54 protein-coding genes and 1 pseudogene (1 of these 55 only partly in view) are annotated in these 55,728 nt (G+C 69.8%); 27 read left to right on the top strand and 28 right to left on the bottom strand.

All coding sequences use genetic code 11. The features are described from left to right. On the bottom strand, positions 1 to 254 hold the start of the coding sequence (locus ACZ4EG_RS42295) for a helix-turn-helix domain-containing protein (RefSeq protein WP_467794418.1). 646 nt of this gene lie to the left of the window's left edge; only the first 254 of its 900 coding nucleotides appear in the window; it begins with the start codon at positions 252 to 254; its stop codon lies beyond the left edge, outside the window. A 180-nt stretch (positions 255 to 434) separates the two neighbouring features. Here ACZ4EG_RS42295 and ACZ4EG_RS42290 point away from each other — a divergent pair, with 180 nt between their 5' ends. Continuing rightward, positions 435 to 1,478, top strand: coding sequence for an NAD(P)-dependent alcohol dehydrogenase (locus ACZ4EG_RS42290; protein WP_453559045.1), 1,044 nt, complete (start codon positions 435 to 437; stop codon positions 1,476 to 1,478). 135 nt (positions 1,479 to 1,613) lie between these two features. Beyond that, complete coding sequence (locus ACZ4EG_RS42285; RefSeq protein ID WP_390713030.1) at positions 1,614 to 1,997, top strand: VOC family protein; 384 nt, start codon at positions 1,614 to 1,616, stop codon at positions 1,995 to 1,997. Position 1,998: 1 nt separating this feature from the next. On the opposite strand, the gene ACZ4EG_RS42280 is transcribed toward ACZ4EG_RS42285, so the two are convergent. Together ACZ4EG_RS42280 and ACZ4EG_RS42275 are read right to left on the bottom strand one after the other, a co-directional pair. Continuing rightward, a complete protein-coding gene (locus tag ACZ4EG_RS42280) occupies positions 1,999 to 2,739 on the bottom strand; it encodes a type 1 glutamine amidotransferase family protein (RefSeq protein WP_467794417.1) in 741 nt (246 codons plus the stop codon). 94 nt (positions 2,740 to 2,833) lie between these two features. Beyond that, the gene (locus ACZ4EG_RS42275) at positions 2,834 to 4,120 is read right to left on the bottom strand and encodes an ATP-binding protein (protein ID WP_467794416.1); all 1,287 of its coding nucleotides are present in this window, start codon (positions 4,118 to 4,120) and stop codon (positions 2,834 to 2,836) included. Between the two features lie 172 nt (positions 4,121 to 4,292). On the opposite strand from ACZ4EG_RS42275, the gene ACZ4EG_RS42270 reads away from it, so the two are divergent. Further along, positions 4,293 to 5,021 carry an SDR family oxidoreductase gene (locus tag ACZ4EG_RS42270; protein WP_453559055.1) on the top strand — a complete coding sequence of 243 codons (729 nt, stop codon included), beginning with the start codon at positions 4,293 to 4,295 and terminating at the stop codon, positions 5,019 to 5,021. A gap of 7 nt (positions 5,022 to 5,028) precedes the next feature. On the opposite strand, the gene ACZ4EG_RS42265 is transcribed toward ACZ4EG_RS42270, so the two are convergent. Genes ACZ4EG_RS42265 through ACZ4EG_RS42255 form a run of 3 tightly spaced genes read right to left on the bottom strand, consistent with a single transcriptional unit; the run spans position 5,029 to position 5,802 of the window. Continuing rightward, on the bottom strand, positions 5,029 to 5,136 hold the full coding sequence (locus ACZ4EG_RS42265) for a hypothetical protein (protein WP_467794415.1): 108 nt from the start codon (positions 5,134 to 5,136) through the stop codon (positions 5,029 to 5,031). A gap of 11 nt (positions 5,137 to 5,147) precedes the next feature. Beyond that, on the bottom strand, positions 5,148 to 5,285 hold the full coding sequence (locus tag ACZ4EG_RS42260) for a hypothetical protein (RefSeq protein WP_467794414.1): 138 nt from the start codon (positions 5,283 to 5,285) through the stop codon (positions 5,148 to 5,150). Positions 5,286 to 5,325: 40 nt separating this feature from the next. Next, entirely contained in the window at positions 5,326 to 5,802 is a 477-nt protein-coding gene (locus ACZ4EG_RS42255) for a DUF4291 domain-containing protein (RefSeq protein ID WP_467794413.1), read from the bottom strand. Positions 5,803 to 6,145: 343 nt separating this feature from the next. On the opposite strand from ACZ4EG_RS42255, the gene ACZ4EG_RS42250 reads away from it, so the two are divergent. Both ACZ4EG_RS42250 and ACZ4EG_RS42245 read left to right on the top strand, forming a co-directional pair. Continuing rightward, positions 6,146 to 6,685: a hypothetical protein gene (locus ACZ4EG_RS42250; RefSeq protein ID WP_453559064.1), complete on the top strand. Its 540-nt coding sequence runs from the start codon at positions 6,146 to 6,148 to the stop codon at positions 6,683 to 6,685. A 74-nt stretch (positions 6,686 to 6,759) separates the two neighbouring features. Then, entirely contained in the window at positions 6,760 to 8,109 is a 1,350-nt protein-coding gene (locus tag ACZ4EG_RS42245) for a VanZ family protein (RefSeq protein ID WP_467794412.1), read from the top strand. 111 nt (positions 8,110 to 8,220) lie between these two features. On the opposite strand, the pseudogene ACZ4EG_RS42240 reads toward ACZ4EG_RS42245, so the two are convergent. Together ACZ4EG_RS42240 and ACZ4EG_RS42235 are read right to left on the bottom strand one after the other, a co-directional pair. After that, positions 8,221 to 8,367 (bottom strand): annotated as a pseudogene (locus tag ACZ4EG_RS42240) (DUF4291 family protein); the annotation flags it as partial. A 91-nt stretch (positions 8,368 to 8,458) separates the two neighbouring features. Further along, positions 8,459 to 9,577 carry a hypothetical protein gene (locus ACZ4EG_RS42235; RefSeq protein WP_467794411.1) on the bottom strand — a complete coding sequence of 373 codons (1,119 nt, stop codon included), beginning with the start codon at positions 9,575 to 9,577 and terminating at the stop codon, positions 8,459 to 8,461. A gap of 175 nt (positions 9,578 to 9,752) precedes the next feature. On the opposite strand from ACZ4EG_RS42235, the gene ACZ4EG_RS42230 reads away from it, so the two are divergent. Continuing rightward, positions 9,753 to 10,907 (top strand): cystathionine gamma-synthase, encoded by a 1,155-nt coding sequence (locus ACZ4EG_RS42230; protein ID WP_453559116.1) that lies wholly within the window; start codon positions 9,753 to 9,755, stop codon positions 10,905 to 10,907. 31 nt (positions 10,908 to 10,938) lie between these two features. Here the strand turns inward: ACZ4EG_RS42230 and ACZ4EG_RS42225 are convergent, their stop codons facing one another. From ACZ4EG_RS42225 to ACZ4EG_RS42215, 3 genes are all read right to left on the bottom strand, one after another. Continuing rightward, positions 10,939 to 11,187 carry a hypothetical protein gene (locus tag ACZ4EG_RS42225; protein ID WP_453559119.1) on the bottom strand — a complete coding sequence of 83 codons (249 nt, stop codon included), beginning with the start codon at positions 11,185 to 11,187 and terminating at the stop codon, positions 10,939 to 10,941. 25 nt (positions 11,188 to 11,212) lie between these two features. Then, complete coding sequence (locus tag ACZ4EG_RS42220; protein WP_453559122.1) at positions 11,213 to 11,716, bottom strand: sigma factor-like helix-turn-helix DNA-binding protein; 504 nt, start codon at positions 11,714 to 11,716, stop codon at positions 11,213 to 11,215. Positions 11,717 to 11,825: 109 nt separating this feature from the next. Continuing rightward, on the bottom strand, positions 11,826 to 12,332 hold the full coding sequence (locus ACZ4EG_RS42215) for a MarR family winged helix-turn-helix transcriptional regulator (protein ID WP_363293889.1): 507 nt from the start codon (positions 12,330 to 12,332) through the stop codon (positions 11,826 to 11,828). Positions 12,333 to 12,493: 161 nt separating this feature from the next. On the opposite strand from ACZ4EG_RS42215, the gene ilvA reads away from it, so the two are divergent. The 3 genes from ilvA (at position 12,494) to ACZ4EG_RS42200 (ending at position 15,762) form a co-directional block, all read left to right on the top strand. Next, entirely contained in the window at positions 12,494 to 13,723 is a 1,230-nt protein-coding gene (gene ilvA, locus ACZ4EG_RS42210) for a threonine ammonia-lyase (protein WP_390708574.1), read from the top strand. A gap of 174 nt (positions 13,724 to 13,897) precedes the next feature. Then, positions 13,898 to 14,908: an ATP-binding cassette domain-containing protein gene (locus ACZ4EG_RS42205; protein ID WP_453559129.1), complete on the top strand. Its 1,011-nt coding sequence runs from the start codon at positions 13,898 to 13,900 to the stop codon at positions 14,906 to 14,908. After that, positions 14,905 to 15,762: an ABC transporter permease gene (locus ACZ4EG_RS42200; protein ID WP_467794410.1), complete on the top strand. Its 858-nt coding sequence runs from the start codon at positions 14,905 to 14,907 to the stop codon at positions 15,760 to 15,762. The genes ACZ4EG_RS42205 and ACZ4EG_RS42200 overlap by 4 nt, the downstream gene beginning before the upstream one ends. Before the next feature lie 57 nt (positions 15,763 to 15,819). Here the strand turns inward: ACZ4EG_RS42200 and greA are convergent, their stop codons facing one another. Then, positions 15,820 to 16,320: a transcription elongation factor GreA gene (gene greA, locus ACZ4EG_RS42195; protein WP_363293893.1), complete on the bottom strand. Its 501-nt coding sequence runs from the start codon at positions 16,318 to 16,320 to the stop codon at positions 15,820 to 15,822. Between the two features lie 167 nt (positions 16,321 to 16,487). Beyond that, positions 16,488 to 16,886: a DUF4307 domain-containing protein gene (locus tag ACZ4EG_RS42190; RefSeq protein WP_467794409.1), complete on the bottom strand. Its 399-nt coding sequence runs from the start codon at positions 16,884 to 16,886 to the stop codon at positions 16,488 to 16,490. 146 nt (positions 16,887 to 17,032) lie between these two features. On the opposite strand from ACZ4EG_RS42190, the gene mca reads away from it, so the two are divergent. Both mca and ACZ4EG_RS42180 read left to right on the top strand, forming a co-directional pair. Next, a complete protein-coding gene (gene mca, locus ACZ4EG_RS42185) occupies positions 17,033 to 17,914 on the top strand; it encodes a mycothiol conjugate amidase Mca (RefSeq protein ID WP_453559138.1) in 882 nt (293 codons plus the stop codon). Position 17,915: 1 nt separating this feature from the next. Beyond that, complete coding sequence (locus ACZ4EG_RS42180; RefSeq protein WP_363293897.1) at positions 17,916 to 18,149, top strand: hypothetical protein; 234 nt, start codon at positions 17,916 to 17,918, stop codon at positions 18,147 to 18,149. Positions 18,150 to 18,173: 24 nt separating this feature from the next. Here ACZ4EG_RS42180 and ACZ4EG_RS42175 read toward each other — a convergent pair whose 3' ends face one another. Next, positions 18,174 to 21,374 carry a tetratricopeptide repeat protein gene (locus ACZ4EG_RS42175; RefSeq protein ID WP_467794408.1) on the bottom strand — a complete coding sequence of 1,067 codons (3,201 nt, stop codon included), beginning with the start codon at positions 21,372 to 21,374 and terminating at the stop codon, positions 18,174 to 18,176. 232 nt (positions 21,375 to 21,606) lie between these two features. Between ACZ4EG_RS42175 and ACZ4EG_RS42170 the strand changes: the two genes are divergently transcribed. The 5 genes from ACZ4EG_RS42170 to ACZ4EG_RS42150 all read left to right on the top strand — a co-directional run bounded on the left by ACZ4EG_RS42170 (position 21,607) and on the right by ACZ4EG_RS42150 (position 30,338). Beyond that, positions 21,607 to 23,637: a thioredoxin domain-containing protein gene (locus tag ACZ4EG_RS42170; protein ID WP_467794407.1), complete on the top strand. Its 2,031-nt coding sequence runs from the start codon at positions 21,607 to 21,609 to the stop codon at positions 23,635 to 23,637. 191 nt (positions 23,638 to 23,828) lie between these two features. Then, complete coding sequence (locus ACZ4EG_RS42165; RefSeq protein ID WP_467794406.1) at positions 23,829 to 25,097, top strand: glycosyltransferase; 1,269 nt, start codon at positions 23,829 to 23,831, stop codon at positions 25,095 to 25,097. Next, positions 25,094 to 26,746 carry an ArnT family glycosyltransferase gene (locus ACZ4EG_RS42160; RefSeq protein WP_467794405.1) on the top strand — a complete coding sequence of 551 codons (1,653 nt, stop codon included), beginning with the start codon at positions 25,094 to 25,096 and terminating at the stop codon, positions 26,744 to 26,746. The genes ACZ4EG_RS42165 and ACZ4EG_RS42160 overlap by 4 nt, the downstream gene beginning before the upstream one ends. Continuing rightward, complete coding sequence (locus ACZ4EG_RS42155; RefSeq protein WP_453559153.1) at positions 26,743 to 27,939, top strand: glycosyltransferase; 1,197 nt, start codon at positions 26,743 to 26,745, stop codon at positions 27,937 to 27,939. Before ACZ4EG_RS42160 ends, ACZ4EG_RS42155 begins: the two co-directional genes overlap by 4 nt. Next, entirely contained in the window at positions 27,936 to 30,338 is a 2,403-nt protein-coding gene (locus tag ACZ4EG_RS42150) for a galactose oxidase-like domain-containing protein (protein ID WP_467794404.1), read from the top strand. The genes ACZ4EG_RS42155 and ACZ4EG_RS42150 overlap by 4 nt, the downstream gene beginning before the upstream one ends. On the opposite strand, the gene ACZ4EG_RS42145 is transcribed toward ACZ4EG_RS42150, so the two are convergent. From ACZ4EG_RS42145 to trhA, 4 genes are all read right to left on the bottom strand, one after another. Further along, positions 30,335 to 31,066, bottom strand: coding sequence for a Mut7-C RNAse domain-containing protein (locus tag ACZ4EG_RS42145; RefSeq protein WP_467794403.1), 732 nt, complete (start codon positions 31,064 to 31,066; stop codon positions 30,335 to 30,337). The genes ACZ4EG_RS42150 and ACZ4EG_RS42145 overlap by 4 nt on opposite strands. Positions 31,067 to 31,099: 33 nt before the next feature. Next, entirely contained in the window at positions 31,100 to 31,729 is a 630-nt protein-coding gene (locus tag ACZ4EG_RS42140) for a TetR/AcrR family transcriptional regulator (RefSeq protein ID WP_453559162.1), read from the bottom strand. A gap of 5 nt (positions 31,730 to 31,734) precedes the next feature. Further along, a complete protein-coding gene (locus tag ACZ4EG_RS42135; RefSeq protein WP_467794402.1) occupies positions 31,735 to 33,312 on the bottom strand; it encodes an MFS transporter in 1,578 nt (525 codons plus the stop codon). Between the two features lie 110 nt (positions 33,313 to 33,422). Further along, on the bottom strand, positions 33,423 to 34,136 hold the full coding sequence (trhA, locus tag ACZ4EG_RS42130) for a PAQR family membrane homeostasis protein TrhA (RefSeq protein ID WP_467794401.1): 714 nt from the start codon (positions 34,134 to 34,136) through the stop codon (positions 33,423 to 33,425). A 353-nt stretch (positions 34,137 to 34,489) separates the two neighbouring features. On the opposite strand from trhA, the gene ACZ4EG_RS42125 reads away from it, so the two are divergent. Then, a complete protein-coding gene (locus tag ACZ4EG_RS42125; RefSeq protein WP_467794400.1) occupies positions 34,490 to 36,313 on the top strand; it encodes a phosphoenolpyruvate carboxykinase (GTP) in 1,824 nt (607 codons plus the stop codon). 212 nt (positions 36,314 to 36,525) lie between these two features. On the opposite strand, the gene ACZ4EG_RS42120 is transcribed toward ACZ4EG_RS42125, so the two are convergent. Next, positions 36,526 to 36,954: a GtrA family protein gene (locus tag ACZ4EG_RS42120; RefSeq protein WP_467794399.1), complete on the bottom strand. Its 429-nt coding sequence runs from the start codon at positions 36,952 to 36,954 to the stop codon at positions 36,526 to 36,528. A 127-nt stretch (positions 36,955 to 37,081) separates the two neighbouring features. Between ACZ4EG_RS42120 and ACZ4EG_RS42115 the strand changes: the two genes are divergently transcribed. Next, a complete protein-coding gene (locus ACZ4EG_RS42115; RefSeq protein WP_467794398.1) occupies positions 37,082 to 38,128 on the top strand; it encodes a glycosyltransferase family 2 protein in 1,047 nt (348 codons plus the stop codon). A 174-nt stretch (positions 38,129 to 38,302) separates the two neighbouring features. On the opposite strand, the gene ACZ4EG_RS42110 is transcribed toward ACZ4EG_RS42115, so the two are convergent. Continuing rightward, complete coding sequence (locus ACZ4EG_RS42110) at positions 38,303 to 39,583, bottom strand: hypothetical protein (RefSeq protein ID WP_467794397.1); 1,281 nt, start codon at positions 39,581 to 39,583, stop codon at positions 38,303 to 38,305. Positions 39,584 to 39,720: 137 nt separating this feature from the next. Here ACZ4EG_RS42110 and rfbA point away from each other — a divergent pair, with 137 nt between their 5' ends. After that, the gene (gene rfbA, locus ACZ4EG_RS42105) at positions 39,721 to 40,650 is read left to right on the top strand and encodes a glucose-1-phosphate thymidylyltransferase RfbA (protein ID WP_467794396.1); all 930 of its coding nucleotides are present in this window, start codon (positions 39,721 to 39,723) and stop codon (positions 40,648 to 40,650) included. A gap of 30 nt (positions 40,651 to 40,680) precedes the next feature. Continuing rightward, positions 40,681 to 41,325: a dTDP-4-dehydrorhamnose 3,5-epimerase family protein gene (locus ACZ4EG_RS42100; RefSeq protein ID WP_467794395.1), complete on the top strand. Its 645-nt coding sequence runs from the start codon at positions 40,681 to 40,683 to the stop codon at positions 41,323 to 41,325. A 186-nt stretch (positions 41,326 to 41,511) separates the two neighbouring features. On the opposite strand, the gene ACZ4EG_RS42095 is transcribed toward ACZ4EG_RS42100, so the two are convergent. Further along, complete coding sequence (locus tag ACZ4EG_RS42095) at positions 41,512 to 41,937, bottom strand: hypothetical protein (protein WP_467794394.1); 426 nt, start codon at positions 41,935 to 41,937, stop codon at positions 41,512 to 41,514. Between the two features lie 66 nt (positions 41,938 to 42,003). On the opposite strand from ACZ4EG_RS42095, the gene ACZ4EG_RS42090 reads away from it, so the two are divergent. The 3 genes from ACZ4EG_RS42090 (at position 42,004) to rfbD (ending at position 44,214) form a co-directional block, all read left to right on the top strand. Further along, complete coding sequence (locus ACZ4EG_RS42090) at positions 42,004 to 42,207, top strand: hypothetical protein (RefSeq protein ID WP_363293916.1); 204 nt, start codon at positions 42,004 to 42,006, stop codon at positions 42,205 to 42,207. A gap of 124 nt (positions 42,208 to 42,331) precedes the next feature. Further along, entirely contained in the window at positions 42,332 to 43,306 is a 975-nt protein-coding gene (gene rfbB / locus ACZ4EG_RS42085) for a dTDP-glucose 4,6-dehydratase (protein WP_467794393.1), read from the top strand. Next, a complete protein-coding gene (gene rfbD, locus ACZ4EG_RS42080) occupies positions 43,303 to 44,214 on the top strand; it encodes a dTDP-4-dehydrorhamnose reductase (protein ID WP_467794392.1) in 912 nt (303 codons plus the stop codon). Before rfbB ends, rfbD begins: the two co-directional genes overlap by 4 nt. Before the next feature lie 55 nt (positions 44,215 to 44,269). Here rfbD and ACZ4EG_RS42075 read toward each other — a convergent pair whose 3' ends face one another. From ACZ4EG_RS42075 to ACZ4EG_RS42055, 5 genes are all read right to left on the bottom strand, one after another. Next, complete coding sequence (locus tag ACZ4EG_RS42075; RefSeq protein ID WP_467794391.1) at positions 44,270 to 44,896, bottom strand: tetratricopeptide repeat protein; 627 nt, start codon at positions 44,894 to 44,896, stop codon at positions 44,270 to 44,272. Positions 44,897 to 44,979: 83 nt separating this feature from the next. Beyond that, the gene (locus tag ACZ4EG_RS42070) at positions 44,980 to 46,254 is read right to left on the bottom strand and encodes a glycosyltransferase (RefSeq protein WP_467794390.1); all 1,275 of its coding nucleotides are present in this window, start codon (positions 46,252 to 46,254) and stop codon (positions 44,980 to 44,982) included. A gap of 52 nt (positions 46,255 to 46,306) precedes the next feature. Continuing rightward, positions 46,307 to 46,861: a tetratricopeptide repeat protein gene (locus tag ACZ4EG_RS42065; RefSeq protein WP_467794389.1), complete on the bottom strand. Its 555-nt coding sequence runs from the start codon at positions 46,859 to 46,861 to the stop codon at positions 46,307 to 46,309. 252 nt (positions 46,862 to 47,113) lie between these two features. After that, a complete protein-coding gene (locus ACZ4EG_RS42060) occupies positions 47,114 to 47,548 on the bottom strand; it encodes an SCO4983 family protein (RefSeq protein WP_467794388.1) in 435 nt (144 codons plus the stop codon). Between the two features lie 86 nt (positions 47,549 to 47,634). Further along, positions 47,635 to 48,846 (bottom strand): pyridoxal phosphate-dependent aminotransferase, encoded by a 1,212-nt coding sequence (locus tag ACZ4EG_RS42055; RefSeq protein ID WP_467794387.1) that lies wholly within the window; start codon positions 48,844 to 48,846, stop codon positions 47,635 to 47,637. 126 nt (positions 48,847 to 48,972) lie between these two features. On the opposite strand from ACZ4EG_RS42055, the gene ACZ4EG_RS42050 reads away from it, so the two are divergent. Together ACZ4EG_RS42050 and ACZ4EG_RS42045 are read left to right on the top strand one after the other, a co-directional pair. Beyond that, complete coding sequence (locus ACZ4EG_RS42050) at positions 48,973 to 49,752, top strand: hypothetical protein (RefSeq protein WP_467794386.1); 780 nt, start codon at positions 48,973 to 48,975, stop codon at positions 49,750 to 49,752. Between the two features lie 154 nt (positions 49,753 to 49,906). After that, positions 49,907 to 50,767, top strand: a complete 861-nt coding sequence (locus ACZ4EG_RS42045; RefSeq protein ID WP_390708604.1) for a S1 family peptidase — start codon at positions 49,907 to 49,909, stop codon at positions 50,765 to 50,767. 21 nt (positions 50,768 to 50,788) lie between these two features. On the opposite strand, the gene ACZ4EG_RS42040 is transcribed toward ACZ4EG_RS42045, so the two are convergent. Then, on the bottom strand, positions 50,789 to 52,399 hold the full coding sequence (locus ACZ4EG_RS42040) for an N-acyl-D-amino-acid deacylase family protein (RefSeq protein WP_467794385.1): 1,611 nt from the start codon (positions 52,397 to 52,399) through the stop codon (positions 50,789 to 50,791). 13 nt (positions 52,400 to 52,412) lie between these two features. Beyond that, positions 52,413 to 53,678, bottom strand: coding sequence for an alanine racemase (locus ACZ4EG_RS42035; RefSeq protein ID WP_467794384.1), 1,266 nt, complete (start codon positions 53,676 to 53,678; stop codon positions 52,413 to 52,415). A gap of 139 nt (positions 53,679 to 53,817) precedes the next feature. On the opposite strand from ACZ4EG_RS42035, the gene ACZ4EG_RS42030 reads away from it, so the two are divergent. Continuing rightward, positions 53,818 to 54,861: a sugar kinase gene (locus tag ACZ4EG_RS42030; RefSeq protein ID WP_467794383.1), complete on the top strand. Its 1,044-nt coding sequence runs from the start codon at positions 53,818 to 53,820 to the stop codon at positions 54,859 to 54,861. Next, positions 54,858 to 55,619, top strand: coding sequence for an IclR family transcriptional regulator (locus ACZ4EG_RS42025; RefSeq protein ID WP_467794382.1), 762 nt, complete (start codon positions 54,858 to 54,860; stop codon positions 55,617 to 55,619). The genes ACZ4EG_RS42030 and ACZ4EG_RS42025 overlap by 4 nt, the downstream gene beginning before the upstream one ends. The last annotated feature ends 109 nt before the right edge of the window (positions 55,620 to 55,728 follow it).

Genomic DNA, 55,728 nt, shown 5'->3' with positions numbered 1-55,728 from the left:
ATCGAGTCCAGCACCTCCGCCGACACGTTCCGCCCGTTGCCCTGCTCCAGCCGCGTGTAGTACGCCACGGACACCCCGGCCAGCTGCGCCAGCTCCTCGCGGCGCAGCCCGGGCACCCTGCGGTGGCGCCCGAAGTCCGGCAGCCCCACGTCCTCCGGCTTCAGCCGGGCCCGCCTGCTGCGCAGGAACTCGCTCAGCTCGGCGCGCCGGTCCAGGGAGTGGCCGGGGGCGGCAGTCTCGGGCTGTTGGTCCATACAGCCAGTATCGGACGCATTCCGTGGTCGTACGCACAGGAGCCTGACCCCGCCAGTGGTAGGCACGGCGGACGTACGCAAAGGTGTGGGCTGGGTGAGTGCCGGGACGTGAGGCAGGCTGGAGCTGTGCCCGGCGGGAAGGCAGCCGGGTGCATCACCCCCCGCTAGGAGAACCACGCCATGACCACTGTTGCCGCGTATGCCGCGCCCGCCGCGAAGGCCCCGCTGGAGCGGACCACGATCGAGCGGCGCCCGGTCGGCGAGTTCGACGTCCTGATCGACATCAAGTTCGCCGGCATCTGTCACTCCGACATCCACCAGGCCCGTGAGGGCTGGGGCACGGCGATCTTCCCGATGGTGCCCGGCCACGAGATCGCCGGTGTCGTCTCCGAGGTCGGTTCCGGTGTCACGAAGTACCAGGTCGGCGACCGTGTGGGCGTCGGCTGCATGGTCGACTCCTGCCGCGAGTGCGACAACTGCCGGGCCGGCCTGCAGCAGTACTGCTCCCAGGGCGGCCCCGTCTGGACGTACAACGCGGTCGGCAAGGACGGCGAGCCCACCTACGGCGGCTACGCCGAGAAGATCGTCGTCGACGAGAGCTTTGTCGTCCGCATTCCCGACGGTCTCTCCCTGGACGTGGCCGCGCCGCTGCTCTGCGCCGGCATCACCACGTACTCCCCGCTGAAGCACTGGAACGCCGGCCCCGGCAAGAAGGTCGCCGTCGTGGGCCTCGGCGGCCTCGGCCACATGGGCGTCAAGATCGCGCACGCGCTCGGCGCGGAGGTCACCGTCCTGTCGCAGTCCCTGCGCAAGAAGGACGACGGCCTGAAGCTGGGCGCCGACCACTACTACGCCACCAGCGACCCGAAGACCTTCGAGGAGCTGAAGGGCACTTTCGACATCATCCTGAACACGGTCTCCGCGTCGCTGGACTTCGGCGCCTACCTCTCGCTGCTGCGCACGGACGGCGCGATGGTGAACCTCGGCATCCCCGAGGAGCCGGTCCAGATCATGCTGTCCTCGGTGTTCGGCAACCGCCGCAGCCTGAGCAGCTCCGGTATCGGCGGCATCCCGGAGACCCAGGAGATGCTCGACTTCTGCGCCGAGCACAACCTGGGCGCCGAGATCGAGCTGATCGGCGCCGACAAGATCAATGAGGCGTACGACCGGGTGGTGGCGAGCGACGTCCGCTACCGGTTCGTGATCGACACCGCGACGATCTGAGCCGCGCTGCCCGGCAGCACACCCGCCGCCAGGGCCGGCCCCGACAGCGGGGCGGGTCCCGGCGGCGTTCGACGATCAAAGTAAGGCTTGCCTCAGTTCGCGTCGGAGTATGTTGGGCGGCAGGAGGTGTACACGATGACTGTGCAGCTGAACCACACCATCGTCGCCGCGCACGACAGCCATGTCTCGGCCGACTTCCTCGCCGGTCTCCTGGGCCTCGAAGTGGGCGCGGACTACGGCCCGTTCGTCCCCGTCGGGATACCCAACGGCGTAACGCTGGACTACATGGACACCGCCGGCGCCATCACCCCGCAGCACTACGCCTTCCTGGTCTCCGAGGACGACTTCGACGCCATCTTCGCCCGCATCGGGGAGGCGGGCCTCACCTACTGGGCGGACCCGTTCCACAGCCGTGCCGGCGAGATCAACACCAACGACGGCGGCCGCGGGGTGTACTTCGACGACCCCTCCGGCCACCGGATGGAGATCCTCACCCGGCCCTACGGGAGCGGGAGTTGAGTCAGCGGACGGGGAACGCCCCGCCGTCGCCGTAGGACCGTACGAGCACGTCCTGGCCGTCGCTGCCGTCGCTGCCGTCCGCCGGCCGCACCACGTGGGCGCGCCCGAGCCCCGAGACCCGGGCGTGACCGTCGTCGCCCACCTCGACGAGCGTGTTCTCGTCGAGGGCGACGCCGTACGGGACGTACCCGCGGGCGACCGCGGCGACGAGCCTCGGCAGCGTCCCCCACTGCGCGGCGTGCACGTCCACCCCGAACGGCACGAGCCCGAGCCCCGGCCGTACTGCGATCTCCTCCAGGTCCTCCGCGGAGTCCTCCGGGCACACCGGAACCCCGTCCAGGAGCCACCCGCCGACCACGGCGTGCCGCGCGGCGACGGCGGCGCCCGCCGAGAACCCGGCGTACGGGACACCGCGCTCGGCGAGCGCGCGCGGCAGCCCTTCGAGGCACTGCGCGAACGCCTCCTGATACGCGGGCGTCAGCCCGCCGCACACCAGCACCCCGTCGACACCCGCCACCGCCTCCGGCCCGAATTGCCCGCCCAGAGGCACGAGCAGCGGTACGGGCGTGCAGTCCCCGGCCTTGCGCAACGCCCCCTCGTACCGGGCGAACTGCTCGCTGCCGTCGCCCTCGTCCAGGATCACGCACCCGATGCGCGGAGCGTCCCCGGCCGCATCGAGGAACGGCTCGTAGACCTCCGCGGTGTCCCATCCCCCGCCCATCAGAAACGTACGGCTGCCCATCCCCGTCCCTCTCGTGTGGTGAGAGGCGAATGTACGAGGACGGAGAGGCGACCGTCGACCGGATAGTCGACCGGATGGACGTCTCCCTTCGACCTCAAAGGCGGCTGTAGGTCTCGATGTCCTCCGTGAACTCCTCGATCGCCCGTGCGGTGAGCGTCGGCCGGGTGTCCGCGATGGCGGTCATGTAGTCCTCGGTCGTGGCCGGCAGGCCCCGGCGATGCGTGACCTCGCGTTCGAATGCCGTCTGCGCACCCTTGCGGGCCGCGTATTCGATGTCGGCCGGGGTGAACAGCTCGCTGGCCTCGACCAGCCGGGTGAGGTCCACGCAGTCGGCGGCGGCCCGGAGATAGCGGGTCCAGATCGCGGCGCGGGCGGTGGGGTTCGGGGGGCCGATGGGGATGACGTAGTCGAACCGGCCCGGCCGCAGAAAGGCCGCGTCGAGGGACCGTACCGAGTTGGTGGCGCACGTCAGCAGGCGTGTGTTGTGCTCACGGAAGACGGGGATGAGTTTGAGCAGCTCGTTGGTCACCCCGTGGCCGGGATCGACGGCCTTGCCGGACCGTGCGCCGGCGATCTCCTCGACCTCGTCGATGAAGAGCAGTACCGAGTCCAGTTCCGCCAGGTCCGCGAACGCCTGGCGCAACGCCACGGCCAGCCCCTCGTTCGTGTCGGCAGCGAGCCGGGACGGGAAGAGTTCCACGAACGGCCAGCCGAGCCGGGAGGCCACCGCTTTGGCGAAGCTGGTCTTTCCCGTGCCGGGCGGGCCGAACAGGATGACCGCCTTCGGCGGGGCGACGGCGAAGCGGTCGGCCAGCGCCGGTTCCGTCAGCGGAAGTACGACACGGCGCTCGACGACCTGCTTCTCCCGCTCCATGCCGGCCATGGCGTCCCAGAGGCCGTCGGGCAGCATCCGGCCGCCCAGCGCGGCCAGGACCTCGGCGTTCGCGGTGTCGTCCGGTTCGATCTTCTCGTAGTAGGTCAGGTCGTCGCGGAGCCGGTACCCGGAGTTCTCCAGGGCCTTCGTCCCGGCGGCGTCGGCGGGCAGCAGGGCGCTGACGCGCCGCACGCCGAGTGCCCGCAGACGTCGTTCCAGCTCGGAGAGGAGGGCGCTGCCGATGCCGCGCTCGCGCCAGCGGGAGGCGAGGGCCACCAGCAGGACCCAGCCTCGGGTACCGCCCGTCTGTGCCACGGCCATGCCGACCAGCTCGTCGCCGACGACCGCGACCACGGCCGTCTGACCGCTCTGTGCCGCGGCCATCACCTCGGAGACCGGAAACACGGGGTCCTCGTCGGCCACCCGGCTCTGTTCCCAGATCCGGATCGCCTGGTCGAGGTCGCGGTCGTGATAGTCGCGCAGATGCCATGCGGGCATGGCCGTCACCTCACCTCACCCGGCCCGGGAGTGCGCTGATGGTCATCCCTGCCTCCAGGCTGCGCCGCGCCTGCCGAGGGCGCATCCGGAGGTCGCTGAGGGGTGCCGTGCCGGGTTCATCCGCGATCACCTCACTGCTCATATGCGATATTGCGGACATAACGCCGACGAAAGGCACGTCATGAAGATCGCAGTCATGGGCGGTACCGGGCTGATCGGGTCGCAGGTCGTCAAGAACCTGAACGCCGCCGGGCACGAGGCGGTACCGCACTCGCAGTCCACCGGGGTCGACGTCATCAGCGGCCGGGGAGTGGACGAGGCGGTGGCGGGAGCCGACGTGGTCGTCAATCTGACGAACTCCCCGACCTTCGACGAAGCCTCACCGGCCTTCTTCCAGACCTCCATGGACAACCTTCTGGCCGCGGCCCACAAGGGCGGCGTCGGCCACTTCGTCATCCTCTCGATCGTCGGCGTGGACCAGGTGCCGGAGCTGGACTACTACCGGGCCAAGGCGCTCCAGGAGCAGCTCCTCGCGGCCGGTCCGATCCCCTACTCGATCGTCCGGGCGACGCAGTTCATGGATTTCATGGACGCCGTCCTGTCCTGGACCACCGACGGCGACACCGTCCGGCTGCCCGCCACCCCGATCCAGCCGATCGCCTCCAAGGACGTGGCCGCCGCCGTGTCGGACGTCGCCGCGGGCGCCCCGCTGAACGGCATCCGCAACATCGCCGGACCCGAGGTCTTCACCCTGGACGAGCTGGGCCGGATCACCCTGGCCCGCAAGGGCGACGACCGCACCGTCGTCACCGATCCCACGGCGGGCATGTTCGCCGCGGTCAAGGGCGACGTCCTCACCGACAAGAACGCCCACCTGGCCAGCACCCGCTACACGGACTGGCTCTCCTGACCTGCGCTCACCGGCCGCCGCCGGTTTCGATGTGATACCTCGTCAGCGCGAACAGGATCAGGAGGCCGAGCGTCATCACGGAGATGGCCCACACCGGGTAGTACGGAACGAACATGAACTGGGTGATCAGGCTGAGGCGTACTGGGAGGAGGAGGCGAGCAGGCTGTCCTGCGCGATGCCCGACACGCCCATAGGAATGCTGAGCGGTCCGTTGAGCATCATCATGGCCCCGGCGGCCAGGGACGCACTCCCTGACAGGATCACCGCAATCCTGCGACGCCGCGACTGCAGCCGGCCCTGCCCGTCATCCGTGCAGGTGGGCAAGGAATGCGTCTCCAACGGGATAGGGGTGCTCCTGGGGCAGCAGTCGGGTGGCCGAGTCCAGGTCACCACTGCGGACGAGGGCGTGTATCTCGTGGGCGAGTGGGGTCACGTCGCGGATGGCGACCGTCCACTCGTCCGCGTAGCGTCGTGCGGCCTCACCGGAGAGGCCGAGTTGCAGGGACCGGTACGGCAGGGGCTGTAGGCGCAGGTCCCGCTCGGGGTCCCACTGCACCCGAGCGGGCGCACGCTTCAACTGACGCTGCCAGGAGGCTCGGTCGGGGTGCACCCCGCGGGCGTAGCTCGACAGACACGCGTGGCGCAGGGCCCAATCGAAGCCGTCACGGCTGATCTCGACAGCCAGGACGGTCTCCTGCCCCTCCTTGGCGCCCCAGCCGCAGCGGTACATCATCCACAGGAACGACGGCTTGATCCACGTCAAGCCTCGCTCACAAACCATTCGTGGACCTCGCTCGGCTCGGCGAGAGGGGACGGCGGATTCCTACCGGCCGCGCGCTCTCACCTCCTCACCCCCGACTCAGCGGTTCAGATCAGTAGCTATCCTCGCAATCGGTACTGTAGGTTGATCACGATGCTCGAGGCCCTGACCAGGCCACCAGAGCATGCGCCGCGCGAGAGTGCGATGGCGTCCTAGGGGGAGTAATTCTTATCCCGGCTTTCCGGGAATATTTGCAGGCAGTCACGCTCGTGACCCGTGCCTGAATCATCTCCTGATCCGAGGGCTCCATCGATTTGCCCTGCGGGCGTCGCTTGTCCTAAGTGAATCAGGGGAGGATTCTTTGATGCGCTCCATGCGTAATGGCGGCCGAGCCGCCACCGTCTTCGCTGCGCTTGCGTTCGTCCTGGCGCCGACTGCCGGATACGCGGCCGACGACGTGCCCACCGGCGCGGCGGCAACCGCCGAACCCGGTAACGGCACCGACCAGACCGACGGTGTCGACACCTCGACGGACGAGCCGTCGGGGCTCTCTTCCGCGTCACACACCTACTGCTCGCATGACGGGTACACCGCGACGGGCGACCCTCGGCAGCGCTGCACCAAGCTCGACAACGGTTACCTCTTCCACTGGAAGAACACCCTCGACACTGAAACGCGCGCCTACACCAGGTACGAAAAGACTGGCGGTGGCAGCGTTTCGGTCCGGCTCGGCTACAGCTACAACGGCACCGAGCACTGGAGCCATTACTTCTCCATAAATTCGGGTGACGGGAAGTCGAAGTCGTGGAGTTTCGGTGAACGGAACAGAGATTGCAAGTCAACGATCGGTCTCCTGCAGCAGCGGAGCCATGACAAGGTTCAGACGCCGATAGCGAAGTGCTGATCTGACAACGTTTCGTGTGCGCCCCCGAATCTCTTTCGGGGGCGCTTTAGGGTCACCAACAGAGAGGATATGAGGTGTTTGGCGCTGTCTTCGGTGACGACATGTGGTTCCTGGCCGGGCTCACGATCGTTGCCACGATCGTGGGGCTGTCCGCGTGGGCAATGGCCCGCCGGTGCCAAGTGCCCCACTCCTCCTGGTGGTTGCCTCTGGCCTTCTGCCTGACCGGCGTGCTCGGCGTCACGCTCGCGTTGCGCGGAGGCGAGGCAGGCCGTGCCGAGTGTGTGATCAATCATGAGGTCACCGAGCCGCTGTACACCACACAAGGGTTGTGGAACCTGGCGATGTTCGTCCCGCTCGGCCTGTTCGGCGTGCTGGCACTACGCCGGCCGCTTCCCGTGCTTGTCGGTGTCCTGGCCCTGCCCTGCCTCATCGAACTCGCCCAGGCCCTGGCACCGTTCGTGAGCGGAATCTGCGACAGCGCCGACGTGGAGATGAACGCCGGTGGGGGCATTCTGGGCGTGGCCTTGGGGCTCGTGCTGGTGCGGGGGCGCGTCGCGTGGAAGGCCTGGGCCCGTCCCACATTGATCGTGGCCGTGGTGCTCGGTGTCACGGGGATGGCGGTCTGCCAGACCGCGATCACCCTGGACCACGTGGACGGCTCCGGCGTCCGGGACGCGCACGGCGCCGAGCGGAAGGCCGCCGAGCGGGCCATCCATCAGGCATTCGGGAACTACTATCACGTCGGTGCCGTACGCGTCAGCCCCGGCCTCGATGGATACAACGGCTGGTTGTCCATCCAGTTGTCCGATGGATTTCCCGCGGAACTGATGTGGCCCGGTGGACGCCAACTGAACGTGAGCTTCGAAAACTCCAGCCACCCGACCAAGGCCAGCTTTCCGGTTTCTGGTGTGGGAAAGCCCCGTGATGCTCGGAGTGCGTACCTCGTCGCCCGCGCCTACATGAAGGCCCACTACTCCTGGGCCGAGGCAGCCTCCTGGCACGAGACCCGACCTGTGGGCAGCAAGGCTGAGTTCGGGTGGCTCTCCTCATGGCGGTTCAAGGAGCGCGGGGTGGTGATGCCGCGCAGCCTCGACGTGCAGATCAATCGAGCCGGCCGTGTCTCGCAGATGCTGGTGGACCTCGGGCCCATGCACGTGGACCTTCCAGCCCAACTGATTTCGGCGAAGCAGGCCGAGGAGATCGCAAGGAAGAAGCAGAAGAAGAGTGGTGCCGATGTCGGGGGGCTGAGGATCCGGGCCGACGTGTTGAAGGTCGAACGTTCCAAGGGCTGGCAGGGCTCCTGGCGCGTGGTGTGGTCCGTGAAGATCACTGACAAAAAGTGCACGCACGACGAGGACGGCTCTGGTTGCGAGCCGTTCGATACGGTCGTCGATGCGGGCACCGGTCAGATCTACGACGAGTGAAGGGCGGCCCTCCGTTGGACGAACCACCGGCAGGCTCAGCGTGACTGGGCGTGAATCTGCTGGTTACGGTCGCCCTCAGCCAGGGAGAATAGGCCGTCAGCGCAGCATGATGACCCACGTCATCCTGTCGCGCTTCCACGCGGAGGGGAAACGGCCCTCGCGGACGGCGGGGAGGCCGATTTCCGGGGAGTACGCCTGGTAGACGGTGATCGTGGATTCCGCGTAGGCCGCACGGATCCCGCGTTGCGGTTGTTGCATGCCGTACAGCGTGGGGTCGGCGGGTTCGGGCGGCCACTGGTTTTCTCCTGCTTCGCAAGTGCCTCGGCCGTGGTCGCGCGCTCGGGGGCCGTCAGCTGAGCAGTGTTGCCGGGCTGCCGCCGTTCGCCTCGTAGCCCGCCACCGCCAGGGCGCGGTAGACGGCGAACTCCGCTGCCGGGTCGGGGGACAGGGACCAGGGGAGGGCGCCCACGTGGCCGTCGACGTGTATCAGCTGGTTCATGGCCTCCGACCAGCGCTCGGCGCGGACCAGGAAGAAGACCAGGAGATGGCGGACGTGCGCCGTCATCGGGTCGTCGGGGCGGGCCGCGTGCACCGCGTGGAGCGCGCCGTGGATGGCCTTGGTCACGACCTCGCTCTGGTAGAAGCTGCTGACCAGGTTCACCTCGGGGAGGTGCTCGAAGACCGCGAAGAGCGGCATCGCGGCGAGCAGGGAGCCCTGGGGTGCGCGCGCCGCGGCGGCTTCCGCGAAGGAGTACGCCAGCTCGCGCGAGCCGTGCCACTTCTCGCACCAGTAGTGCAGGGCCGCGAGATGGGCGCCCATGTGGGCCGGGTCCCGGTCCAGGATCTTCAGCCACAGCTTCTCGAACTCCGGCTGGGGGTACGCCAGTCCGCGCGCCACCGACAGCTCGACGATGTGCGGGACCGGGTCGCCGGGAGCCAGCAGCGCGGCCTGTCCGCACGCGTCCCGGGCCTCCTCCATGATGATCCGGAACTCGTCCGTGCCCGGGGTCGACGTGCGCCACGCCTGCTGCACCAGGAACTCCGCGTGCACCGCCGCGCCGCCCGCGTCCTTGGGCTGCTCGGCCCGCCACACCCGCAGCCACTGCCCGCCCGGAGTCTCGTGGACCCCGCCGGGCCGCTGCTGCAGCTCCAGCGCCGCCGCGCCCGCGAAGGCCTGCACGCGCTGCCAGCGCAGCTCGCCCTCCGTCTCGGTGCCGGCCAGCAGCTGCGTGGCCGCCCGGTAGTCCTGGGTGCGCTGCACCAGGTCCAGGACGTCGAGCAGGTCCTGGTCGGGGCCGGGCATGCGGATGTCCAGCTCCTCCTCGCGCGCGAAGCCGTAGTTCGCCGGGTCCGCGGCGTCCGGGTGGCCCGGGTGGACCCGCTCGATCATCCCGCGCCTGCGCCGCAGGACCGGGAGCAGTGCGAAGCTCAGCATGAGCAGCGCCATCAGGACCCAGAGAATTTCCATGGCTCAAGCGAACCAGACGCCGCCGACAATTGGCCAACCCGTCCCGCTCCGCCTGTGGAAAACCGTCCGGCCGGCCCGCCGCATGCCCCGTCACGCACGGGGAAAACCCTTGCTTCCGGCCGTGTGCGACCCGCTGTCCGGCAGCAGTGCCGCGGGCGCACTACGCTCGGTGCACATGAGCGACAGGCACATCAGTCAGCACTTTGAGACCCTCGCGATCCACGCGGGCAACACCGCCGATCCCCTCACCGGCGCGGTCGTCCCGCCGATCTACCAGGTCTCGACCTACAAGCAGGACGGCGTAGGCGGCCTGCGCGGTGGCTACGAGTACAGCCGTAGCGCCAATCCGACCAGGACCGCCCTGGAAGAGAACCTCGCCGCGCTGGAGGGCGGCCGTCGCGGCCTCGCGTTCGCGTCCGGTCTGGCGGCCGAGGACACCCTGTTGCGTACCCTGCTCAGCCCCGGCGACCACGTGGTCATCCCGAACGACGCGTACGGCGGCACGTTCCGCCTCTTCGCGAAGGTCGTGTCCCGGTGGGGCGTGGAATGGTCCGTCGCCGACACCAGCGATCCCGCAGCCGTACGGGCCGCCATCACCCCGAAGACCAAGGCCGTGTGGGTGGAGACCCCCTCCAACCCGCTGCTCGGCATCACCGACATCGCCGCCGTCGCTCAGATCGCCCATGACGCGGGGGCGAGGCTCGTCGTCGACAACACCTTCGCCACGCCCTACCTCCAGCAGCCGCTCTCGCTCGGCGCGGACGTGGTCGTGCACTCGCTCACCAAGTACATGGGCGGTCACTCGGACGTGGTCGGCGGTGCGCTGATCGTGTCCGACCAGGCGCTGGGCGAGGAACTGGCGTACCACCAGAACGCGATGGGCGCGGTCGCCGGGCCCTTCGACTCCTGGCTGGTGCTGCGCGGCACGAAGACGCTCGCGGTGCGCATGGACCGGCACAGCCAGAACGCCACGAAGATCGCCGACATGCTGAGCCGGCACGCGCGCGTGACGCGGGTCCTGTACCCCGGCCTGCCGGAGCACCCGGGTCACGAGATCGCCGCCAAGCAGATGAAGGCGTTCGGCGGCATGGTCTCCTTCCAGGTCGAGGGCGGCGAGGAGGCGGCCGTCGAGGTGTGCAACCGTGCCAAGGTCTTCACCCTCGGGGAGTCCCTCGGCGGCGTCGAGTCCCTCATCGAGCACCCCGGCCGGATGACGCACGCGTCCGCGGCGGGTTCGGCCCTGGAGGTCCCGGCGGACCTCGTCCGCCTCTCCGTGGGCATCGAGAACGTCGACGACCTGCTCGAAGACCTGCAGCAGGCGCTGGGCTAGCAGCCGGCGCCGGACCGGCAACAGCGCCGGTTCACCAGCCCGTGACCGGTGGAGTCGTCTGGGACGGCGGCTCCACCCAGGGCCGGGCCGTCACGGCCCACACGGTGAAGGCCACGGTCGCGGCGAACAGCAGCAGCCACATGAGACGGCGGGCCGCGGTCCTGCGGCGCAGCATGCGGCTCCCGCGGCGCACGACCTCCGCGTACAGTTCCGGTGGTACCGGTGGCGGCACCTGCTCCATGATCCGCCGCGCGGCGGCCTCCCGCTCTGGCCGGTTCACCTGCGCCTCCCCTCGTGCCGCCGCCTCACGACGGTGCCACCTTCGCGCCCATCACGGCAGGTGGCTGCCCCCGGCGCGGATGCAGCAGAGTGGCCGTCGCCCGGTCGCAGATCGCGTGGACCCGTTCCGGCGGGAGTCCGAGCAGCGCCGCCACCTGCTCCTCGGCGACCCCCTCGTACAACCGCAGGACGAGGATCAGACGCTCCTGGGGGCCGAGGACGGCCAGGGCGCTTCCGGGATGCGGGCGGCCGCGGCCGAGACCGCCGTACTGGTGCCAGGCCCCTCGCGCGAAGCGCGTGGCGAGGTGCTGGCGGGCGCGGTCGTACGGGTCCTCGCCGCGCAGCCGGTCCCAGCACGCGTACGTGTGCGCGAGGGCCAGGGTGAGCAGCCGCCGCGCGCGCGGGTTGTCGTCCGGCGCCTCCGCGGTCAGCAGTGTGGCGGCATGCAGCAGCCGCCCTGCCGCGCCCGCGACGAATGCCTCGAACTCCCGGGCCCGGCGGGCGCTTTGGGACGCCTGCCGTTCTCGCACCGCGCCTCCCGCCTGAGGGGGCCCTGCCGGTACGGAATGCGGAACCGTGTGCGACCAGGACCCGGTCTCATATGAGGCCAGCGACGGCCCGGGGTCAAGGGTCCGGGACTCAGGAGGCCGACGGAGTCTCCGGCGCGGGCACGCCCGGGACCGCCATCCGTGCGGAGAGCGCGGTGTTGAAGCGCGTGAGGAGCGTGCAGAACGTCTCGCGCTCCTCCGGCGCCCAGTCGTGTGTCAGCTCGGCCATCAACTGACGCCTGGACGAACGAACTTCCTCCAGCCGGGACAGCCCGCGCGGGGACAGCTGGAGCACCACCGCCCGCCCGTCCTCGGGGTGCGAGGTCCGCTTGACGAGCCCGGTGTCGACCAGGGGAGCCACCTGCCGGGTGACCGTCGACGAGTCGATCCCCATGCTCGCGGCGAGGGCCTTGACGCCCATCGGTCCTTCCTTGTCGAGGCGGTTCAGCAGCAGGTACGCGGCGCGGTCCATGGAGTTGCGCACCTGTCCGACGCCGCCGAGCCGGGTCTGTTCGGCACGCCGGGCGAAGACCGCCACCTCGTGCTGCAGCGTGTCGAGGAGACCGGTGTCACCGACGGTCGTCATGTCCATCGACATTTCAGGTGTTGTGGGCATGGCCGGGGGCTCGCTTCATGAAGAGTGCTGGGTTGGGGGACAGGGTACGCGGCCGGGGGGTGGGTCGTACCGGGGCTGCGCAAACCGGTCTCGGAGCTTGGTCACACCCGCTGCGCCCGGCTGTGAACTGCGAGACTTGTGTCATGAGCTACAGCACGGCTGACTCCTTGCGGCCCGTCACCCTCGACGACGTGCGCGGCGCCCAGAAGATGCTCACGGGCGTGGCGCGGGTGACCGCGATGGAGGGCAGCAGGCATCTGTCGCAGCTGGTGGGCGCGCCGGTCCACCTCAAGTGCGAGAACCTCCAGCGGACGGGGTCCTTCAAGCTGAGGGGCGCCTATGTCCGTATCGCCGGCCTGCTGCCCGAGGAGCGTGCCGCCGGTGTCGTGGCCGCGAGCGCCGGGAACCACGCGCAGGGTGTGGCGCTGGCCTCCGCGCTGCTCGGCGTGCACGCCACCGTGTTCATGCCGAGGGGCGCCCCGCTGCCGAAGATCAGCGCGACCCGGGACTACGGCGCCGAGGTGCGCCTGCACGGTCAGGTGGTCGACGAGACGCTGGCCGCGGCGCGGGAGTACGCGGAGGAGACGGGCGCCGTCTTCATCCACCCCTTCGACCATCCCGACATCATCGCGGGGCAGGGCACGGTCGGCCTGGAGATCCTGGAGCAGTGCCCGGAGGTGGGCACGATCGTCGTCGGCATCGGCGGCGGCGGGCTCGCGGCCGGCATCGCCGTCGCGGTGAAGACGCTGCGGCCGGACGTGCGGATCATCGGTGTGCAGGCGGCGGGCGCGGCCGCGTACCCGCCCTCGCTCGCGGCCGGGCGGCCGGTGGTGATCGACAATCCGGCGACGATGGCCGACGGCATCAAGGTGGGGTGTCCGGGCGAGGTGCCGTTCGGGATCATCGCCGAGCTGGTGGACGAGGTCCGCACGGTCACCGAGGACCAGCTGTCGGCCGCGCTGCTGCTGTGCCTGGAGCGGGCCAAGCTGGTCGTCGAACCGGCCGGCGCGAGTCCGGTCGCGGCGCTGCTGGCGGACCCCGGCGCCTTCCCCGGGCCGGTGGTCGCGGTGCTCTCCGGCGGGAACGTCGATCCGGTGCTGCTCCAGCGGGTGCTGCGCCACGGCATGGCCGCGCAGGGCCGCTACCTGGCCGTTCGGCTGCGGCTGACGGACCGGCCGGGCGCCCTCGCCACGCTTCTCGGGGTGTTGTCAGTGGTGGACGCTAACGTCCTCGACGTGAGTCATGTACGGACCGATCCACGGCTCGGGCTCACCGAGGCGGAGGTGGAGCTGCACCTGGAGACAAAGGGCCCGGCGCACTGCGCCGAGGTCGGCCAGGCCCTGCGCGAGGCGGGATACACGGTCATCGATTGAGGTCGGAGACCTCGCCGACACTCGTCCTTCACCTTGCTCGGGCAGCGTCGAGCCCGTCACTCGTTCGGGCAATGACGAGAAAATTCCATTGAGTAACGCGATACATCGCGTTATGGTCTGTCGCACAGTCATCCCCCAGTCTTTCGCCCCATCCCCAAAAACGTGGAGATTCATATGCCAGGCGCCATCTACGCCGAAGGCCTGGTGAAAACCTTCGGCGACGTAAGGGCACTGGACGGCGTCGACCTCGATGTCCCCGAGGGCACGGTCCTCGGTCTGCTCGGGCCGAACGGCGCCGGCAAGACGACGGCCGTCCGCTGTCTGACGACCCTGCTCCGCCCCGACACCGGCAAGGCCGTGGTCGCGGGTGTGGACGTCCTCAAGCACCCCGACGCCGTCCGCCGCTCCATAGGTCTGTCCGGCCAGTTCGCGGCGGTCGACGAATACCTCACCGGCCGCGAGAACCTGCAGATGGTCGGCAGGCTGTACCAGATGGGCGCGAAGGCGGCGAAGGCCCGCGCGGTGGAACTGCTGGAGCAGTTCAACCTCACGGACGCCGCCGACCGCCCCACCAAGACCTATTCCGGAGGCATGCGCCGCCGGCTCGACCTCGCGGCCGCGCTCGTGGTGTCGCCGCCCGTGATGTTCATGGACGAGCCGACGACGGGCCTCGACCCGCGCAACCGCCAGCAGCTGTGGGAGGTCATCAAGCAGCTGGTCTCCGGCGGTACGACGCTGCTGCTCACCACCCAGTATCTGGAAGAGGCCGACCACCTGGCCCACGACATCGCCGTGGTCGACCACGGCCGCGTCATCGCCAAGGGCACCTCCGACCAGCTCAAGGCCCGCACCGGCGGCGAGCGCGTCGAGGTCGTCGTGCACGACCGCGAGCACATCGCGACGGCCGCCGAGGTGCTGGGCGGCTTCGGTAAGGGCGAGACCACGGTCGAGGAGCACACGCGCAAGCTGACCGTCCCCGTCACCGGCGGCGCCAAGCTGCTCGCCGAGGTCATCCGGGAGCTGGACACGCGCGGCATCGAGATAGACGACATCGGACTGCGCCGCCCCACCCTCGACGATGTCTTCCTGTCCCTGACGGGACATGTGGCGGAGGAGAACGACGAGGGCAACGGCGCCTCGAAGAAGCCCGGTGACCGCAAGAAGAACAAGGAGACCGCGAAGTGAGTGCCGTAACCGACGCGACGCCGGTCGCGGCCCCCGGCAACCCGTTCAGCAGGTCCCTCCGGGACTCGCTCATCGTTGCCCAGCGCAATCTGATCCGCATGTCCAGGATCCCGGAGATGGTGATCTTCGGGCTCATACAGCCGATCATGTTCGTGGTGCTGTTCACCTATGTGTTCGGCGGATCCATGAAGATCGGCACCAGCACCAGCGCGGTCGACTACAAGAACTTCCTGATGGCGGGCATCTTCGCGCAGACCGTCACGTTCGCCACCGCCAGTTCCGGCGCGGGCATCGCCGACGACATGCACAAGGGCCTCATCGACCGCTTCCGCTCCCTGCCCATGGCACGCGGCGCGGTGCTGACCGGGCGCACGCTCGCCGACCTGGTCCAGACGGCGCTGACCCTGCTCGTCCTCGCGGTCGTCGCCGTGCTGGTCGGCTGGCGCACGAGCACGTTCGGGGACACCAACGTCGCGAGGATCCTCGGCGCCTTCGGGCTGCTGCTTCTGCTCGGGTACGCGTTCACCTGGATCGGCGCACTGATCGGCCTGACCGTCCGCACCCCGGAGGCGGCCACCTCCGGCGGGCTGATCTGGCTCTTCCCGGTGACCTTCATATCCAACGCGTTCGTGGACACCAGCAACATGACCCCGTGGCTGCGCCACGTCGCGGAGTGGAACCCGTTCAGTGCCACGGTCCAGGCGTGCCGTGTGCTGTTCGCCAACCCCGGCCAGTCCCACTCGGACGCCTGGCCCATGCAGCACCCGGTGTGGGCCTCGCTGATCTACTCGATCCTGATCGTCGTCGTCTTCCGCACCCTGGCGGTCCGGAAGTACCGCTCGGCCACCGCATGACGAGGCCCCCGGCGTCTTGCGGACGCCGGGGGCCCGCCGGGAAACCGGCAGCCGGAATCAGCCCGAGTAGGCCTCGGCCTTGAGGATCCGCACCGAGGCCCGCTTGCCGTTCGGCAGCTCGTACTCCGCGTCCTCGCCGACCTTGTGGCCGATCACGCCGGAGCCCAGCGGGGACTGCGGCGAGTACGTCTCGATGTCGGCGCTCGCGTACTCGCGCGACGCGAGCAGGAACGTCATCGTGTCGTCCTCGTCGCCGTCGAAGGCGATGGTCACGACCATGCCGGGGGCCACGGCACCGTCCGCGGAGTTCGGAGCCTCGCCGACCTTGGCGTTCTCCAGAAGCTGGGTCAGCTGGCGCACACGGAGCTCCTGCTTGCCCTGCTCCTCCTTGGCCGCGTGGTACCCGCCGTTCTCGCGCAGGTCGCCCTCCTCGCGCGCGGCCGCGATCTTGGCGGCGATCTCCGTGCGCGCAGGACCAGACAGGTACTCCAGCTCGGCCTTGAGCTGGTTGTACGCCTCCTGGGTCAGCCAGGTGACGTTCTCGCTGGTCTGGGTCACAGGTGCTCCTCGTAGGTACTGGGAATACAAAGCATCGCCCTACCCAGAAGAATGTTCCTTCACGGATGGGCGAAACCACGAGCCTAACAATTCAACGGCTGAAGGGGGAGGACATAAGCCATCAGAATTACGTCAACGCAGGTCACTGCCTATGTGCCGGGGTGAAGTCACCCGGCGTGGCAGCCGACCAGCTCGGCCGTCGTGCCCCGGGCCGTTGTACGGAGCGTCACGACCTTGTCGATGCGTGTGGCCGAACCGCTGAAGCGGAAGTCCGCCCGGCCGACCTCCGTGCCGTTCTCGCTCTGGGAGCGCAGTGTGCAGTAGCCGTCGGCGCCGGCGTCCTTGTGGACCTCCAGATGCACCTCGACCGCGCTGTCCGAGGCCTTGAAGGCGATCACCTGCGCGCTGATCTCGTTCTGCGCGACGTAGTGGTAGGCGAAGTAGCCGACCAGCGCCAGCAGGGCCGCGCCGAGGACCGTCCCGGCGATCTTGAGGCGGCGGTCGGAGCGCTTCTCAGAGGGACGGCCGTAGCGGCCCTCGGGCAGCCGCGTGCTCGCCGTACTCATGATCGTCCTCTCGCCGGGTCGGGACATACACCCCGAAAGGGGTCTCCGAGGCTGGACCCCGGAATTATTCGCCCCCCGATTCGGTCACTATAGGAGCGCCGATCGCACCCGAAGACACCGGGCGCCAATTTACTGAGGATTGAGTCTTGACTGACCAGCTGCGACTGATGGCCGTTCATGCGCACCCCGACGACGAGTCGAGCAAGGGCGCGGCCACCATGGCGAAGTACGTGTCCGAGGGGGTGGACGTGCTGGTCGTGACCTGCACGGGCGGGGAGCGCGGCTCCATCCTCAATCCCAAGCTGCAGGGCGACAAGTACATCGAGGAGCACATCCACGAGGTACGCAAGAAGGAGATGGACGAGGCCCGCGAGATCCTCGGCGTCAAGCAGGAGTGGCTCGGCTTCATCGACTCCGGCCTGCCCGAGGGTGACCCGCTGCCCCCGCTGCCCGAGGGCTGCTTCGCCCTGGAGGACGTGGACAAGGCGGCCGGTGAGCTGGTCAAGCAGATCCGCACGTTCCGTCCCCAGGTGGTCACCACCTACGACGAGAACGGCGGCTACCCGCACCCCGACCACATCATGACCCACAAGATCTCCATGGTGGCGTTCGAGGGCGCGGCGGACACCGAGAAGTACCCGGAGTCCGAGTTCGGCCCCGCCTACCAGCCGCTCAAGCTCTACTACAACCAGGGCTTCAACCGCCCGCGCACCGAGGCGCTGCACAACGCGCTGCTCGACCGCGGCATGGAGTCGCCCTACGGGGAGTGGCTCAAGCGCTGGGCGGAGTTCGAGCGCACGGAGCGCACGCTCACCACGCACGTGCCCTGCGCCGACTTCTTCGAGATCCGCGACAAGGCGCTGATCGCCCACGCCACGCAGATCGACCCCGACGGCGGCTGGTTCCGGGTTCCGATGGAGCTCCAGAAGGAGGTCTGGCCGACCGAGGAGTACGAGCTCGCGAAGTCTCTCGTCGATACCTCCCTCCCCGAGGGAGATCTCTTTGCGGGCATCCGCGACAATGCCTGACATGAGCGCGAGCCTGGCACTGACGCACCTCGTCCCCCTGGCCAAGGAGGTCGACGAGAACAAGGTCACCCCCGGTGTCCTCGGCTTCATCGTCTTCGCGGTGATGGCCGTGGCCGTGTGGGGCCTGATGAAATCCATGAACAAGCACATGGGGAAGGTCGACTTCAAGGAGGCCCAGGACCCGAAGGCGGAGTCCGGGACCTCCGTGGCCGACCCGAAGGCGCAGCGGGGCTGACCCGAGGCGCCGGGCCGGCCGGGGTCACCGCCTGGCCGGCACCGGGACCCCCATGACCTCCCGGGCATGCCGGTCCGGCACCATGCCGAGCCGCCATGCCTGCCAGCCCGCCTCCAGGTTCACTCCGCGCTCCAGCAGCAGCGCGTACGCCGCGGTGTACTCGTCCAGCTTCCCGTCGCGGGCCGGGTGCCCGGTGCGGGAGAGCTGGGCCAGTTCCTCCTGGGCGACGGCCGTGCCGACCTCCACACCGCCGGGCGCGGCGTAGGGGAGCAGGGTGCAGCGCAGGAAGCGGGCCCAGTCCTCGCCACGCCGGTCGCCGTACGCGGTGAACAGGCCGATCGCCTCGTCGCACAGGGCGAGGGCCTGCTGGGTGCGGGTGTTGCCCGCGTCCACGACGGCCAGCTCCAGACACGTCCAGGCCTCGCCGTGGGCCACACCGATGCGCTGGAAGTCGGCGCGGGCGTCGACGAGCAGTTGCCTGGCGAAACCCGAGTTCCTCAGCGAGCCCGTCTGGGCGGCGCGCTGGTCCCGGGTCACCCGGGCCGAGTGGTGGCGGGCGCAGGCCAGGCCGTAGACGTCGCGCATCCGGGAGAACATCGTGCGGGAGCGTTCCAGCTCGCGGACCGACAGATCCAGGTTGCCCGTCTCCTCCAGGGCCTGGCCCAGGTAGTAGACCGTCCAGGCCTCGCCGCGCACGTCCTCGTTGTCGCGGTGCCGGGCGGCCGCCCGGCGTAGTTCGTCCACCGCCGGGGACGGGTCGCCGGCCACCAGCCGGGCGCGGGCCAGCTGGGTGAGCGCCCAGGCCTCGCCGCGGGCGTCGCGCGTGCGGCCGTAGCGTTCGAGGGCGGCCCGCAGCTCTTCTTCCGCGCGCGGCACGTCGCCCATCCGCAGGCCCAGCTGGCCCAGCTGGAAGTGCGCCCATGCCTCACCGTGCACCGATCCGCCCTCGCGATGCAGGACCAGCGAACTGCCGAGCAGGTCCAGCGCCTCCGGCAGCCGGCCGCGGTCGCGCTGGACCGCGGCCAGCGCGTGCATCGTCCAGGCGCGGTCCGTCGCCAGCTCGGGCGGCGTCTGCAGATCCAGGGCCTCCTGCAGCTTCGCCGCCGCCTCCGTGAGTTGGCCCTGGTGGTGCAGCGTGATGCCGAGCGAGCACAGGGCACGGGCGGCGCCCGCGTCGTGATGGGCCTCCATGTAGAGATCGACGACGGAGGCCAGGGTGGCACGGGCCTTGTCCAGCTCGCCCAGCTGGCGGGCCGCGATGCCGGTGCGCCACTGCACCGAGCGCACCAGCAGGCCCTGGTCGACGGCCTGCGCCAGCTCGCTGATCTCGCCGAGGCGGTAGAGGTCGCCGCGCAACAGGCAGTAGTCGCACAGCGCGCCGAGCAGGTTCAGTACGGCCGCCTGGTTCACGCCCTCCGCATGGCGCAGGGCCGCCGTGATGAAGCTCGACTCGTCGTCCAGCCAGCGCAGCGCCTCGTCGAGGGAGGTGAAGCCGTGCGGGCCGAAGCGGTCCGAGCGGGTGGACATATTGCCGTCGACCAGACGGAGCACGGAGTCGGCGAGCTCCCCGTAGTTCACGATCAGACGCTCCTGCGCGGCCGTGCGCTCGGCCGGCTCCTCCTCGTCCAGGAGACGGGCCTGGGCGAAGCCGCGGACCAGGTCGTGCAGCCGGTAGCGGCTGCCGCGGACATGGTCGATCAGGCCGGCCTGCGCGAGCGCCACCAGATGGCGGGTCGCCTCCGCCTCGTCCGTGGCGAGCAGGGCGGCGGCCGCCGCCGCGCCGAGCGAGGCGCGACCGGCGAGGGCGAGTCTTCTCAGCAGCCGGCGCCCGGACTCGGACTGGTCGCTGTAGCGCAGCCACAGCGCGCGCTCGACCGGTTCCACCGGTCCGTACGCCGCCAGGTCCGTGGCCAGCCGGCGCGGTGAGCGCGGGCCGAGGGACGAGCCGGCGATGCGCAGCGCGAGCGGCAGTCCGCCGCACAGCTCCCTGATCCGGTCGGCCGAGTCGGCGTCGTAGGGCCCTGACATGTCCTGGGCGGCCGCGCCCAGCAGTTCCTCGGAGCCGACCGCGTCCAGTGAGTCGACCGGGAGGTGGTGCACCCAGGCCGCGAGGTCCGCGGGCAGGTCGAGGGGCTGCCGGGCGGTGACCAGGACCAGGCTGTCGGAGCGCTCGGGGACGAGGGTGCACACCTGCTCGGGGTCCGAGGCGTCGTCCAGCACGATCGTCACCGCAAGGCCCGTCAGATGCTGGTGGTACAGCTCGCTCAGGCGCTTGACCTGCTGGTCCGGGGAGGAGCGCTCACGGAACAGGAGCTGTTCGCGGGGCGCGCCGAACCGGTTGAGCAGATGCAGCAGGGCGTCGCGGGTGGGCAGCGGCGGCTCCTCCCGGCTGTCGCCGCGCAGATCGACGACGACGGCGCCGCGGAAGTGGTCCCTGAGGTCGTGCGTGGCGCGGACGGCGAGCGTGGTGCGGCCGGAGCCGGGCGTCCCGTGCAGCACGACCACCGTCGGCCGGGTCTCCGTGGCCGCCCGGGCCGCCCGCACCCACTGCCGGATCCGGGCCAGCTCCTGCCGCCGTCCCGCGAACGGCCCCTCCGACTCCGGTAGTTGCCCGAACGACTGCTCCAGCACCGTACGCCTGCGGGCCGCCGCGCTCTTGTCCGAGCCGCGCAGCTGCGGGCCCGTCTTCTTCGGGCCGGTGGAGGCGCTGAGCACCCGCTGCTGGTCGAGGAACGGGCGGATGCCGCGCACCTCCAGCGCAGTCAGCCACTGCAGGCGCAGCTGCTCGGGGCCGCCCGGCTGTCCGACGGCTCCGGCGCGGTGGTGGGCGGCGGGCAGATGGGAGCCCGCCACCTTCACGACGGTGGCGGCCGCGCCCACGACGCCCACGGCCACGCCCGCGCCCACCGCCGTACCCGCGGCGGTGCCGAGGGCGAGGTCGGCCACGGTGGCGGCGACCGCGGCAACGGCCGCTATCAGCAGGGGAGTTCCGGCGCCCTCGCGGGCGTAGCGCTGTCCGAAGGTCTGCCGTCCAGCATCGGCCTCGTCCAGGCCGCGGGTATAGGCCTCGTACTCCTCCGCGGCGGTCTGGGCCATGGCGTCCAGGGCACCGCGGGCCCGTGACAGCAGCACCTGCCCGTCCACGCGCCCGCCCGAGCGCCGTACCTCCTCCTCCACGGCCCGCACCACCAGCCGCTCGGCCTCCGCCCGATGGCTGTCCCGCATGTCATGTCCCCCTCCGGCGGCAACTCCTTTGCCTACGAGTGTCCTTCGGGGGAGGCGGGAGCGCGAGAGGGGCGACGATCACTGACTCCACTTCCGTGACCCTGAGTCCTGGGCCTACTCGCGGGTAGCACCCCTCTGGCGTCTCCCGGATCACAGCCCATCGACCGCGGCGATCGGCTGATGGGCGGCCTTTCTTGCGACGGTCCGGACCTTGTGGGGCAGGATGGGGGTTATGCCGAACCGATTGGCTCATGAAACGTCCCCCTACCTGCTCCAGCACGCTGACAATCCGGTCGACTGGTGGCCTTGGTCGGAAGAGGCATTCGAGGAGGCACGGCGGCGCGAGGTACCAGTGCTGCTCAGCGTCGGCTATTCGAGTTGTCACTGGTGCCATGTCCTCGCCAGTGAAAGCTTCGAGGACGATGTCACCGCCGCCTTCATGAACGAGCACTTCGTCAGCGTCAAGGTCGACCGCGAGGAGCGTCCCGACGTCGACGCCGTCTACATGGAGGCCGTCCAGGCCGCCACCGGGCAGGGTGGCTGGCCCATGACCGTGTTCCTCACGCCGGACGCCGAACCCTTTTACTTCGGCACGTATTTCCCGCCCGCTCCCCGCCACGGCATGCCCTCCTTCCGGCAGGTGCTGGAAGGGGTCCGGCAGGCCTGGGGCGAGCGGCGTGACGAGGTCACCGAGGTCGCCGGGAAGATCGTGCGGGACCTGGCCGGACGCGAGATCGACTACCAGAGCGCGCAGGTCCCCGGCGAGGAGGAGCTCGCTCAGGCGCTCCTCGGGCTCACCCGTGAGTACGACCCGCAGCGCGGCGGATTCGGCGGCGCGCCGAAGTTCCCGCCGTCCATGATCGTCGAGTTCCTGCTGCGCCACCATGCGCGGACCGGCTCCGAGGGCGCGTTGCAGATGGCGCAGGACACCTGTGAGCGGATGGCGCGCGGTGGCATCTACGACCAGCTCGGTGGCGGGTTCGCAAGGTACTCCGTCGATCGCGACTGGGTAGTGCCCCACTTCGAGAAGATGCTCTACGACAACGCGCTCCTGTGCCGCGTGTACGCCCATCTGTGGCGGTCCACCGGATCCGATCTCGCCCGCCGTGTCGCCCTGGAGACCGCCGACTTCATGGTCCGCGAACTGCGCACGAGCGAGGGCGGGTTCGCCTCGGCGCTGGATGCCGACAGCGACGACGGCACGGGCAGGCACGTCGAGGGCGCGTACTACGCCTGGACGCCCGACCAGCTCCGCGAGGCCCTCGGGGACGACGCCGAACTCGCCGCCCACCACTTCGGGGTGACGGAGGAGGGCACCTTCGAGGAGGGGCGGTCCGTGCTCCAACTCCCGCAGGACGAGGGCGTGTTCGACGCAGCGAAGATCGCTTCCGTCAGGGAGCGGTTGCTCGCGGCACGCGCCGAGCGCCCCGCCCCCGGCCGTGACGACAAGATCGTGGCCGCCTGGAACGGACTGGCCGTCGCCGCGCTCGCCGAGACCGGTGCCTACTTCGACCGCCCCGACCTGGTCGAGGCCGCGGTCGGCGCCGCCGATCTCCTCGTACGGCTGCATCTGGACGACCACGCCCGGCTGGCCCGCACCAGCAAGGACGGCCGGGCCGGTGCCAACTCCGGTGTGCTGGAGGACTACGCCGACGTCGCCGAGGGCTTCCTCGCGCTGGCGTCGGTGACCGGGGAAGGGGTGTGGCTGGAGTTCGCCGGACTGCTCCTCGACCAGGTACTCACCCGCTTCACCGACCCGGACAGCGGCGCCCTGTACGACACCGCCGCCGACGCCGAGCGGCTCATCCGCCGGCCGCAGGACCCCACCGACAACGCCACCCCCTCCGGCTGGACCGCCGCCGCGGGCGCCCTGCTGAGCTATGCCGCCCAGACGGGTTCCGAGCCCCATCGCACCGCGGCGGAAAGGGCGTTGGGTGCGGTGAGGGCGCTCGGGCCGCGCGTGCCGCGGTTCATCGGCTGGGGGCTCGCCGTCGCCGAGGCACTGCTCGACGGCCCGCGGGAGATCGCGGTCGTGGGACCGGCGCTCGACGACGAGGCGGCAAGAGCCCTGCACCGTACTGCACTTCTGGGTACCGCGCCCGGCGCGGTGGTCGCGTTCGGCGCACCGGAGAGCGACGAGTTCCCGCTCCTCGCCGACCGTCCGCTGATCGGCGGCGCGCCGGCCGCGTATGTCTGCCGTAACTTCGCCTGCGACGCCCCGACGACCGATCCGGAGCGGCTGCGCACGGCGCTGAACAGCTGAACGGCATGAGCCCAACCGTCGTAAACGTAACTAGCGTTCGAATTCCTCACCGAGGACGTGCATGGTGAGGAAACACGCTCTTCATTGAAAAGGTCCACGCGCTTCACAGATCACTCATAATCTCTCCATCGTGACGCGACGGGCGGGGGTGCCACGTCGCGCCGGGGGGTTATGGGATCTGGGGGGATCTTTTGCTCACGTCTGTCTTCATTGCTGCCGTCTCGCTTGCGCTGTTCTGGATGGCGGCCTTCACCTTGTGGTGGCAGATGCACGCGTGGCGTACGCCCGAAGTGCTCGCCTCCACCCGGTTCAGCAGACCGGACGGGAACGAACACGTGTCGTTCTCGCTGTTGCTGCCGGCGCGGCACGAACAGGCCGTGCTCGACCACACCATCCAGCGGCTGCTGGAATCCACACACACCGACTTCGAGATCATCGTGATCGTGGGGCACGACGACCCCGAGACCACGGCGGTGGCCGACGCGGCCGCCGAGCGCGACCCGCGCGTCCGTGTCGTCGTCGACACGCACGAGAAGAAGAACAAGCCCAAGGCCATGAACACGGCGCTGCCGCACTGCCGTGGCGACGTCGTCGGGGTCTTCGACGCCGAGGACCAGGTCCACCCGGAGCTCCTCGCCCACGTCGACCACGCCTTCCGGACGACGGGAGCCGATGTCGTCCAGGGCGGTGTCCAGCTCATCAACTTCCACTCCAGCTGGTACAGCCTGCGCAACTGCCTGGAGTATTTCTTCTGGTTCCGCTCCCGGCTGCATCTGCACGCGCAGAAGGGGTTCATCCCGCTCGGCGGCAACACCGTCTTCGTCCGCACCGACGTACTCAGGGAGGCCGACGGCTGGGACCCCAACTGCCTGGCCGAGGACTGCGACCTGGGCGTCCGCCTGTCCAGCGTCGGCAAGAAGGTCGTCGTCGCCTACGACTCCGACATGGTCACCCGCGAGGAGACCCCCGGCTCGCTGATGTCGCTGCTCAAGCAGCGCACCCGCTGGAACCAGGGCTTCCTGCAGGTCTACCGGAAGAAGGACTGGCGGCAACTCCCGGGATTCGGACAGCGGTTGCTCGCCCGGTACACGCTGATGACGCCGTTCCTGCAGGCGTTCTCCGGAGTCGTCATCCCGCTCAACGCCGCCGTGGCGCTCTTCCTCGACGTCCCCGTCGGTATCGCCTTCCTGACCTTCCTGCCACTGGTCACCGCCGCCGTCACCTTCGTCTTCGAGGTGGTCGGGCTGCACGACTTCGGCAAGCAGTACGGACTGCGTGTCCGCCTCGTCCACTACGTGAAGCTGATCGTGGGCGGCCCCTTCTACCAGGTCCTCCTCGCAGGGGCCGCGATCCGCGCCGTCTGGCGTGAGCAGCGCGGCCGCAACGACTGGGAGCTGACCAGCCACGTCGGCGCGCACCTCACCGCGGCCGAGACGATCCGAGAGGACGTTCCTGCGTGACCTCCACCCTTCCCGCGGTGACCGCTCCGAAGGTCCCCGCGCAGCGCCGACCTGTACCCAAGGAGCGTTCGACCGGTCGAACATCGCCGCCGGCCCGGCTCCGCTCCTCCCGTTCCGACCTGCTCCTGTGCGGTGTGCTCCTCGTGGCGATCCTCGTCGTCCAGGGCTGGAACATCGCCGACTACCCGACCCTCAGCGACGACGAGGGCACCTATCTCGCCCAGGCCTGGGCCGTGCAGCAGGGCAAGGGCCTGGCCCACTACACCTACTGGTACGACCATCCGCCGCTGGGCTGGATCCAGATAGCGCTGCTCACCTGGATCCCGTCCGCGCTCAGCCCGGGCTCGATGACCGTCGGCAGCATGCGCATCGCGATGCTGGTGATCAGCGCCGTCAGCGCGGTCCTCGTCTACGTCCTCGGGCGGCGGCTGTCCCTGCCCCGCTGGGCCGCCGGGCTCGGCATGGTGCTCTTCGGGCTCTCACCGCTGGCCGTCGTGCTCCAGCGAGAGATCTTCCTCGACAACATCGCCGTGATGTGGCTGCTGCTGGCGTTCTGTCTGGCCGCCTCGCCCAGCCGGCACCTCTGGCACCACTTCGGCGCGGGACTCGCGGCCGCAGCGGGCGTGCTCACCAAGGAGACGATGCTCGTCGTCCTGCCCGCCCTGCTGCTCACCATGTGGCGCCACAGCCACCGCGACACCCGTAAGTTCGCCCTCACCGGAGCGGTCACCGCCTGTGTCCTGGCCGGCTTCTCGTACCCCCTGTTCGCCCTCCTGAAGGGCGAGCTGCTGCCCGGCAGCGGGCACGTGTCCCTCTGGGACGGCATCAAGTACCAGATGTCCAGGCCGGGTTCGGGCTTCATCCTCGACACGTCGTCCGGCTCGTACGGAGTGCTGCACTCCTGGCTGTACTACGACCGTGTGCTGCCCCTCGGCGGCCTGGCCGGGGCGCTGCTGCTCCTTGTCACCTGGCGCTGGTCGGTCACCGCCCGCGCCCTCGCCGGACCGGCGCTGACCGTGGCGATCCTGGCCCTGGTGGCGATGCGCCCCAACGGCTATCTGCCCGCCATGTACGTCATCGGCGCCCTGCCCTTCCTCGCGCTGGTCCTCGCCGGGGGCACCGCCTCCGTCGCCCACGCCGTGCTGCGCAGACGGCGGTCCGAGAACGAGAACCGGTATGTCACCTCCGGCCGGTACGCGCTCGCCGCCGTCCTCGCCGTCGCCGCCGGCGCCTATGTCGTACCGCACTGGTACGACGGCGACCGCACCGCCGTCACCGCCGACGCCAACGCCCCCTACCGGCAGGCCTCCAAGTGGCTCGGCAGCGAGGTGGACGACCCGAGGCACACCCGGGTCCTCGTCGACGACGCGCTGTGGCTGGACCTGGTCCATCACGGCTACCAGCCGGGGCTCGGCGCCATCTGGTTCTACAAGGCCGACCTCGACCCGGCCGTCACGAAGACCATGCCGCACGGCTGGAAGGACATCGACTACGTGGTCGCCTCGCCGACGGTCCGGCGCGACGCCCGCGACCTGCCCAACGTCAAGGCCGCCATCCGGCACTCCACCCCGGTCGCCACCTTCGGCACCGGACCCGACCGCATCGAGATCCGGAAGATCCAGACGGCAGCCGCGGGAGGCGAGCGATGAGCAGTCACGAGTACACCGTCCCCGGTGAGCTGGGCGATCCGGCGGTACGGGCCGCGGAGGTGCCCGAGCCCGGTGCCGTCACCATCGTCGTACCGACCTTCAACGAGTCCGCGAACATCCGGCAGCTGCTGCACCGGATCACCGAGTCGGTGCCCGCCCGGCTGCCCTGCGAGGTCGTCTTCGTGGACGACTCCACCGACGACACGCCCGAGGTCATCCGGCAGGCCGCGCAGGACTGCCCGTTCCCGGTGACCGTGCTGCACCGCGAGGAGGCGGTGGGCGGACTCGGCGGGGCGGTGGTCGAAGGCCTCAAGGCGGCCACCTCGGAGTGGATCGTCGTGATGGACGGCGACTGCCAGCATCCGCCGTCCCTGGTACCGGAGCTGGTCGCCACCGGCGAGCGGACCAACGCCGGGCTCGTCGTCGCCTCCCGGTACATCAAGGGCGGCAGCCGGGCCGGGCTCGCCGGCAGCTACCGGGTGGCCGTCTCGCGCGGGGCGACCTGGCTGACCAAGTCCCTCTTCCCGCGCAGGCTGCACGGCATCAGCGACCCGATGAGCGGCTTCTTCGCCATCCGGCGCAGCGCGGTCACGGCGGAGGTGCTCAGGCCCCTCGGCTACAAGATCCTGCTGGAGCTCGCCGTGCGCAGCCGGCCGCGCGCGGTCGCCGAGGTGCCGTTCGTCTTCCAGGACCGGTTCGCCGGCGAGTCCAAGTCGACCGCTCAGGAGGGCTTCCGCTTCCTGCGCCATCTGGTCGGCCTGCGCACCGCCTCACCGGTCGCCCGCATGGTCGGCTTCGGTCTGATCGGCGCCACCGGCTTCGTGCCCAACCTGGTCGGCCTGTGGGCGCTGACCGTGCTGGGCATGCACTACGTCCCCGCCGAGATCCTCGCCAACCAGCTCGGCGTCGCCTGGAACTTCCTGCTCATCGAGCACCTGCTGTTCCGTGACCGGCGTGCGCACCGCCGCTGGTGGGACCGCGTCGGCCGGTTCGCGCTGCTCGCCAACGCCGACCTGGTGCTGCGCATCCCGCTGATCGCGCTGCTCGTCGACCGGTTCGGGATGGGCGCGCTGCCCGCCACCGCGCTCGCGCTGGTGACGACCTTCGTCCTGCGCTTCGTCGGTACCGAAGCGCTGGTCTACCTCCCGCGCCGCCGCGGCGGGAGTCGTGCCACAGCAAGGAGAGCCGTGTGAACCTGCACCGAAGAAGGACGGCACTGGTCGGGGTCGGGGCCCTGACCGCCGGTCTCCTCCTCACCTCACCGCAGTCCGCCGAGGCCGCCAACCTCGTCAAGAACCCGGGCTTCGAGACCGCCGGCACGGACGACATGCCGTACTGCTGGGAGAAGTCCGGCTGGGGAAACAACGACTTCAGCTTCGCCACCGTCGCCGACGCCCACTCCGGTTCCAAGGCCATGAAAGTCACGCTCACCCGGCGGGTGGACGGCGACCGCAAGGCGCTGATCACCGAGTCGACCGAGTGCGCGCCGGTGGTGACGGCCGGCAAGCAGTACGACCTGTCCCTCTGGTACAAGTCGACGACGCCCGACACCGCCGTCACGCTCTTCCGGCACGACGCGACGGCGGGCTGGCAGTACTGGACCGACCTCAAGACCCTCGACATGGCGTCGGGCTACACCCAGGCCACCGTCCGCACCCCCGAGGTCCCGGCCGGCACCGACCGCATCACGTGGGGCGTGTCGGTCTACGGCACCGGCTCGGTGACCACCGACGACTACACCATGGAGCAGGTCCCCGACACGCTCCCGCCGCCGCAGTGCACCGGCACGGGCGACCAGTGCGCCAACGGAAGCTGGTCGGTGCTGCCGACGCAGAACCCGGTCCGCTCGATGCACTCCGTCGTCCTCAACAACGGCAAGGTGCTGCTGATCGCCGGCTCGGGCAACAGCGAGGAGAACTTCAACGCGGGCACGTTCACCAGCGCGGTGTACGACCCGGCGAACGGCACCTACAAGGTCATCCCCACGCCGAAGGACATGTTCTGCGCGGGGCACATCCAGTTGCAGGACGGGCGCGTGCTCGTCATGAGCGGCAACAAGGCGTATCCGGTCGCGGGCGGGCACGGCTACGAGGGCTTCAAGGACTCGTACATCTTCGACCCGACGACCGAGACCTACAGCAAGACCAACGACCTCAACGACGGCCACTGGTACCCCTCGGCGACCGAGCTCGGCAACGGTGACGTCATCTCCTTCGGCGGGCTGCGCGAGGACTCGTCCGGTTCGGTGACCGCCGAGTACTGGTCGGACAAGGACCAGGCGTGGCAGCCGCTGTGGAAGGTCAACCAGACCTGGTCGTTCTGGGGCCTGTACCCGTCGATGATCCTGATGCAGGACGGCCGCCTCTTCTACTCGGGCAGCCATGTCTTCGGCAACAACATCCCGGGCACCGGGTCGGCGATCTACGACTACAACGCCAACACGGTCACGCAGATCCCGGGCCTGCAGAGGAAGGACGAGCGCGACCAGTCGGCGAGCGTGCTGCTGCCCCCGGCGCAGGACCAGCGGGTGCTGACCATCGGCGGCGGCAACATCGACACCAACCCGGACGGCAACCGGCTCACCGACGTCATCGACCTCAAGCAGGCCAGCCCCTCGTACGTGGCCGGGCCGCCGCTCCCGCAGGGCACGGTCGACCTCGGGGCCGGCAAGGTCCCCGAGACCGGCGACCAGGGCAAGATGTACGTCTCCGCCGTGCTGCTGCCCGACGGCAAGGTCCTGGAGACGGGCGGCGCCCTGCACAACCGGGCCGACCCGGTGTACGAGTCGTCGGTCTACGACCCGGACGCGGGCACCTTCGACCCGGTGGCCGCCGACCCCGAGGCCCGCGGCTACCACTCGTCGGCGTTCCTGCTGCCCGACGGCCGGGTGATGGCCACCGGTGACAACCCGGGCAACGGCAGCTGGAACCACAACGTGTCGATCTACACCCCGCCCTACCTCTACAAGGGCACCCGTCCGACGATCACCTCGGTGATCAACCAGGAGTGGAAGTACGGCGACACCCAGCGGATCACGGTCGACCGGCCCATCGCCAAGGCGGAGCTGATCCGCCCGGCCGCGGTGACCCACTCCTCCGACCCCAACCAGCGGTTCGTCGACCTGCCCCTCGCGGCGGACGGCAACAACGTCGACCTGAACGTGACCAGCAACCCCAACCTGGCCCCGCCCGGCTGGTACATGCTGTTCGCGGTGGACGCCAATGGCGTGCCGTCGGTGGCGAAGTGGGTGCATCTGCAGGGCCCGGCCGCGCTTGCCGCCACCGCCCCCTCGGCGCACGTCCACTCCTTCGCCGACTCCCTGGCAGGCAAGGTCTCAGGACCCGGCAAGAAGCGGTCGTCGCAGAAGGTCAGCACCACGATCTCCGGCTGCGACCGGCACTACGGATCGGTCAACGTCTGTGTGCCGACCGTCTTCCCGTCGGAAGTGAAGAAGACGACGGCCGCGCGCTGCACCTGGCTCAAGCAGAACCACTACGGCCGGCTGAAGATCAACGGCAGGGACGATCCGCTGGGTCTCGACCGCAACAAGGACGGCATCGCCTGCGGAAAGGCTGATGTGAGAAAGCGTTAGCCCCGCCCGCTGAACTCCGTCAGGGCGCGCTCCACGATGGCCTCCAGCTGGTCGTGGTGCGCGCCCTTCCAGTACGCGCGCCCGCACTCCAGGCACTGGGCGAAGACGTCGTACGACCGCTGCGTCCCGCCCTTCAGCTGGTGCGCCACCTCGTCCTTGGTGGCCTCCTTCAGCAGGCCGTTGCACGCCGTGCAGCGTGTCCAGGGGCGCAGTTGGGGCGCGAACCGGTCGAGGACGTCGCGGAGTTGGTCCTCGGGGCGGGTGCTGTAGACATAGGCGCCCGCCCACAGTTCGCGGCGGCGCAGCAGCCCGCGGTCGCGGCTGAGCATGACCCGCTTCTCGGCGGCGGAGCGGGTGGCCAGCGCCGGGTCGCCGATGTCCGTGGACTCGTAGGCCGTGTCCACGCCGAGCAGGCGCAGCCGGCGGGCGAGGGTGCCGAGGTGGACGTCGAGGAGGAAGCGCAGGGGAGCGCCGGGGACCCGCTGGGGCCGCTCGACCGCCCGTACGCTCACGGACTCGCCCGCCGTCGGAATGTGCGACACCGGTACCGACCGGCCGTCCACGACCAGCGCGCCGACCTCGGTGAGCGGGACCCCGAGGGACTCGATGACATGGCCCAGGGTCGAGACGCCGTCGGTGGCGAGCGGGGTGGTGCCGTGGCGGCGGGCGTGCGGGACGAACAGCCGGAGCTCGGGGGCTACTTCGACGTGGATCTCGGGTCCGTTCACCTCGTCAGGATGTCACGGGTGAGCGGCGTGGGCTCAGGGGTTTTCCCTGGGCAGGCCGTGCTCCAGGACGTCCAGGGTGCGGTCGACGAGGGCCGCGAAATCGTCCCGGTGATCGTTCGCCGCCCAGTACAGGGAGGTCTCCATCAGGCCCCCGACCAGGGACATCGCGTAGACCCGCACCTCCAGGCTCTCCGGGTCCCGGCCGGTGCGCTCGCCGATGGCCCGGCAGAGCATCCGGCCGGTGACCGACATGCTCTCCATCATCCGCGAGCGCACTGCGGGGACCTCGACCATCAGCCGGGTCCGCAGCCGGGTCACCCGGGCGTCCTCCTCGACACCGAGCCGGACGGCCCGTCGCATCACGTACCGGACGGACTCCGTCCAGGGCTCCTCCGCGGGCCGCGCCCTCAGTTCCTCCAGGATGATCGGGTCGTACTCGTCCGTGAGGACGATGTCCTCCTTGGTCGGGAAGTACCGGAAGACGGTCGACGGCGACACTTCGGCGCGCTCGGCGATCTGGTCGATCGTGGTGGCGTCGTACCCCTGCTCCTCGATCAGTTCGTACGTCGCGGTGCGGATCGCCTCGCGGGTCTTGATCTTCTTCCGCTCGCGAAGTCCCAGTCGGGAGCGGTCGGTGGGAGAAGAGGTACGTGCGGCCGTCATGGTGGTCATTCTCCGGCATCCGTGACGGAGGTGGCCATGGCCCGGGCCTCCTCCCGCGGTGTGGCGCGACCGCCCGGCGCGCTCGGCAGGAACGCGGCCGCCAGCAGCGCGGAGACAAGCGAGGCGATACCGCACACCAGCAGGACCAGGGTCATGCCGTGCACATACGCGGCGTCGGCGGAGGCGGCGAGGTGGGCCGCGCCTTCGGGGCCGGCCTTTTCGGCGATCAAGTGCGCGGCGACCACGGAGTCCCCGGCGGTGTCGGCGGCCCGCGCGGGCAGCCCGGTGACGTCGAGCCGGTCGCGGAAGGAGCCCGCGAGCAGGCTGCCGAGCAGGGCGATGCCGACCGCGGAGCCGACCTGGCGCAGCGTCATCAGCAGCCCGGAGCCGCTGCCGGCGCGGTCGGCGGGCAGCGCGGCCAGGGCGCCGTCCATCGCCGGGACGACCGAGAAGCCGAAGCCGACACCCGCGACGGAGAGCCACAGCGCGGTGAAGCCATAGCCGGAGTCGACCGTCGTACGGCTGCCGAGGAGCGCGGCGAAGGCGAGGACGACGAGGCCCGCGCTCACGACGGCGCGCGCGCCGAACCGCTCGACGACGGGCTGCGCGGTCTTCGCGGCGACCATCAGACCGCCCATCATCGGCAGCAGACGCACCCCGGTGCCCAGGGCGTCATGGCCGAGGACGGCCTGGAGGTACGGCGGCAGGACGAACATCAGGCCGGAGAGCACGAACATCACCAGGGTCGCGGCGACGGTGTTGAGCAGAAAGCCGCGCTGGGCGAGCAAGGACATGTCGAGCATGGGCCGTACGGCCCGGCGCTCGCGCAGGACGAGCCCGGTGAGCAGCACGGCGGCCGCCGCGAACAGACAGAGGACCAGAGTGTCGCCCCAGCCGCGGTCGGGCGCCTCGATGATCGCGTAGATCAGGGCGGCGAGCCCGGACGCGGTGAGCGTGGTGGAGACCGCGTCGACCTTGGGCGAGGCGGGGTCGCGGGTCTCTGGCAGCAGGAGGACACAGGCCGCGACGCCGATGGCGACCATCGGGACGTTGACCAGGAACACCGAGCCCCACCAGAAGTGGTTCAGCAGGAAGCCGCCGATGATCGGGCCGAGCGGCAGGCCGAGCGCCGAGGCGGCCGAGATGATCCCGACGGCCTTGGTGCGCTCGTCCGGCCCGAAGAGCGAGGGCAGCACGGACAGGGCGAGCGGCATGACCAGCGCCCCGCCGACCCCCATCACCGCGCGGGCGGTGACGACCCAGTTCACATCGCCGGCCAGGGTGCCGACGAGCGACCCTGCCAGGAAGACCAGGAGCCCGGCGATCAGCATCCGCCGCCGCCCGAACCGGTCGCCGAGCAGCCCCGCCGGGAGCATCAGCGCCGCGAAGACGACGACGTACGAGTCCGCCATCCACTGCTGTTCACCGGTGCTCGCACCGAGCTGCTCCGCCATGGTCGGCAGCGCGACATTGAGGATCGTCATGTCGAAGCCGAGCACCAGCATGCTCGCGACCAGGGCCCCGAGGGCCCACCAGCGGCGGGGGTCGCGCCGCGCTTCCTCCGTAGGGGTGACAGTAGCCATGAAATGAGAGTAGCTCTCAAAATCGTGGGACTGTCAATGGAGAGAAGATGTCAGGTAATACAAAAATGGCCACGGCTCGCGAGCCGTGGCCATGAGAAGGAGTGAGGGGTCTACGCGTGCTGGTACGCCACCAGGGAGATGCCGACGTAGTGGACGACGAAGGCGGCCAGGGTGAAGGAGTGGAACACCTCGTGGAAGCCGAACCAACGCGGCGACGGGTTGGGGCGCTTGATCCCGTAGATGACGCCGCCCGCGCTGTACAGCAGGCCGCCCACGATCACCAGGACCAGGACGGCGATGCCGCCGCTGCGCATGAAGTCCGGCAGGAAGAAGACCGCCGCCCAGCCCATCGCGAGATAGCAGGGGGTGTAGAGCCAGCGCGGGGCGCCGACCCAGAAGACACGGAAGACGATCCCGGCGGCCGCGGCCGCCCAGATGCCCCACAGCAGCCACTGCCCCTTGGCGCCCGGCAGCAGCAGCATGGTCAGCGGGGTGTAGGTGCCCGCGATGATCAGGAAGATATTGGCGTGATCCAGCCTGCGCAGGATGCCGTCCATCCGCGGGCTCCAGTTGCCCCGGTGGTACAGCGCGCTCACGCCGAACAGCAGACATGCCGTCAGGGCATAGATGCCGCAGGCCACGCGCCCGCGGGGGGAGTCGGCAAGGGCGGTGAGCACCAGCCCCGCGACGAGTACGGCCGGGAACATGCCGAGATGGAGCCAGCCCCGGAGCTTGGGCTTGACCGGGTGCGGCAGGGAGAGCGCGACGGGACCGCGGCCGGCGGCGGGCGGGTCCGTGGGCGCGTCGGGGGCGGACGCAGTCATGACGGGAATCGTACCTACGGAACCGTAAGTTACGGGCCACTCCGGCTCGATGGCGGGTCGATAGTGGCCATCGTCTCACGGGGGCGTGCGCTCGCGCCGCCGTTGCGTCCGGCCGCGACGTGCAAACCCTGGGTAACGCAAAAAGACCTTCAGGCGAACCCAACGTGCACGCAAAGAAACACGGTAAGCGTGGCCTTCCTCACTTCGCTCACCTGTGATGCGCTCTGGACATATGCGCACTACCATCGGATGATCAAATGAGTGCGGTCGGCACCGGATGAGCGGCTACGAAGCGTCCGGGCCGCGGCCCCCACGGGGCAGACAAGGACAAAATCCCTCATTTAGGAGCAATCGTGGCGCGCGACATCGCGGCTCCCCCCGTCATCCCCACCAACCACCAGGAACTGATCTCGTGGGTCAACGAGATCGCCGAACTGACCCAGCCGGACAACGTGGTCTGGTGTGACGGATCCGAGGCCGAGTACGAGCGACTCTGCGACGAGCTCGTCACCAAGGGCACCTTCAAGAAGCTGGACCCGGTCAAGCGCCCCCACTCCTACTACGCGGCCTCCGACCCGACCGATGTCGCCCGCGTCGAGGACCGGACCTTCATCTGCTCCGAGAAGGAGGAGGACGCCGGGCCCACGAACCACTGGATGGCCCCCGCCGAGATGCGCGAGGTCTTCTCCGGCGAGAAGGGCGTCTTCCGCGGCTCGATGCGGGGCCGCACCATGTATGTCGTCCCGTTCTGCATGGGTCCGCTGGGCTCGAAGCTCTCCGCGATCGGCGTCGAGATCACCGACTCCGCCTACGTCGCGGTCTCCATGCGCACGATGACGCGCATGGGCCAGGCCGTCCTCGACGAGCTCGGCACCGACGGCTTCTTCGTCAAGGCCGTGCACTCCGTCGGCGCCCCGCTGGAGGAGGGCCAGGCCGACGTGCCCTGGCCGTGCAACCAGACCAAGTACATCTCGCACTTCCCCGAGAGCCGCGAGATCTGGTCCTACGGCTCCGGCTACGGCGGCAACGCGCTGCTCGGCAAGAAGTGCTACGCGCTGCGCATCGCCTCCGTCATGGCGCGTGACGAGGGCTGGCTGGCCGAGCACATGCTGATCCTCAAGCTCACCCCGCCCACCGGGGAGTCGAAGTACGTCGCCGCCGCCTTCCCGAGCGCCTGCGGCAAGACGAACCTCTCCATGCTCGACCCGACCATCTCCGGCTGGACCGTGGAGACGATCGGCGACGACATCGCGTGGATGCGCTTCGGCGAGGACGGACGCCTGTACGCCATCAACCCGGAGGCGGGCTTCTTCGGCGTCGCGCCGGGCACCGGCGAGCACACCAACGCCAACGCGATCAAGACCCTGTGGGGCAACTCGATCTTCACCAACGTCGCCCTCACCGACGACGGTGACGTGTGGTGGGAGGGCCTCACCGAGGAGACCCCGGCCCACCTCACCGACTGGAAGGGCCGCGACTGGACGCCCGAGTCCGCCGAGCCGGCCGCCCACCCCAACTCCCGCTTCACTGTCCCGGCCGCGCAGTGCCCGATCATCGCGCCGGAGTGGGAGGACCCGAAGGGCGTGCCGATCTCGGCGATCCTGTTCGGCGGCCGCCGGGCCAGCGCGGTGCCGCTGGTGACGGAGTCCTTCGACTGGAACCACGGTGTGTTCCTGGGCGCCAACGTCGCCTCCGAGAAGACCGCCGCCGCCGAGGGCAAGGTCGGCGAGCTGCGCCGCGACCCCTTCGCGATGCTGCCCTTCTGCGGCTACAACATGGGCGACTACATGGCCCACTGGATCGACGTGGCCAAGGACAAGGACCAGTCCAAGCTGCCGAAGATCTACTACGTCAACTGGTTCCGCAAGAACGACGCGGGCAAGTTCGTCTGGCCGGGCTTCGGTGAGAACAGCCGCGTCCTGAAGTGGATCGTGGAGCGCCTCGAGGGCAAGGCCGAGGGTGTCGAGACCCCCATCGGCATCCTGCCGACCAAGACGGCCCTCGACACCAACGGGCTCGAACTGGCCGACTCCGACCTGGACTTCCTCCTCACGGTGGACAAGGAGGTCTGGCGCGAGGAGGCGGCGCTGGTCCCCGAGCACCTCAACACCTTCGGCGACCACGCCCCGAAGGAACTGTGGGACCAGTACCGGGCGTTGGTCGAGCGCCTGGGCTGAGCCCAGCCCGGAAGACTCCGCGGCCGGTCCTCGGATGCCCTGACCAGCGATCGTCACGGCCGGCCGCGGTGACAGCACCATGAAGAAGGGCCCGGGGCCCGCACCGTACAACGGCGTACGGAGCGGGCCCCGGACCCGTTTTCGGGCAGTGGGGTCCTCTGGAGTCAGGGTCCCTTGGCGTCAGGGTCCTTTGGCGTCAGGGTCCTTTGGCGTCAGGGTCCTTTGAAGACCCACAGCCGTAGCAGCACGAAGCGAAGCGCCGTCGCGGCGGCATTGGCCACGATCAGCGCGCCGACCTCCACCTGCGTCTCGTCCGGCAGGGTGCGGTGCACCACGGCGAGGGCCCCGCTGCTCAGCGCGAGCCCGGCGAAGAAGGCCACCAGTCCCTGGAGTTGATGCCGGGCGGCCCCGTCCGCACCGCGCACCCGGAAGGTGAACCGGCGGTTGGCAGCGGTGTTCGCCACGGCCGTGACCAGCAGCGCGACCAGATTGGCCGACTGGGCGTCGAGCACCGGCCGCAGCGCCGTGTACAGGCCCAGATACGCGGCGGTGGACAGCACACCGATGATCGCGAACACGGGCAGCTGCCGGGCGACCCCGGTCTCGGCCGCGTCGGCGGCGGTCTCGGTGGAGTTCGGCATCGATTACGGCACCCGGGGTTCGAGAACGTGTGTCTGACGCACTGAAACAACCCCAGACAGTACCGTATGCGAGCAAATCGGGCGCATTATTGCGTCGACCCGCTCGAGAATGGGCTGGCATCTCCGAATGATTGATGTGCTCCACGACTCCGCCGACGGCCTTGAGTCGGCCGTCGAACTGTCGGTCGTGATTCCGATGTTCAACGAGGAAGAGGCGTTGCCGGCACTCGTGGGGCGGTTGCGGCCGGTGCTGGACGCCACGGGCGAGCTGTACGAGGTCGTCGCGGTGGACGACGGCTCCACGGACCGGACGGTCGAACTGCTGCTGGAGCTGCGGGCCGGCTGGCCGCAGCTGCGGATGGTACGGCTGCGCCGCAACAGCGGACACCAGGCAGCGCTGACCGCCGGCCTGCACCATGCCCGCGGCCGCTACGCCGCGAGCCTCGACGCCGATCTCCAGGACCCCCCGGAGAAGATCCCCGAGATGCTCGACCTGGCCCGCTCCCGGCACCTGGACATCGTCTACGGAGTACGCGCCAACCGCTCCACCGACACCGGTTTCAAGCGCCACACGGCCGGCGCCTACTACTGGCTCATGCGCCGCATGGTCGGCAACCACGTCCCCGCCCAGGCCGGCGACTTCCGTCTGCTGTCGCGCAATCTCCTCGACGCCCTGAAGGCCCTGCCCGACCAGCCGCAGGTGTACCGGCTCCTGGTGCCCTGGTTCGGCTTCCCCAGCGGAGAGGTCACCTACCACCGCGACGAACGCGTCGCCGGCCACACCAAGTACCCCCTGCGCAAGATGGTCCTGCTGGCGGTCGACAGCATCATCAGCTTCTCCGTCGCCCCGCTGCGCCTGGCCACCTGGCTCGGCACCCTCGCCTTCTTCGTCTGCCTCGGCACGCTCGTGTACACGCTGGCCGTGTACACGGCGGGCAACACCACCCCCGGCTGGGCCTCCCTGATCATCGCCGTGCTCTTCATCGGCGCCGTCCAGCTCATCTGCCTGGGCGTGCTCGGCGAGTACATCGGCCGTGTCTACTCCGCCGTCCAGCAACGCCCGACCTACTTCGTCGCCGACGACACCGGCGCGGCGCGCACCCCGGTGCAGGGCATCTCCTGGCCGGGCCCGCGACGCGGCCACGGGACCCGACAGGACTACCTCGGCGGCTGAGCGCTCCGCTGGAAGGGCCGCGATATGCCGTCAGCTGTCCGCGGCACCGTCCCGGCTGGTCGCACAGTTCCCCGCGCCCCTTCAGGGCGCCCGCCAGGGGGTGTCGTTTGGATCAGATCGGCCGTGACGAACGGTGCGGGCCGGGCGACGCCGGGATGATCCAAACGACACCCCCTAGGTCCGGGCCACCTCGGCCGCGGTGCCGTCGGCGGTCGGCTGGCTGGGCAGGGCCGGTGCTTCGGGCTCGCGGCGGAGCTCCTGGACCGTCGTACGGAGCACGAACACCGACGCCAGCAGCATCAGCGCGCCGTGCGCGGGCATCGACAGATACGGGGACAGCTCCGGGGCGATGGTCTTCAGGTAGCTGCCGAACGAGGCGAGTTGCACCAGTACCGGCACGTACCAGAGCTGCCGGGGCCGGCGGAACGCGGCCATCACGGTGAGCACGTCCGCGGCGTAGAAGTACCGCTCGTGCATGGAAGGCAGCAGAAACGGGACCACGACGGCGGAGCAGGTGGCCAGCAACACGACCTGGGTGTCCGTGAGTTCCGGCACGCGAAGGCCGGAGCCCGGCACGCCGCCTCGGCCGCGCCGCAGGGAGCGGACCGCCAGCCCCATCAGCAGCGTCACCAGCACCCCCGCGACCAGCACGCCCGCGCTGCGCACGGGATCGGTGGAACCGGGCACCGACACGAACTGGTAGACGGACGGTGCGTTGATGGTGAGGAAGTGGTACGTGTCCGTCTGCCGGGCGTAGACCGACAGCAGCTGTCCCGGATCGGCGCCGATCAGGAGGGCCGGAACGTCGAGTGCGAGATACGTCGCGGGAACGGCGAGCAGGCTCCGCCATGACACCCGTCCCGCCGTCACCAGCACGAGCAGGAAGGGGAAGAGGAAGACGGCCTGGAACTTGAACGCCAGCGCGATCCCGAAGAACGTGCACGCCCACCACGGCCGGCGGCGCAGCACATAGGAGATCCCACCGACGAGGAAGGCCGTGTAGGCGGCGTCGCACTGCCCCCACCAGGCGCTGTTGGTGACGACGGTGGGCAGGAAGAGCACGACCGCGCCCGCACCGAGGGCCGTCCACCGGCGCGTGGGCCGGAACAGGGAAACGGTCCGGAAGGTGTAGTACGCCAGAGCCAGGTCGAAGAGCACCGAGACCCATTTGATGGCCACCAGCGACGACAGCGGCAGATAGGTCAATGCGGCCATCAGATAGAGGTAGGGGACGTTGTAGTCCGAGAAACTGGGATCGGCGAGCGCGTGGAACCCGCCGTGGCTCACGATGTGCCAGTACCAGGGCTGGAGAAAGTTCTCGAAGTCCCATGACTCGCCGGGCAGCAGAAACATTCGGACCAGGATGGCCACCGTCACCGTGATGTACGCGGCCAGTGCCAACACCCTCGAATCGGCGGTCCGCCGGCGGGGGGCCTCGGCGGCTGTGTCGGGCATTCCGGACTCCGTTCAGGTCGCGCTCGATCGCGCCGCCCGGACGGCATCCGGGCGCGACGGCGATCAGTATGTCCGAAACATTCCGTGGTGACGTGTAACAAACCGGGATTCAAGGGCAATTCGCCTATGGTGCTGCCATGCGCGGAATTCTTCTGGCCGGGGGCACCGGTTCGCGACTGTGGCCACTGACCCGCTCGGTGTCGAAGCAACTGCTGCCGGTTTTCGACAAACCGATGGTCTATTACCCGCTTTCCACACTGGTGATGGCCGGTGTGCGCGAAATCCTTGTCATCACCACCCCCGAAGACCAGCACCAGTTCCGTCGCTTGCTCGGCGACGGCCGCCAACTCGGCCTGCGGCTCGCATACATGGCGCAGGAACGCCCGGAGGGAATCGCCCAGGCCTTCCTCCTGGGGGCCGACTTCATCGGCGACGAGTCGGTGGCCCTGATCCTGGGCGACAACATCTTCTACGGGAGCGGCCTCGGCACCCGGCTGGCCCGCCATGACGACCTCAAGGGCGGGAGGGTGTTCGCCTACCCGGTCGCCAATCCCTCGGCCTACGGGGTCGTGGAGTTCGACGAGTCGGGCCGGGCGCTGTCCATCGAGGAGAAACCGGCCCGGCCGAAGTCCCGCTACGCCGTGCCCGGCCTCTACTTCTACGACCGTCACGTCGTGGAGGTCGCCCGCGGTCTGCGCCCCAGCGCCCGGGGCGAGTTGGAGATCTCCGACCTCAACCGGGTCTATCTGGACGCCGGGACGCTGCAGGTCACCCGGCTGGACCGCGGCACCGCATGGCTGGACACCGGGACCTTCACCTCCCTGATGCAGGCGTCGGAGTTCGTCCGGGTGATCGAGGAACGCCAGGGCTTCAAGGTCGGGTGCGTGGAGGAAGCGGTGTGGCGCGCCGGCCTGATCGATGACGACCGGCTCAGGGAACTGGCCCGGCCCCTGCTCAAGAGCGGATACGGCCACTACCTGCTCGGGCTGCTGGAGGACTGCCGGCCTGTCCTCGTGCCGCAGAGAGGCGGCGCGGCGCGCCACGAGGAACCGATGGGCCGTCCCTGAACCGAATGCGCGGCGGAAAGGAGCATTCACATGGAGCCACTTGGCATCGAAGGGGCCTGGGTGGACACGCCCAAGGTGTTCATGGACACCAGGGGCAGATTCCATGAGTGGTTCAAGGGGGAACAGTTTCGTGATTCCACCGGCCAGGGACTCCGACTTGAGCAGGCCAACTGCTCGCGCTCCGTTCTCGGCACTCTCCGCGGCATCCACTACGCATCGGTCCCACCGGGCCAGGCCAAGTACGTCACCTGCGTCAGCGGCGCCGTCCTCGACGTGGTGGTCGACATCCGTATCGGTTCGCCGACCTTCGGGAAATGGGAAGCGGTCGGGCTCGACGACACGACGCACCGCTGTGTCTATATCTCGGAAGGCCTGGGCCATGGCTTCATGGCGCTGGAGGACAATTCCACCGTCGTCTACCTCTGTTCAGCGGCATACGCGCCGCACCGTGAATACGGGATCAACCCGCTCGACCCCGATTTGGCCATCGCCTGGCCCGAGGAACTCGCCCCGCACCTTTCCGACAAGGATGCCGCCGCGCCCACGCTGGAGGAAGCCGGGCGGCAAGGTCTGCTGCCTTCCTTCGAGGACTGCGTCGCGTATCGCAGAGGGCTCGTCGAAGGAATCTGCGAGGAAGGTATGGAGAAAGTAGGTTCATTGAGGCCGCACGGGTGATCCTCACGCAACTCGTGGCGTGACCCGTGACCATTCAATTGCCGCGAGTTTAAGAATGGATTTGTCCGTAGCCAGAGGCGACGTGACGCGCATGCGAATAAAGCGCACTGGGGTGCGCGCGCTTGCGGTCTGACTCCCTCCCAGTTACTGAGGAAGGTTCTCTTGAACCGTAGAACGATCCGAAGTTCACGCCTGAGGTCCGCCACGCTGGTGACCGCGGGCGCTCTCGCGGTGGCGCTCAACGTTGGGCAGAGCTCGGTGGCCATCGCCGACGCGATCCACAGGTCGAGCTCCGCGCCCCATGCGGCGTCCTCCACCAGCACGAACGAAGAACGGGCCGGCGGCAGGGGCGGCGACCGGGGCCCTCAGGGTCCCCAGGGCAAGCCGGGCCATGAAGGCAAGCGGGGTCCGCAGGGTGCACAGGGCGCTCAGGGTGCACAGGGCGGGCAGGGGCCGCAGGGTCCGAGGGGCCCGCAGGGTGCCCAGGGCGCTCAGGGTGCCCAGGGCGCGCAGGGTGCGAACGGTACGAACGGCGCTCAGGGTGCCCAGGGCGCTCAGGGCGCTCAGGGCGCTCAGGGTGCTCAGGGCGCTCAGGGTGCCCAGGGCGCTCAAGGTGCTCAGGGTGCGACGATCCACACCTACGTCGTCCACGACACGTTCACTGTCGCCGACGGGGGGGTGACTGTCTTCTGCCTGCCCGGCGACGAAGCCACCGGCGGCGGATTCAATGGACCTGCCCCCGTCGTCGAGACCAGCAGGCCCATCCCCAGCTCCACAGGAGTCACCCCCATCGGGTGGCAGGTGACCATCCCGCCTGGTGTCGCGCTGCCGCCGACTGCCCCGCCCACGTTCGACGCCTACGTGGTCTGCAACAACCTGTAACTCGCACGCGAGCGGTGTCGCACTGCCGGCCTCCGCTTCCGTGAGACTGAGCGATGGTGCCCCGAGGCTTCGGCCTCGCGGGCACCGTTCGCATTGTGCCCGCGCAAGAAAGACTCGGAGAACCATGCGCATCCTTGTGACCGGCGGTGCTGGATTCATCGGCTCGGAATACGTCCGCAGACAACTGAATTCGGCTCCGGCAGCGCGGATCACCGTCCTCGACAAACTCACCTATTCGGGGGTCGAGGCCAATCTGGCACCGGTGGCGCGGCACCCGGGTCATACCTTCGTCCGGGGCGACATCTGTGACCCGGATGTGGTCGACCAGGTGATGGCGGGCCAGGACGCGGTGGTCCATTTCGCCGCCGAGTCGCACGTGGACCGGTCGATCGACGGGGCCGGTCCGTTCGTCCGCAGCAATGTGATGGGCACGCAGGTGCTCCTGGACGCGGCCCACCGGCACGGCGTCGGCCGCTTCGTCCATGTCTCCACCGACGAGGTCTACGGCTCGATCCGCGAAGGCTCATGGACCGAGGACCGGCCCCTGGCGCCGAACTCCCCCTACTCCGCGTCGAAGGCCGGCTCCGACCTGCTGGCACTCGCCCACCACCGCACCCACGGCCTGGACGTCGTGATCACCCGGTGCTCCAACAACTACGGGCCGTACCAGTTCCCCGAGAAGGTCGTCCCGCTCTTCATCACCAACCTCATCGACGGGAAGACGGTCCCCCTCTACGGCGACGGCCGCAACATCCGCGACTGGGTGCACGTCTCCGACCACTGCCGGGGCATCGACCTGGTCCTGCACGGCGGCAGGGCCGGAGAGGTCTACAACATCGGCGGCGGGACCGAGCTGAGCAACCACAAGCTCACCGGCCTGCTGCTGGACGCGGTCGGTGCGGGCTGGGACCGGGTCGAGTACGTCGCCGACCGCAAGGGCCACGACCTGCGCTACTCACTGGACGACAGCAAGATCCGCGAGCACCTCGGGTACGTCCCGCAGGTGTCCTTCACGGAGGGCCTGGCCGACACGGTCGCCTGGTACCGCGCACACCGCTCCTGGTGGGAGCCGCTCAAGGAGAGGGCCGCGCTGCGATGACCACGAGCTGGCTGGTGACCGGCGCGCGCGGGCTCCTCGGACAGGACGTGCTGGCCGAGCTCGCCGGTGATCCGGACGCCGTGGTCACGGGGCTGAGCCGCGACCGGCTCGACATCACCGACCCCACAGCCGTCCGTGCCGCCGTCGCCGGTCACCGAGTGGTCGTCAACTGTGCGGCATGGACGGACGTCGACGGCGCCGAGCGGTCCGAGGCGGCAGCCACGGCCGTGAACGGCACGGGCGTCCGGCACCTCGCACGCGCCTGCGCCGACAGCGGCGCGCTTCTGCTCCACGTCTCCACCGACTATGTGTTCCCGGGCGACGCCCGCCGGCCGTACCCCGAGGACGCGCCGACGGGGCCCGTCAACGCGTACGGGCGAAGCAAGCTCGCGGGGGAGCGGGCGGTCCTCGAACTGCTGCCGCACGCCGGCTACGTTGTGCGCACCGCCTGGCTCTACGGCGCGCACGGCCCGAACTTCGTGGCCACCATGCTCGAACTCGCCACCCGGCACGCGACCTTGGACGTGGTGGCCGACCAGCACGGCCAGCCGACCTGGTCCCGGGCCCTCGCCCGGCAGCTGGCCGCCCTCGGCCGGGCCGCGTCGGCCGGACGGGCGCCGGCCGGCATCTACCACGGCGCGGCGGCCGACCGCACCACCTGGTGCGGTCTGGCGCGTGAGACCTTCCGGCTCAGCGGCCTCGATCCCGAGCGGATCCGCCCGGTCGGCTCGGACAAGTTCCCGCGTCCGGCCGCACGCCCGGCCTTCGGCGTCCTCGGCCATGACAACTGGCGCCGGGCCGGCCTCGCCCCGCTCGCCCCTTGGGGCGACCAGCTTGCGGCCGCCCTGAAGGAACCGGCGTTCACCGACCTGGCCGCCGCGGCGCGCGCGAGCGCCTGCCCCAGGTAGAAGGCGTCCTGCGGAACCGGACGGTCCGCAGGACGCCCTCCGCGCCACCGGCCACTCATCGAGAAGATCGGCTCACGGAATCCCGGAACTCCTCCGGCACTTGGGAAAGCAGTCCGTGCTCGATCTCGACCGCATGACGGTACACGTCCACGGCCTCGTCCTTGCGGTGCTGCTCCGCCAGCAGGAAACCCAGCTGCATCTGGACCGCGGTGCCCTTCGGATCGGCGGCGACGGCACGCTTCAAGAGCTCGATGGCCCGGTCGGGATCGCTCGACCTCAGCAGAATCGCCTCGCTGTAGAGGGCGGACATGAAGGACGGATCGGACTTCAGGGCCTTCTCGTACGCCGCACGGGCGTCCGCCGTCCTGCCGTTCTGCTGCTCGATGAGGCCGAGGCCGTACCAGGCCTGCTTGTTCCCGGGGTCCAGTTCGAGCACATGCCGGTAGTCCCGGGCGGCGCCGAGGGAATCCTGGTGCGCCTGCCGGTCGAGCGCGGACCGCAGGAGCGCGTCCGCCTGCTTGCTGTTCCGGGTCACGGGCGCGGACCTGGACTCCGGCCGCACGGTCGACGCGTGCTTGGATTCCGACGGCACGGTCGACGGGGAGGGAAGCGCCCAGACGGTCACCCCGGCGGCGACCGCCGCCGTCGCGACGAGCCCTGCCCACAATCTCCTACGTGTCACTTTGTCCCATCTCATGGAATGGTGGTGGATGGATTCACGGGTCATGGGTTCATGGGTTCATGGGTTCATGGATCCACGGGGGGCTAGACCAGGAGCTTGCCGCCGCACCGTGCGGTGCCGTCCTTCATCGCGATGAGGTTGGCGACCACGTACGAGATGTCGTTCTTGGAGTGCCACTCGCTCGGGAAGTAGGTGACCAGACGCGATGACTGGAACCGGGCCTCGAGGTCCGGCACGAAGGCGCGGTACTGGTCGTCCGTGTAGTACCAGAACGAGTTCTCGTTGTAGTAGGCGGTGTGCGTCGGGTCCTGGTAGGCGCCGCGGCCGTCGGCGCTGGGCGTCATGGTGAGGAGCATGCCGCCGGGTGCCAGCAGCCGGTACAGCTCGTTGATCAGCGGCACCTTCGCGGGCACGTACTCAAGGAAGTCCACCGCCCGCATCAGACCGACGGAGCCGTCGGGCAGGTCCAGCTTCCCGGGCAGGGTCGCGACGATGTCGACACCCTTTCCCGGCCGCCGGTCCACGCCGACGTAGCCCGGCGGCTTCCGGTGGGCCGCGCCGAGGTCCAGCGCGAGCAGTCCGTGCCGGTGGGTCCAGGCGAGGGCGTTGGCCTCGATGTACTTGTCGTACAGGGCGACCGTCTCGCGCTGGATGTGCGCGTTGATCTCCGGGTCGCGCTGGGTGTTCCCGGGGTGCACCCGCTGGAGGTAGAGGCAGCGGTTGATGTGGTGGAAGTCGCCGATGTGGAACAGACGGCACATCAGGTCCTGGTCGTCCAGCACCGTGCGCGCGGCGTCGTACCCGCCGGCCTTCTCGTAGCTCTCCTTGCGGAACGCCCGTACGTGGTTGGGCGCGTACCAGATGTAGGCGACGTTGTGCGGCGTCGGCGCCAGGGAGACGACCTGCAGCAGCTTGCGGCCGTCGACCTTCACCTCCTCGTACTGCCAGCCGAACGTCTCGTCGAAGCGGCTGTCGTCCCGCTTCCCGTCCTCGTCGATCTGCGCGGTGTTGCTGTAGACGAAGACGGCGTCGGGATGCTCGTCGAACGCCTTGCCGAGCTCCGCCAGGCACGCCTTCGCGAGCAGGTCGTCGTGGTCGAGTTCCACGAGGATCTCGCCGCGCGCCAGTTCACAGGCCCTGCGCTTCGCGGCCCCCACGCCGTCGACGTCGTCCGCGATCTCGATGCGGACCCGGTCGTCGGGCTGCTCCGGCCGCCATCGGGCGCCGTTGTTGAGCAGGACGATCCACTCCCAGTCCGAACAGGTCTGTGCCTGCAGGGTTGCCAGGCACTCATCGAGGAAACGGGGCCGGTGGCTGGGGGTGAAGACGGAGAACCTCGGTGTCGCGGTCGACGTCATCTGTTGCTCCCTGCTTGGCTCGATGTCGGTGAGAGGGTTGCGGGGTCGTAAATCACCGGAATTCCTCCGGAACTTGGGAACGCAGTGAGGGATCGGCCGCGATTGCGCGCCGGAACTCGTCCGCGGCGTCCTTGTCACGGTTCTGCCGCGCCCGGATTCGTCCGAGGTGAAGATGTGCCGTGGCCGCACTGGGATTGCCGGCAATGACACGCTTCAGGAGTTCGCCGGCCTGGTCGGGATCGCCCGACTCCACCAGAAGCGCCTCGTTGAAGAGAGCCGACGAGAACACCGGGTCGATCTTCAGGGCCTTGTCGTAGTCCACACGGGCATCGGCCGCCCGGCCGGCCTGGTGCGCCATGACTCCCAGGTTGTACCAGGCGTACTTGTTCTGCGGGTCCAGCTCCAGGACGCGCCGGTAGGTGCGGTCGGCCCCTTCGATGTCATGGTTCTGCTGCTGCGCAATGCCGGCCTGCAAAAGCGTATCGGCGTCACGCAGGTTTAGGTCCGCCGATGACGGGGCCTTGGCATCCGGGGGCACTGCCGAGTAGGAAAGAATCGCCCACGACGTCACTCCGGTGGCAACTGCAGCCACAGCGAAGAGCCCCACCAACAATTGCCTACGTTTCACTTTGTCACATCTCGTGGAATAGTGAGGGACGATGGGGGGCCGGAGTCCGAACCACCGTCATTTCCACCGACGTTACGAGGCAGTGGTGACGCGGCCGCCGTTTGGCGGGCATGAGGGACGCGCAGTCCACCCGAATGTACGCGTCGTATCACAAAAAAAATGGCGCCCGGTCCGCGCGTCGCTGCGGGTGCACGCGGACCGGGGCCGACGAGGGGACCCCGGGGGGAGGGGTCAGCGGGCCGCGCTGAGTTCCTTCGGGCCGGCCAGCGCGGCGGTGTGCGCGTCCATGCGTTCGGCGGACAGGATCGCCGCCGCCGTATCGGCGCGGGAGGCCGCGACGACGAGGGCGCGACCGGCGAGGGTGTGGGCCCGCTCGTGCAGGGCCGTCGGACGGGGGTCGGGCCCGGTGCCGGGTGCGCGGGCCGGTGTGCGCCCGCCGCGCAGCCGGGCCACCTGCTCGGCGAGCCGTTCGGCCGCCAGGTCCAGGTCGGCGGAGGGCGCGAGCGTCCGCAGCTCGTCCGTGACGGCGAGCAGGGCCGCGAGATGTCCCGCGAGCTGGATGTCCAGCTCCTCCTCGCGCGACCGGTGGGGGAAGTCCGAGGTGGTGCCGGCCATCGTGCTGTGGACGGACCTGCGGGAAGGCCCAGTGTGGATCGGTTCGTACATGGATGGCCTCCTGTGCTCTGACAGGAAGCCATCCTAGCTTGGATTTCGTCTAAAGTTGAGTCCGGTCACGGATTGCGGTCCAGCGGCTACGGCTGGCCGTATCCGTCCAGGAAGGTGCCGATCCGGCTCACCGCGTCGCGCAGGTCCCCGACCGACGGCAGTGTCACCACGCGGAAGTGATCCGGCTCCGGCCAGTTGAAGCCGGTGCCCTGGACGACCATGATCTTTTCCTGGCGGAGGAGATCGAGGACCATCTGACGGTCGTCCTTGATCTTGAAGACCTGGGGGTCCAGACGCGGGAAGAGATACAGCGCGCCCTTCGGCCGTACGCATGTCACGCCCGGGATCTGGGTCAGCAGCTCGTAGGCGGTGTCCATCTGTTCCTTCAGCCGCCCGCCCGGCAGCACCAGGTCGCTGATCGACTGGCGGCCGCTCAGCGCGGCCACGACCCCGTGCTGGCCCGGCATGTTCGCGCACAGGCGCATGTTCGCCAGGATCGTCAGACCCTCGATGTAGGAGTCGGCGTGCGCGCGCGGGCCGGAGATCGACATCCAGCCGACCCGGTAGCCGGCCACCCGGTACGCCTTCGACATGCCGTTGAAGGTCAGTGTCAGCAGGTCGGGGGCGACGGACGCGGTCGGGATGTGCGTCGCGTCTTCGTAGAGGATCTTGTCGTAGATCTCGTCCGAGCAGACCAGCAGATTGTGTCGGCGGGCGATGTCCGTCAGGCCCTTGAGCACCGACTCGTCGTACACCGCGCCCGTCGGGTTGTTCGGGTTGATGATGACGATCGCCTTGGTGCGGTCGGTGACCTTGCGCTCGATGTCGGCGAGGTCGGGCATCCAGTCGGACTGCTCGTCGCAGCGGTAGTGGACCGCCGTACCGCCGGAGAGGGAGACGGCCGCCGTCCACAGGGGGTAGTCCGGCGCCGGTACGAGGACCTCGTCGCCGTCGTCCAGCAGGCCCTGCATCGCCATCACGATCAGCTCGGAGACGCCGTTGCCGATGAAGACGTGCTCGACGTCCGTCTCGATGCCGATGGTCTGGTTGTGCATGACGACCGCGCGGCGGGCGGCCAGCAGGCCCTTCGCGTCGCCGTAGCCGTGTGCCGTGGAGACGTTGCGGAGGATGTCCTCCAGGATCTCGGGCGGGCACTCGAAGCCGAACGCCGCCGGATTGCCGGTGTTCAGCTTGAGGATGCGGTGGCCGGCCGCCTCAAGACGCATCGCCTCCTCAAGAACCGGGCCCCGGATCTCGTAACAGACGTTGGCGAGCTTCGTCGACTGGATCACCTGCATGTCCGTGAGCTTACGGCCCGGTAACGCCCCATGGGCCGTGTTTTCCACCACGTGAGACAAAGCGTTTTGCGCTGTTATCGCCGGTAGCTGTCCCAGCCGCCCCTCCCGTACCTAGAATTCCCGGCCATGTCCAGCCATCGCCAGCACGGAAACGGGGCCGAGGGTGTGAACGACGCGAACGACGCGAACGGCACGCCCGGGGCGCACGACGCCCATGAGGCGGGTCCCGCGGGCGGTGGGCCCGCGGTGGTGCCGAACGTCTACCACCCGCAGGCCGCGGCGGCGCCCGCGTACGACGCGTACGCCGATCCGGCGACCGCGCACGGCTGGCAGAACGCGTACGACGAGACGTGCGAGCTGCCCCGGTTGACCGACGAGACGGCCCTGCTGCCGGCTCCCGTGCCGGCCGCCCCGGCGGGCCTGCCCGAGGGGGCGCCTGAAGGCGTGCCGGCGGGGCAGGGCCGTGCCGCGGCGCGGCGAGCACGGAGCAGGCGCGGCGCGTCGCGGCGCCGGATCGTGGTGGCCGCCGGTGCCGTGGGCGCCGTCTCCCTCGCCGTGATCGCGGGGATGTCCGCCTTCTCGGGGTCCTCGCCGGGCGGGCCGCAGGGCCAGGGCGAGCGCAGCGGTTCGAACGCCAAGGACGACTCCGGGTCGCCCACCGGCTCGCGGTCGTCCGGCGCGCCGTCCACCACGGACCCCTCGGACGGCGCGACGCAGGCTCCCGCCGTCTCCGCGAGCGCGACCCCGAAGGCCTCGGCGAGCGGCTCCGCGAGCGGCGGTACCTCGCCCGCGTCGTCCGCCCCCGCCACGGTCGGCCAGCCGTCGGCGACCGCCTCCTCGGGCGGCCAGGACGACCAGGGTGGCCGTCCCGGGCGCGGCTGGGGCCGAACCAAGTACCCCAAGTAGACGTCTTTTGAGGTGAGTTGGATATGCGGTCCGCTCCGTGCGGACTGCATACGACTTCTTGCCGCCCGCGTCGGGCGCCCTCACAATGCACATGACAAGACGGCAGGCGACCGGAAGATCTCCGGTCGCTCACGTCTGCAGAGGGGACCCCCACATGAACAAGCCTCTCCTTGCCGCGCTCGCCACCCTGGTGATCACCGGGGCGGGCATGGCACCCGCGGCGGCCGCCACGGCGACGCAGAAGACGGCCACGGAGACGAAGAGCGCGGCACCCACGCTCAAGGCCGTCAACTTCGCCGGCACCGTCTCGCTCAGCAACTGCTCCGGCTCCGTCATCCGCTTCCCGGCCTCCGCGGACAGCGACCCGGCGCTGGTGATGACCAACGGCCACTGCCTGGAGACCGGCTTCCCGTCGCCCGGCGAGGTCATCGTCGACCAGGCCTCCAGCCGCAGCTTCGGTCTGCTCAACGCGTCGGCCACGCGGGTCGCGACACTGCGCGCCAGCAAGGTCGCGTACTCGACGATGACCGACACGGACGTCACGATCTACCAGCTGACCCGGACGTACGCGCAGATCAAGAGCTCGTACGGGATAGACGCGCTGACGGTGCAGGACACGCACCCGACCGCCGGAACCGCCATCACCGTCGTCTCCGGCTACTGGAAGCGGACCTACGCCTGCAACATCGACGGGTTCGTCTACCGCCTCAAGGAGGGCAGCTGGACCTGGAAGGACTCGGTCCGCTACACCTCCGCCTGCCAGACCATCGGCGGCACCTCGGGGTCCCCGGTCATCGACAACGCCACCGGCAAGGTCGTCGCCGTCAACAACACCGGCAACGAGGACGGCCAGCGCTGCACCGACAACAACCCCTGCGAGGTCGACGCGAACGGCAACGTGACCGTCCGCTACGGCATCAACTACGCCCAGGAGACCTACAACATCCCGGCTTGCTTCACCACGGGCAACAAGCTGAACCTGAACGCCAGCGGCTGCACCCTGCCCAAGCCGTAGCGGGGAGCGGGGCGCGGGCGGTCACACCGGAGTCCGGCGGACCGCCCGCCCCGCCAGTACGTCCGTCCGGCGCCCGTCCTCGATCACGAACCGGCCGTCGACCAAAACGTGGGGAATGCCGGAGGGCAGCGCGCGCGGCTGCTCGAAGGTGGACCCCGCCGCGACCGTCTCCGGGTCGAACAGGACCAGGTCGGCGCGGTACCCCTCGCGGACGAGCCCGCGGTCCGGCAGGCGCAGCCGGGCCGCGGGCCGTGCGGTGAGATGGGCGACGCACTCCTCCAGGGACAGCACGCCCAGCTCCCGCACATACCGGCCGAGGTAGTGCGGGAAGGTGCCGTACGCCCGGGGATGCGGCTTGGCGCCCTGGAGGATGCCGTCCGAGCCGCCGGTGTGCGCGCGGTGCCGCATGATCGCCCGGACGTTCTCCTCGTGGCCGACGTGATGCAGGATCGTCGAACCGAGCCGGTCCTCGACCAGCAGCCGGCGCGCGGTCGTCCAGGGGGCCTCGCCGCGCAGTTGCGCCGACTCCTCGACCGTACGCCCGACGTACTCCCCGAGCGCCGGGTCCGTCACGCCCGAGATCTCGATCGTGTCCCAGTCCACCGGCACGCCGTGGCAGCCGTCCGAGCCGACGGCCTCCAGATGGTGCCGGATCCGCTCGGCGGCCGCCTCGTCGGTGAGCCGGGCGAGGACCGCCCCAGGGCCGCCCTCGCCCGCCCAGCTCGGCAGCAGCGCGGCGAGCGTCGTGCAGCCGGGCGTGTAGGGATACGTGTCGAGGCTGATGTCGGCCCCGGCGGCCAGGGCGTCGTCGAGCAGCGCGAGCAGCTCGGGCGCCCTTTTCTCGTTGACGCCGAAGTTCATGGTGGCGTGGGCGAGATGCAGCGGGCAGCCCGCCTGTCGGGCCAGCTCCACCATCTCCGCGTACGCCTCCAGGGCGCCCGCGCCGTACGAGCGGTGGTGCGGGCAGTAGTAGCCGCCGTAGGACGCCACCACCCGGCACAGCTCGGTCAGTTCGGTGTCCTTGGCGTACATGCCCGGCGTGTAGGTGAGCCCGGACGACATGCCGACCGCGCCCTGTTCCATGCCCTCCGCGACCAGCTGCCGCATCCGGTCCAGCTCTTCGGGCGTGGCCTCCCGGTCCTCCCAGCCGACGGCGAGCGCGCGCACCGTGCCCTGGGGGACGAGATAGGCCGCGTTCACGGCGATTCCGCGGTCGAGCCGGTCCAGGTACTCGCCCACCGACCGCCAGTCGAAGTCGACGTCCTCGCCGTACCCGTTCCAGCCGGTGACCGCCCGGCGCATCTCGTTGAGCGTACGGTCGTCGACCGGTGCGTACGACAGCCCGTCCTGGCCGAGCACCTCCAGTGTCACGCCCTGCGCCGCCTTGGCACTGTGATCGGGGTCGCGCAGCAGGGCGAGGTCGCTGTGGGCGTGCATGTCGATGAAGCCGGGGGCCAGGACCAGGCCCTCGGCGTCCAGCTCCCGCATCGCCTGGGGACGCTGACAGCCCGCGGCCGCCGCCTCCTTGACGATCGAGACGACACGGCCGTCGTCGATCACCACATCGGCGCGGTACGAGGGCTCCCCGCTGCCGTCCACCACGTCCGCGTCCCGGACGACGAGCTGCTCCACGAGCGGTGACCTCCTAGAAGAACGTACGGATGTAGTCGACGACCGTCCCGTCCGCCTCGGCCACCGGGATCAGCTGCCACTTGTCGAAGGACGTGCAGGGGTGGGACAGGCCGATGCCCAGCCAGTCGCCGACCTCGACGTCCGCCTCCGGTCCGGTGCGCAGCCACAGGTGCTGGTCGGACAGGGCGGTCACCTCGATCCCGGCCGCCGGGCGCTCGACACCATCCCTGCGTACCACCTGGGCGACCGGCAGGTCGAGGTCGTGGGCGGCGTCCCGCTTGCCCGCGTTGACGAACGCCTCGCTCGCCGACGGGCGGGACACCACCTGCGCCCACAGCCGGAACGCGGGCTCCAGGGCGCCCTCCTCGGGCACCCGGTTGAACGGGGTCTGCCTGCGGTAGTGCACGTCGTCGTGCGAGACGTAGGCGCCCGAGCGCAGCAACTTCAGCACCGGCAGGGAGAGTTCGGGGATCCCGTCGAAGACGTCGGCGACCGCGTCGAACCACTCGCTGCCGCCCGCGCTCACCACGATCTCGTCCGCCCGCGCGAACCGCCCCGCCTTGTCGAACTCCACGGCGATCCCGGTCAGCCGGCGCAGCCACGCCCGCACCGGGTCCACAGCGGCGCCGGGGACCTGGGCCTCGTAGCCCGCCACGCCCACCAGGCGCAGCGTCCGCGCGCCCGCCACCGCGTCCGCGACCGCCGCGCACTCCGCCTCCGTGCGCGCGCCGGTGCGGGCGCCCTCGCCCGCGCCCAGCTCGACGACGACGTCCACCGGACGGGCCGCGCCGCGCAGGGCCGCGTCCATCAGTTCCACCCCGCGCACGGAGTCGACGTAACAGATGAAGCGGAAGGACGGGTCGGCGTCCAGCTCAGCGGAGATCCAGCGCAGCGCCGCCGCGTCCACCAGCTCGTTGGCGAGGAACACCCGCTCGATCCCGAACGCCCGCGCCACCCGCACCTGGTGCGGCAGCGCGAGCGTGATGCCCCAGGCGCCGTGCTCGATCTGGCGCCGGAAGAGCTGCGGGGCCATGGAGGTCTTGCCGTGCGGGGCGAAGGCGAGACGGTGCCGGGCCGCGTAGGTCTCCATGAGCCTCAGATTGTGTTCCAGGCGCTCGGCGGACAGAGCGAGGACGGGCGTGGTGAAGCCGTCGGTGAAGAGGTTGCGCCGCTCGGCCGCCAGCTCGCCGACGGTCAGGCCGTCGGCGCCCGGGGGAAGGCCCTTGAAGCGGTGGTCGACGCGTTCCTCGGCCAGGCGGGCGAGCGCTTCGGTGCTCATGGAGCCTCCCTCTCAGGGTGGTTGCAACATATGCAACGTTCATTGCGTATGGCGCTGATCGGTGTCTAGCATCTCGCCGACAACTGGGTCAACGGAGCCGCCGCGGCCCGGATATCGACAGGAGTCAGGAGCCATCATCATGGACGCTACTGACGACTCGGCTGTCGCCCCCGCCGTCGTGGACGTCGTCGCGCTCGGCGAGTCCATGGTCACGTTCCTGCCCACCCGGCCCGGCCGCCTCGCCGACGTCCCCGTCTTCGGCCGCGCCATCGGCGGCGCCGAGTCCAACGTGGTCTGCGTCCTGGCCGCCGCCGGACATCCGGCGCGCTGGGTGAGCCGGGTCGGGTCGGACGGCTTCGGCGACCATCTCGTCGAGACGATCGCGGCGTACGGCGTCGACGTCGCCTCCGTGCGGCGCGACCCGGAGCGGCCCACGGGCATCTACTTCCGCACGGCCGGCGACCGGGCGGCCGGCGACCACGAGGTGGCGTACTACCGCGCCGGATCGGCGGCCTCGGCGATGGCTCCGGGGAACGTGGACCTGGCGGCGGTGCGCGCGGCGCACGTGCTGCACCTGACCGGCATCACCGCCGCGCTCTCCGCGGACTGCCTGGAACTGATACGGGCGCTCACCGCCCCCGGCGCCGGGCGGCCACTGGTCTCCTTCGACGTCAACCACCGGCCGGGACTGTGGCGGGACGGCACCGGGGCGCGGGTCCTTCTTGAGCTGGCGCGCCGGGCCGACATCGTGTTCGTGGGCGAGGACGAGGCGGCGCAGCTGTGGGGCCTGGACGGCCCCGACGCCGTCCGCACGGCCTTGCCCGCTCCCACGGTGCTGGTCGTCAAACAGGGCGGTGCCGGAGCGACCGTCCACGACCGGGACACCGTCACCTTCGTCCCCGCCCTCGACGTCGACGTCGTGGCCGCCGTCGGCGCCGGCGACGCCTTCGCCGCGGGCTTCCTCTCCGCCACCCTGCGCGGACTGCCCGTACTCGACCGCCTCCGGCACGGCCACCTCATGGCCGCCGCCGCGCTCACCGTCCCCGGCGACCTCGCCGCACCCCCCTCCCGCGACCACGCCGACCGGCTCGCCGCCCTGGACGCGGAGTCGTGGGGGAGACTTCGACTCGGCCCCGGCTGGACGCGGGCCGACCGGGCCCCGGAGGAGGCGATCACCCCATGAGCCAGACCGTCGACCGCGCGCTGAGCATCCTGCCGCTGCTCGCCGAGGGCCCCGCCGACCTCGGCCGGGTCGCCGACCGGCTCGGCGTGCACAAGTCCACCGCGCTGCGACTGCTGCGCACCCTGCACGAGCACGGCCTCGTCTACCGCCAGTCCGACCAGCGCTACCGCCTCGGCGCCCGCCTCTTCGCCCTCGCCCAGAAGGCGATGGAGAACCTCGACGTCCGCGAGATCGCCCACCCCCACCTCGTCCGCCTCAACGAGCAGTGCGGACACACCGTCCATCTCGCGGTGTACGAGGAGAACGAGGTGCTCTACCTGGACAAGGTGGAGAGCCGCTACCCCGTGCGCATGTACTCCCGGATCGGCAAGCCCGTCGCCATCACCGTCGCGGCCGTGGCCAAGCTGCTGCTCGCCGATCTGCCCGAACCCGAGCGCCGCGCCGTCGCGGAGCGGCTCGAATACCCCATGTACACGGCCCGTTCGACACCCAACGCCCCCGCCTATCTGCGGGAGTTGGACAAGGTGCGCGAACAGGGCTGGGCCACCGACCTCGGCGGCCACGAGGAGTCCATCAACTGTGTCGCGGCCCCCGTCCGGGGCGCCGACGGCCGAGTGGTCGCCGCGATGTCGGTCTCCGCGCCGAACGTCGTCGTCACCGCCGAGGAACTCCTCACCCTGCTCCCGCTGGTGCGTCGTACCGCGGACGCGATCAGCGGCGAATACTCCGGCCGAACTCCGGTGAAGGACCCCGTTTGACTTCCGCCGCCCGAAGGCGGAGGGTTCCAGCGGTCTCCCGCTGGGGTTCCTGCTTCACCGACGACCGCCCCGTCCGGGAGGACTCCCGTTGAGGTCTTACACCGTCTCC

The sequence above is a fragment of the Streptomyces sp. NPDC025638 genome (genome assembly GCF_055558775.1).
The sequence above is the reverse complement of the archived record's forward strand: the minus strand, read 5'-3'. Positions and strand labels throughout refer to the sequence as shown.

Bases quoted from the DNA above. Each gene is read 5' to 3' on its own strand.
- ACZ4EG_RS42175 (WP_467794408.1), bottom strand. From the start codon at position 21,374: ATGCGGGACAGCCATCGGGCGGAGGCCGAGCGGCTGGTGGTGCGGGCC.
- ACZ4EG_RS42170 (WP_467794407.1), top strand. From the start codon at position 21,607: ATGCCGAACCGATTGGCTCATGAAACGTCCCCCTACCTGCTCCAGCAC.
- ACZ4EG_RS42070 (WP_467794390.1), bottom strand. From the start codon at position 46,254: ATGACGTCGACCGCGACACCGAGGTTCTCCGTCTTCACCCCCAGCCAC.
- ACZ4EG_RS42215 (WP_363293889.1), bottom strand. From the start codon at position 12,332: ATGTCGATGGACATGACGACCGTCGGTGACACCGGTCTCCTCGACACG.
- ACZ4EG_RS42120 (WP_467794399.1), bottom strand. From the start codon at position 36,954: ATGCCGAACTCCACCGAGACCGCCGCCGACGCGGCCGAGACCGGGGTC.
- ACZ4EG_RS42250 (WP_453559064.1), top strand. From the start codon at position 6,146: ATGCGCTCCATGCGTAATGGCGGCCGAGCCGCCACCGTCTTCGCTGCG.
- ACZ4EG_RS42205 (WP_453559129.1), top strand. From the start codon at position 13,898: ATGCCAGGCGCCATCTACGCCGAAGGCCTGGTGAAAACCTTCGGCGAC.
- ACZ4EG_RS42050 (WP_467794386.1), top strand. From the start codon at position 48,973: ATGTCCAGCCATCGCCAGCACGGAAACGGGGCCGAGGGTGTGAACGAC.
- ACZ4EG_RS42100 (WP_467794395.1), top strand. From the start codon at position 40,681: ATGGAGCCACTTGGCATCGAAGGGGCCTGGGTGGACACGCCCAAGGTG.
- ACZ4EG_RS42030 (WP_467794383.1), top strand. From the start codon at position 53,818: ATGGACGCTACTGACGACTCGGCTGTCGCCCCCGCCGTCGTGGACGTC.
- rfbD (WP_467794392.1), top strand. From the start codon at position 43,303: ATGACCACGAGCTGGCTGGTGACCGGCGCGCGCGGGCTCCTCGGACAG.
- ACZ4EG_RS42135 (WP_467794402.1), bottom strand. From the start codon at position 33,312: ATGGCTACTGTCACCCCTACGGAGGAAGCGCGGCGCGACCCCCGCCGC.
- rfbA (WP_467794396.1), top strand. From the start codon at position 39,721: ATGCGCGGAATTCTTCTGGCCGGGGGCACCGGTTCGCGACTGTGGCCA.
- ACZ4EG_RS42055 (WP_467794387.1), bottom strand. From the start codon at position 48,846: ATGCAGGTGATCCAGTCGACGAAGCTCGCCAACGTCTGTTACGAGATC.
- ACZ4EG_RS42155 (WP_453559153.1), top strand. From the start codon at position 26,743: ATGAGCAGTCACGAGTACACCGTCCCCGGTGAGCTGGGCGATCCGGCG.
- ACZ4EG_RS42025 (WP_467794382.1), top strand. From the start codon at position 54,858: ATGAGCCAGACCGTCGACCGCGCGCTGAGCATCCTGCCGCTGCTCGCC.
- ACZ4EG_RS42280 (WP_467794417.1), bottom strand. From the start codon at position 2,739: ATGGGCAGCCGTACGTTTCTGATGGGCGGGGGATGGGACACCGCGGAG.
- ACZ4EG_RS42230 (WP_453559116.1), top strand. From the start codon at position 9,753: ATGAGCGACAGGCACATCAGTCAGCACTTTGAGACCCTCGCGATCCAC.
- ACZ4EG_RS42265 (WP_467794415.1), bottom strand. From the start codon at position 5,136: ATGTTCGTTCCGTACTACCCGGTGTGGGCCATCTCCGTGATGACGCTC.
- trhA (WP_467794401.1), bottom strand. From the start codon at position 34,136: ATGACTGCGTCCGCCCCCGACGCGCCCACGGACCCGCCCGCCGCCGGC.
- ACZ4EG_RS42235 (WP_467794411.1), bottom strand. From the start codon at position 9,577: ATGGAAATTCTCTGGGTCCTGATGGCGCTGCTCATGCTGAGCTTCGCA.
- ACZ4EG_RS42060 (WP_467794388.1), bottom strand. From the start codon at position 47,548: ATGTACGAACCGATCCACACTGGGCCTTCCCGCAGGTCCGTCCACAGC.
- ilvA (WP_390708574.1), top strand. From the start codon at position 12,494: ATGAGCTACAGCACGGCTGACTCCTTGCGGCCCGTCACCCTCGACGAC.
- rfbB (WP_467794393.1), top strand. From the start codon at position 42,332: ATGCGCATCCTTGTGACCGGCGGTGCTGGATTCATCGGCTCGGAATAC.
- ACZ4EG_RS42270 (WP_453559055.1), top strand. From the start codon at position 4,293: ATGAAGATCGCAGTCATGGGCGGTACCGGGCTGATCGGGTCGCAGGTC.
- ACZ4EG_RS42190 (WP_467794409.1), bottom strand. From the start codon at position 16,886: ATGAGTACGGCGAGCACGCGGCTGCCCGAGGGCCGCTACGGCCGTCCC.
- ACZ4EG_RS42285 (WP_390713030.1), top strand. From the start codon at position 1,614: ATGACTGTGCAGCTGAACCACACCATCGTCGCCGCGCACGACAGCCAT.
- ACZ4EG_RS42180 (WP_363293897.1), top strand. From the start codon at position 17,916: ATGAGCGCGAGCCTGGCACTGACGCACCTCGTCCCCCTGGCCAAGGAG.
- ACZ4EG_RS42035 (WP_467794384.1), bottom strand. From the start codon at position 53,678: ATGAGCACCGAAGCGCTCGCCCGCCTGGCCGAGGAACGCGTCGACCAC.
- ACZ4EG_RS42140 (WP_453559162.1), bottom strand. From the start codon at position 31,729: ATGACGGCCGCACGTACCTCTTCTCCCACCGACCGCTCCCGACTGGGA.
- ACZ4EG_RS42290 (WP_453559045.1), top strand. From the start codon at position 435: ATGACCACTGTTGCCGCGTATGCCGCGCCCGCCGCGAAGGCCCCGCTG.
- ACZ4EG_RS42045 (WP_390708604.1), top strand. From the start codon at position 49,907: ATGAACAAGCCTCTCCTTGCCGCGCTCGCCACCCTGGTGATCACCGGG.
- ACZ4EG_RS42115 (WP_467794398.1), top strand. From the start codon at position 37,082: ATGATTGATGTGCTCCACGACTCCGCCGACGGCCTTGAGTCGGCCGTC.
- ACZ4EG_RS42110 (WP_467794397.1), bottom strand. From the start codon at position 39,583: ATGCCCGACACAGCCGCCGAGGCCCCCCGCCGGCGGACCGCCGATTCG.
- ACZ4EG_RS42255 (WP_467794413.1), bottom strand. From the start codon at position 5,802: ATGGTTTGTGAGCGAGGCTTGACGTGGATCAAGCCGTCGTTCCTGTGG.